Origin of the sequence: Commensalibacter intestini A911 (assembly GCF_000231445.1) — a bacterium.
Lineage (GTDB): Bacteria > Pseudomonadota > Alphaproteobacteria > Acetobacterales > Acetobacteraceae > Commensalibacter > Commensalibacter intestini.
Genome location: NZ_AGFR01000003.1, coordinates 807,401 through 865,071 on the forward strand (window position 1 = coordinate 807,401; position 57,671 = coordinate 865,071).

General features: G+C 36.9%; 56 protein-coding genes and 1 tRNA gene (2 of these 57 running past the window's edge). 20 read left to right on the forward strand and 37 right to left on the reverse strand.

The features are described from left to right. A protein-coding gene (gene serA / locus CIN_RS04040; RefSeq protein WP_008853784.1) for a phosphoglycerate dehydrogenase crosses the window boundary here: on the forward strand, positions 1-395 show its 3' end. The gene continues 865 nt to the left of window position 1, outside the view; only the last 395 of its 1,260 coding nucleotides appear in the window; its start codon lies beyond the left edge, outside the window; the stop codon is at positions 393-395. Between the two features lie 159 nt (positions 396-554). Further along, complete coding sequence (locus CIN_RS04045; protein WP_008853785.1) at positions 555-2,030, forward strand: YifB family Mg chelatase-like AAA ATPase; 1,476 nt, start codon at positions 555-557, stop codon at positions 2,028-2,030. Positions 2,031-2,035: 5 nt separating this feature from the next. Here the strand turns inward: CIN_RS04045 and metC are convergent, their stop codons facing one another. Then, positions 2,036-3,262 (reverse strand): cystathionine beta-lyase, encoded by a 1,227-nt coding sequence (gene metC, locus CIN_RS04050; protein WP_008853786.1) that lies wholly within the window; start codon positions 3,260-3,262, stop codon positions 2,036-2,038. A 158-nt stretch (positions 3,263-3,420) separates the two neighbouring features. Between metC and CIN_RS04055 the strand changes: the two genes are divergently transcribed. Both CIN_RS04055 and CIN_RS04060 read left to right on the forward strand, forming a co-directional pair. Then, complete coding sequence (locus CIN_RS04055; RefSeq protein WP_040363769.1) at positions 3,421-4,458, forward strand: AI-2E family transporter; 1,038 nt, start codon at positions 3,421-3,423, stop codon at positions 4,456-4,458. Positions 4,459-4,574: 116 nt separating this feature from the next. Continuing rightward, positions 4,575-5,231: an endonuclease/exonuclease/phosphatase family protein gene (locus CIN_RS04060; RefSeq protein ID WP_008853788.1), complete on the forward strand. Its 657-nt coding sequence runs from the start codon at positions 4,575-4,577 to the stop codon at positions 5,229-5,231. 10 nt (positions 5,232-5,241) lie between these two features. On the opposite strand, the gene cls is transcribed toward CIN_RS04060, so the two are convergent. After that, positions 5,242-6,678, reverse strand: a complete 1,437-nt coding sequence (cls, locus tag CIN_RS04065; RefSeq protein ID WP_050798328.1) for a cardiolipin synthase — start codon at positions 6,676-6,678, stop codon at positions 5,242-5,244. A 95-nt stretch (positions 6,679-6,773) separates the two neighbouring features. Here cls and CIN_RS04070 point away from each other — a divergent pair, with 95 nt between their 5' ends. Then, on the forward strand, positions 6,774-7,148 hold the full coding sequence (locus CIN_RS04070) for a YraN family protein (protein ID WP_008853790.1): 375 nt from the start codon (positions 6,774-6,776) through the stop codon (positions 7,146-7,148). A gap of 4 nt (positions 7,149-7,152) precedes the next feature. Here CIN_RS04070 and CIN_RS04075 read toward each other — a convergent pair whose 3' ends face one another. The 9 genes from CIN_RS04075 to purB form a co-directional block, all read right to left on the reverse strand. Next, the gene (locus CIN_RS04075) at positions 7,153-7,482 is read right to left on the reverse strand and encodes a hypothetical protein (protein WP_008853791.1); all 330 of its coding nucleotides are present in this window, start codon (positions 7,480-7,482) and stop codon (positions 7,153-7,155) included. Positions 7,483-7,640: 158 nt separating this feature from the next. Further along, entirely contained in the window at positions 7,641-7,970 is a 330-nt protein-coding gene (grxD, locus tag CIN_RS04080; protein ID WP_008853792.1) for a Grx4 family monothiol glutaredoxin, read from the reverse strand. Positions 7,971-7,990: 20 nt separating this feature from the next. Further along, positions 7,991-8,215 carry a BolA/IbaG family iron-sulfur metabolism protein gene (locus CIN_RS04085; protein WP_008853793.1) on the reverse strand — a complete coding sequence of 75 codons (225 nt, stop codon included), beginning with the start codon at positions 8,213-8,215 and terminating at the stop codon, positions 7,991-7,993. A gap of 3 nt (positions 8,216-8,218) precedes the next feature. Beyond that, positions 8,219-10,426, reverse strand: coding sequence for a phosphoribosylformylglycinamidine synthase subunit PurL (purL, locus tag CIN_RS04090; RefSeq protein WP_008853794.1), 2,208 nt, complete (start codon positions 10,424-10,426; stop codon positions 8,219-8,221). Continuing rightward, the gene (gene purQ, locus CIN_RS04095; protein ID WP_008853795.1) at positions 10,423-11,124 is read right to left on the reverse strand and encodes a phosphoribosylformylglycinamidine synthase subunit PurQ; all 702 of its coding nucleotides are present in this window, start codon (positions 11,122-11,124) and stop codon (positions 10,423-10,425) included. Before purQ ends, purL begins: the two co-directional genes overlap by 4 nt. Next, entirely contained in the window at positions 11,124-11,519 is a 396-nt protein-coding gene (locus CIN_RS04100; protein WP_008853796.1) for a Rap1a/Tai family immunity protein, read from the reverse strand. The genes purQ and CIN_RS04100 overlap by 1 nt, the downstream gene beginning before the upstream one ends. Beyond that, the gene (gene purS, locus CIN_RS04105) at positions 11,516-11,758 is read right to left on the reverse strand and encodes a phosphoribosylformylglycinamidine synthase subunit PurS (protein WP_008853797.1); all 243 of its coding nucleotides are present in this window, start codon (positions 11,756-11,758) and stop codon (positions 11,516-11,518) included. The genes CIN_RS04100 and purS overlap by 4 nt, the downstream gene beginning before the upstream one ends. After that, positions 11,759-12,526, reverse strand: coding sequence for a phosphoribosylaminoimidazolesuccinocarboxamide synthase (purC, locus tag CIN_RS04110; RefSeq protein WP_008853798.1), 768 nt, complete (start codon positions 12,524-12,526; stop codon positions 11,759-11,761). A 134-nt stretch (positions 12,527-12,660) separates the two neighbouring features. After that, entirely contained in the window at positions 12,661-14,016 is a 1,356-nt protein-coding gene (purB, locus tag CIN_RS04115) for an adenylosuccinate lyase (protein WP_040363770.1), read from the reverse strand. 286 nt (positions 14,017-14,302) lie between these two features. Here purB and CIN_RS04120 point away from each other — a divergent pair, with 286 nt between their 5' ends. Together CIN_RS04120 and CIN_RS04125 are read left to right on the forward strand one after the other, a co-directional pair. Beyond that, positions 14,303-16,306, forward strand: a complete 2,004-nt coding sequence (locus tag CIN_RS04120; RefSeq protein ID WP_050798329.1) for a lytic transglycosylase domain-containing protein — start codon at positions 14,303-14,305, stop codon at positions 16,304-16,306. Positions 16,307-16,343: 37 nt separating this feature from the next. Beyond that, on the forward strand, positions 16,344-16,835 hold the full coding sequence (locus tag CIN_RS04125) for a CinA family protein (RefSeq protein ID WP_008853801.1): 492 nt from the start codon (positions 16,344-16,346) through the stop codon (positions 16,833-16,835). Positions 16,836-16,905: 70 nt separating this feature from the next. Here CIN_RS04125 and CIN_RS04130 read toward each other — a convergent pair whose 3' ends face one another. The 8 genes from CIN_RS04130 to CIN_RS04165 form a co-directional block, all read right to left on the reverse strand. After that, entirely contained in the window at positions 16,906-17,379 is a 474-nt protein-coding gene (locus CIN_RS04130; RefSeq protein WP_040363771.1) for a hypothetical protein, read from the reverse strand. 178 nt (positions 17,380-17,557) lie between these two features. Then, entirely contained in the window at positions 17,558-17,995 is a 438-nt protein-coding gene (locus CIN_RS04135; RefSeq protein ID WP_008853803.1) for a type II toxin-antitoxin system RatA family toxin, read from the reverse strand. A gap of 40 nt (positions 17,996-18,035) precedes the next feature. After that, on the reverse strand, positions 18,036-18,977 hold the full coding sequence (gene lipA, locus CIN_RS04140) for a lipoyl synthase (RefSeq protein ID WP_083813318.1): 942 nt from the start codon (positions 18,975-18,977) through the stop codon (positions 18,036-18,038). A gap of 58 nt (positions 18,978-19,035) precedes the next feature. After that, positions 19,036-19,893, reverse strand: coding sequence for an indole-3-glycerol phosphate synthase TrpC (trpC, locus tag CIN_RS04145; protein ID WP_008853806.1), 858 nt, complete (start codon positions 19,891-19,893; stop codon positions 19,036-19,038). Between the two features lie 20 nt (positions 19,894-19,913). Continuing rightward, complete coding sequence (gene trpD, locus CIN_RS04150) at positions 19,914-20,996, reverse strand: anthranilate phosphoribosyltransferase (RefSeq protein WP_008853807.1); 1,083 nt, start codon at positions 20,994-20,996, stop codon at positions 19,914-19,916. Positions 20,997-21,005: 9 nt separating this feature from the next. Then, positions 21,006-21,593: an anthranilate synthase component II gene (locus tag CIN_RS04155; RefSeq protein ID WP_008853808.1), complete on the reverse strand. Its 588-nt coding sequence runs from the start codon at positions 21,591-21,593 to the stop codon at positions 21,006-21,008. Between the two features lie 57 nt (positions 21,594-21,650). Then, the gene (gene trpE / locus CIN_RS04160; RefSeq protein WP_008853809.1) at positions 21,651-23,153 is read right to left on the reverse strand and encodes an anthranilate synthase component I; all 1,503 of its coding nucleotides are present in this window, start codon (positions 23,151-23,153) and stop codon (positions 21,651-21,653) included. A 14-nt stretch (positions 23,154-23,167) separates the two neighbouring features. Next, the gene (locus tag CIN_RS04165; protein ID WP_040363772.1) at positions 23,168-25,078 is read right to left on the reverse strand and encodes a peptidylprolyl isomerase; all 1,911 of its coding nucleotides are present in this window, start codon (positions 25,076-25,078) and stop codon (positions 23,168-23,170) included. A 205-nt stretch (positions 25,079-25,283) separates the two neighbouring features. On the opposite strand from CIN_RS04165, the gene tpiA reads away from it, so the two are divergent. Genes tpiA through kdsA form a run of 4 tightly spaced genes read left to right on the forward strand, consistent with a single transcriptional unit; the run spans position 25,284 to position 28,957 of the window. Beyond that, complete coding sequence (gene tpiA / locus CIN_RS04170) at positions 25,284-26,033, forward strand: triose-phosphate isomerase (protein WP_008853811.1); 750 nt, start codon at positions 25,284-25,286, stop codon at positions 26,031-26,033. A gap of 49 nt (positions 26,034-26,082) precedes the next feature. Further along, positions 26,083-26,439 carry a preprotein translocase subunit SecG gene (secG, locus tag CIN_RS04175; protein ID WP_008853812.1) on the forward strand — a complete coding sequence of 119 codons (357 nt, stop codon included), beginning with the start codon at positions 26,083-26,085 and terminating at the stop codon, positions 26,437-26,439. A 59-nt stretch (positions 26,440-26,498) separates the two neighbouring features. Continuing rightward, the gene (locus tag CIN_RS04180) at positions 26,499-28,130 is read left to right on the forward strand and encodes a CTP synthase (RefSeq protein WP_008853813.1); all 1,632 of its coding nucleotides are present in this window, start codon (positions 26,499-26,501) and stop codon (positions 28,128-28,130) included. Continuing rightward, complete coding sequence (gene kdsA / locus CIN_RS04185) at positions 28,127-28,957, forward strand: 3-deoxy-8-phosphooctulonate synthase (protein WP_008853814.1); 831 nt, start codon at positions 28,127-28,129, stop codon at positions 28,955-28,957. The genes CIN_RS04180 and kdsA overlap by 4 nt, the downstream gene beginning before the upstream one ends. On the opposite strand, the gene CIN_RS04190 is transcribed toward kdsA, so the two are convergent. Beyond that, on the reverse strand, positions 28,941-29,420 hold the full coding sequence (locus CIN_RS04190; protein WP_008853815.1) for a DUF3429 domain-containing protein: 480 nt from the start codon (positions 29,418-29,420) through the stop codon (positions 28,941-28,943). The genes kdsA and CIN_RS04190 overlap by 17 nt on opposite strands. Positions 29,421-29,637: 217 nt before the next feature. Here CIN_RS04190 and eno point away from each other — a divergent pair, with 217 nt between their 5' ends. Next, a complete protein-coding gene (eno, locus tag CIN_RS04195; protein ID WP_008853816.1) occupies positions 29,638-30,927 on the forward strand; it encodes a phosphopyruvate hydratase in 1,290 nt (429 codons plus the stop codon). A 73-nt stretch (positions 30,928-31,000) separates the two neighbouring features. Beyond that, a complete protein-coding gene (locus CIN_RS04200) occupies positions 31,001-31,330 on the forward strand; it encodes an FtsB family cell division protein (RefSeq protein ID WP_008853817.1) in 330 nt (109 codons plus the stop codon). Between the two features lie 100 nt (positions 31,331-31,430). On the opposite strand, the gene rpmG is transcribed toward CIN_RS04200, so the two are convergent. The 4 genes from rpmG to CIN_RS04220 all read right to left on the reverse strand — a co-directional run bounded on the left by rpmG (position 31,431) and on the right by CIN_RS04220 (position 35,034). Further along, complete coding sequence (gene rpmG / locus CIN_RS04205; RefSeq protein WP_008853818.1) at positions 31,431-31,598, reverse strand: 50S ribosomal protein L33; 168 nt, start codon at positions 31,596-31,598, stop codon at positions 31,431-31,433. A 192-nt stretch (positions 31,599-31,790) separates the two neighbouring features. Further along, positions 31,791-33,188 carry a dethiobiotin synthase gene (bioD, locus tag CIN_RS04210; protein ID WP_008853819.1) on the reverse strand — a complete coding sequence of 466 codons (1,398 nt, stop codon included), beginning with the start codon at positions 33,186-33,188 and terminating at the stop codon, positions 31,791-31,793. Beyond that, positions 33,185-33,862, reverse strand: a complete 678-nt coding sequence (locus CIN_RS04215) for an alpha/beta fold hydrolase (RefSeq protein ID WP_139016927.1) — start codon at positions 33,860-33,862, stop codon at positions 33,185-33,187. Before CIN_RS04215 ends, bioD begins: the two co-directional genes overlap by 4 nt. Beyond that, complete coding sequence (locus tag CIN_RS04220) at positions 33,847-35,034, reverse strand: aminotransferase class I/II-fold pyridoxal phosphate-dependent enzyme (protein ID WP_008853821.1); 1,188 nt, start codon at positions 35,032-35,034, stop codon at positions 33,847-33,849. Before CIN_RS04220 ends, CIN_RS04215 begins: the two co-directional genes overlap by 16 nt. A gap of 77 nt (positions 35,035-35,111) precedes the next feature. Here CIN_RS04220 and CIN_RS04225 point away from each other — a divergent pair, with 77 nt between their 5' ends. Further along, positions 35,112-36,356: an adenosylmethionine--8-amino-7-oxononanoate transaminase gene (locus CIN_RS04225; protein WP_008853822.1), complete on the forward strand. Its 1,245-nt coding sequence runs from the start codon at positions 35,112-35,114 to the stop codon at positions 36,354-36,356. A 16-nt stretch (positions 36,357-36,372) separates the two neighbouring features. On the opposite strand, the gene CIN_RS04230 is transcribed toward CIN_RS04225, so the two are convergent. From CIN_RS04230 to uvrC, 3 genes are all read right to left on the reverse strand, one after another. Beyond that, positions 36,373-37,020 carry a hypothetical protein gene (locus tag CIN_RS04230; RefSeq protein WP_050798330.1) on the reverse strand — a complete coding sequence of 216 codons (648 nt, stop codon included), beginning with the start codon at positions 37,018-37,020 and terminating at the stop codon, positions 36,373-36,375. A 98-nt stretch (positions 37,021-37,118) separates the two neighbouring features. Further along, positions 37,119-37,691, reverse strand: coding sequence for a CDP-diacylglycerol--glycerol-3-phosphate 3-phosphatidyltransferase (pgsA, locus tag CIN_RS04235; protein ID WP_040363774.1), 573 nt, complete (start codon positions 37,689-37,691; stop codon positions 37,119-37,121). Between the two features lie 117 nt (positions 37,692-37,808). Then, on the reverse strand, positions 37,809-39,662 hold the full coding sequence (gene uvrC / locus CIN_RS04240) for an excinuclease ABC subunit UvrC (protein WP_008853825.1): 1,854 nt from the start codon (positions 39,660-39,662) through the stop codon (positions 37,809-37,811). Positions 39,663-40,066: 404 nt separating this feature from the next. On the opposite strand from uvrC, the gene xth reads away from it, so the two are divergent. Beyond that, positions 40,067-40,858 (forward strand): exodeoxyribonuclease III, encoded by a 792-nt coding sequence (gene xth / locus CIN_RS04245; protein WP_008853826.1) that lies wholly within the window; start codon positions 40,067-40,069, stop codon positions 40,856-40,858. A 57-nt stretch (positions 40,859-40,915) separates the two neighbouring features. Here xth and CIN_RS04250 read toward each other — a convergent pair whose 3' ends face one another. Continuing rightward, on the reverse strand, positions 40,916-41,617 hold the full coding sequence (locus CIN_RS04250) for a response regulator transcription factor (RefSeq protein ID WP_008853827.1): 702 nt from the start codon (positions 41,615-41,617) through the stop codon (positions 40,916-40,918). 205 nt (positions 41,618-41,822) lie between these two features. Here CIN_RS04250 and CIN_RS04255 point away from each other — a divergent pair, with 205 nt between their 5' ends. Next, entirely contained in the window at positions 41,823-43,064 is a 1,242-nt protein-coding gene (locus tag CIN_RS04255; protein ID WP_040363775.1) for a cation:proton antiporter, read from the forward strand. On the opposite strand, the gene CIN_RS04260 is transcribed toward CIN_RS04255, so the two are convergent. From CIN_RS04260 to CIN_RS04280, 5 genes are all read right to left on the reverse strand, one after another. Further along, positions 43,065-44,369 (reverse strand): RsmB/NOP family class I SAM-dependent RNA methyltransferase, encoded by a 1,305-nt coding sequence (locus CIN_RS04260; RefSeq protein WP_008853829.1) that lies wholly within the window; start codon positions 44,367-44,369, stop codon positions 43,065-43,067. Positions 44,370-44,385: 16 nt separating this feature from the next. Then, a complete protein-coding gene (gene guaB, locus CIN_RS04265; protein WP_008853830.1) occupies positions 44,386-45,870 on the reverse strand; it encodes an IMP dehydrogenase in 1,485 nt (494 codons plus the stop codon). A gap of 124 nt (positions 45,871-45,994) precedes the next feature. Next, positions 45,995-46,648 carry a hypothetical protein gene (locus tag CIN_RS11335; protein WP_008853831.1) on the reverse strand — a complete coding sequence of 218 codons (654 nt, stop codon included), beginning with the start codon at positions 46,646-46,648 and terminating at the stop codon, positions 45,995-45,997. A 63-nt stretch (positions 46,649-46,711) separates the two neighbouring features. Beyond that, the gene (locus CIN_RS04275) at positions 46,712-47,422 is read right to left on the reverse strand and encodes an RlmE family RNA methyltransferase (protein WP_008853832.1); all 711 of its coding nucleotides are present in this window, start codon (positions 47,420-47,422) and stop codon (positions 46,712-46,714) included. Between the two features lie 26 nt (positions 47,423-47,448). Continuing rightward, positions 47,449-48,459 carry a Ppx/GppA phosphatase family protein gene (locus CIN_RS04280; protein WP_008853833.1) on the reverse strand — a complete coding sequence of 337 codons (1,011 nt, stop codon included), beginning with the start codon at positions 48,457-48,459 and terminating at the stop codon, positions 47,449-47,451. 147 nt (positions 48,460-48,606) lie between these two features. On the opposite strand from CIN_RS04280, the gene CIN_RS04285 reads away from it, so the two are divergent. Then, positions 48,607-48,680 (forward strand) — tRNA-Gln (locus CIN_RS04285). A gap of 34 nt (positions 48,681-48,714) precedes the next feature. Beyond that, positions 48,715-49,401 carry an NUDIX hydrolase gene (locus tag CIN_RS04290; protein WP_008853834.1) on the forward strand — a complete coding sequence of 229 codons (687 nt, stop codon included), beginning with the start codon at positions 48,715-48,717 and terminating at the stop codon, positions 49,399-49,401. A gap of 1 nt (position 49,402) precedes the next feature. On the opposite strand, the gene CIN_RS04295 is transcribed toward CIN_RS04290, so the two are convergent. Then, the gene (locus CIN_RS04295; RefSeq protein WP_008853835.1) at positions 49,403-50,950 is read right to left on the reverse strand and encodes a peptide chain release factor 3; all 1,548 of its coding nucleotides are present in this window, start codon (positions 50,948-50,950) and stop codon (positions 49,403-49,405) included. Between the two features lie 93 nt (positions 50,951-51,043). Continuing rightward, complete coding sequence (rpsD, locus tag CIN_RS04300) at positions 51,044-51,661, reverse strand: 30S ribosomal protein S4 (protein WP_008853836.1); 618 nt, start codon at positions 51,659-51,661, stop codon at positions 51,044-51,046. Between the two features lie 316 nt (positions 51,662-51,977). Between rpsD and CIN_RS04305 the strand changes: the two genes are divergently transcribed. Both CIN_RS04305 and CIN_RS04310 read left to right on the forward strand, forming a co-directional pair. Further along, on the forward strand, positions 51,978-54,755 hold the full coding sequence (locus CIN_RS04305) for a Hint domain-containing protein (protein ID WP_008853837.1): 2,778 nt from the start codon (positions 51,978-51,980) through the stop codon (positions 54,753-54,755). A gap of 214 nt (positions 54,756-54,969) precedes the next feature. Beyond that, positions 54,970-55,500: an HdeD family acid-resistance protein gene (locus CIN_RS04310; RefSeq protein WP_008853838.1), complete on the forward strand. Its 531-nt coding sequence runs from the start codon at positions 54,970-54,972 to the stop codon at positions 55,498-55,500. Positions 55,501-55,504: 4 nt separating this feature from the next. Here the strand turns inward: CIN_RS04310 and CIN_RS04315 are convergent, their stop codons facing one another. After that, a complete protein-coding gene (locus CIN_RS04315; protein ID WP_008853839.1) occupies positions 55,505-56,284 on the reverse strand; it encodes an RNA methyltransferase in 780 nt (259 codons plus the stop codon). Beyond that, positions 56,281-57,671, reverse strand: partial view of a cysteine--tRNA ligase gene (gene cysS / locus CIN_RS11665; protein WP_008853840.1) — the 3' portion only. It continues 244 nt past the right edge of the window; 1,391 of the gene's 1,635 nt are visible here — the last part of the coding sequence; its start codon lies beyond the right edge, outside the window; the stop codon is at positions 56,281-56,283. The genes CIN_RS04315 and cysS overlap by 4 nt, the downstream gene beginning before the upstream one ends.

Below are 57,671 nucleotides of genomic sequence, written 5' to 3' on the forward strand. Positions count from 1 at the left end.
TTTTATCTCCTCATATCGGTGGCTCTACGATTGAAGCTCAAGAACGCATCGGGCGTGAAGTTGCGAATAAATTTATTGAATATTCAGATGTTGGTTCAACCTTAAGCTCTGTTAACTTCCCAGAAGTTCAATTACCCATTAGCCTTAAAGGAACAAGATACATGCATGTACATGAAAATGTTCCTGGTATTATGTTGAAAATCAATAATATTTTCACTGAAGTGAATGCAAATATTTCTGCACAATATCTACAAACAGACGGTAATATTGGTTATGTGGTTATTGAAGCAACTACGGATGCTGAGAAAGATCTTGATATTGAAATCCTACGCTCTTTACGTGCATTAGAGGGCACTATTCGTGCTCGTATTTTATATCGCCCTTCTGATAAATAAGAAGTAATGAAATATTGTTATGGGTGGTTTGTATTACCCATAACAATCATTAGTTTGAAATAATTACTTTCAAATCTATTGCTTATAAAAAACTTTGTTAAATTCATAAAACGATATATTTTAATGATAGTTTAGCACTATCGATTGGAAATATTTGAAATGAGCATTACCAGAGTATTAACGTTTTCATTTTCTGGTATTGACCCTGTTCCTGTTGAAGTTCAAGTGCAAATGACCCGAGGGTTGCCCGCATTTGTTATTGTAGGCTTAGCTGATAAAGCCGTGACGGAATCAAGAGAGCGCGTTCGAGCAGCGTTGATTTCGATGGGGATTGCGCTTCCCCCAAAACGTATTTTAGTGAATTTATCCCCAGCAGATATTGTAAAAGAAGGTACACATTATGATTTGCCGATTGCGTTGGGGATTTTGTCTGCAATGGATATCCTTCCTCAAGAAGAGCTGATGCATTATGCAGCCCTTGGCGAGTTATCCCTTGATGGGGCCATTGGCGCTGTGAATGGTGTCATTTCGGCAGCGATTGGGGCTGCATCTGAAGAAAGAGGCCTTATTTGTCCGCATAGCCAAGGTAGTGAGGCTCTTTTGGGTGGGGATATTGATATTTTAGCCCCCTCTTCTTTATCTTCGTTATTACAGCATTTTACAGGAAAACAAATTTTATCAAAACCTGAGTTCTCTGAGTTATCACCTCCTGAAAAAGGACCTGATCTTTCAGAGGTTAAAGGAATGGAAGGTGCGAAAAGAGCATTGGAAATCGCTGCTGCTGGTGGACATTCAATGTTGATGATTGGCCCTCCTGGAGCTGGAAAGTCGATGTTGGCCGCGCGTTTAGCGAGTTTGTTACCTGATTTGACGCCTCATCAGTCTTTGGCTGTTACACGAATTTATAGTTCTGCTGGCTTATTACCTAATTCAACACCTATTATTCGTCCACCATTTAGAACACCTCATCATTCAGCCAGCCAAGTTGCAATTACAGGCGGTGGGGTAAAGGTTAAGCCTGGTGAAATTAGTTTAGCGCATCATGGTGTTTTATTTTTAGATGAATTTCCAGAATTCGCCAGAAATGCTTTGGAATCTCTGCGACAACCGTTAGAAACTGGGAATATTTCGATTGCTAGAGCAACTTCTCATATTACATATCCTGCGCATTTTCAGTTGATTGCAGCCATGAATCCGTGTCGATGTGGGTATTTAGGGGATACAGAGCGTGAATGTCATCGTGTTCCTAAATGTAAAGAAGAATATACACGAAAGATTTCGGGGCCTTTATTAGATCGTATTGATTTAATTACAAATATAGAGCCAATTGCACCTAAAGACATTGTTAATGTCGCTTCTGGAGAAACGAGTGAAGTTGTTGCACAGCGTGTAAAATTAGCTAGAGAAAAACAATTATCAAGGCAGCAACTATTGAATAATGAAATTAATGTTAATCACATAACTCTGGATCAATCTGTTGCAGAAATGGTGGAAAAAGCTTCTTTACAATTAAGATTGTCTGCCAGAGGAATTACAAGGTTGTTAAGGGTAGCCAGAACAATTGCTGATCTGGCTTTAAAAGAAAAGATTGATATTCCTAGCGTTGCCGAGGCATTAACCTTTCGACAACGATGATTTTGTTATGAACGCCATATGGCTGTAAAAGCATTATGAAGATCGTTAATAATATCCTGAGGATCTTCTAATCCGATTTGTAGACGGCAAGCAGAACCTGTTAAAAGTTTATTAGGAAAGTTTCTGTATATTTCCCCATCTGTTAAAAGGACTAAACTTTCATATCCCCCCCATGAAGCACCAATAGCGAAAAACTCTAATGTTTCTATCATATCGATTACTTGCTGAGAGGTGATAGAGGGTTTAAATACAATGGTAAAGACGCTACTGGCGCCGCTAAAATCTCGTTTCCAAATTTCATGCCCATAACAGCTCGGCAATGCGGGGTGTAAAACACGCTCTACTTCGGGTTGCTCTTGGAGCCATTGTGCAATTGTTAAGGCAGAAATAGACTGCTTTTCTAAACGTGCCCCAAGTGTTCTTAATCCCCTGAGAGTAAGCCAACATGCGTCAGAGCCTCCAACTTCTCCCAACGCAATGGCGGTATCTCTTAATAAATGCCAATCAGCATCATTATTCACCGTAATTGCGCCTAAGACCAAATCAGAGTGTCCATTTGCATATTTTGTTAATGCTTGAACGGAAACATCGACGCCATGCTCAAAGGGTTTAAAAACACCAATTCCCCATGTATTATCAAGGAATAGTTTAATATGATGCTGATGCGCTAATTTCGATAAAGCAGAAATATCTTGTATTTCAAAAGTATGACTTCCTGGGCTTTCGGTAAAAATAACTTTTGTATTAGGTTGAAGATATTTTTCTATTTCAGCAACAGAAATATCAGCAGGATAGTAACTGACTTCAACACCAAATTTTTTCATAACTTTTTCTGAAAAGCGTTTGGTTGGGCCATAAATACTATCAATTAATAAACAATGATCGCCAGCGGATAAAAAGGTTAATAAAGGCAATGTACATGCTGTTAATCCAGAGGAAACAACTTGGCTGTGGCTTCCCCCCTCAATTAAAGCAACCACTTTTTCTAATTCATGCTGATTAGGCGAACCCATCGCACCGTATAAAGTGTGATGCTCATATTGTAGTCCCTCGGTATCTCTCATTGCCGCGACAGATGGATAAATAACGGTTGATCCTCTGTGTAATGGTGGGTTAACGAAGGAACCTTCTTTAGGAACAGAGTCTTTATGTCTTCCCGCGGTTACGAGTAAAGTTGATAATGCTTTCCAACCACGAGAAACCGCGTCTTCTTCTGGCGATAAAGTCGTCATATCTGATCCTTGTTGATGATATTATTATTTAAAATTCGACTTATTGTATAAAATTTTTATGCTTTTGACAGCCTTTTATCAAAAATATGTCAAAGGCATAAAATTATTCTTTTTTTCTCCTAACAATATTTTATAGTAATGTCATTAAGGAGAAAAACATGAATAAACGCATTATACTCTATATTGTCCTAGCAGCGATCGGCTATGGATGCTGGTTAATCTTGCGTCCTCTTTTTTCTTCCATTTTATGGGCTGCGATTATTAGTTTTGCGACTTGGCCTATTTATGTATTTCTCAGGAAATATATTGGTAAGGTATGTGCAGCGTTAGTAATGACGGTTTTTTGTGCATTCTGTATGGTTTTACCGGTTGTCATTTTGACTTCTGCAATTATTGATGATGTTCCAAGAGTTGTGCAATCTATTGCTTCTGCAACTTCATCTATTAATTTTGTTTCGCCTCCTCATTGGATGCAACATATTCCGATTATTAATAAATATTTAGCAAAAACATGGGAGCAAGGTGCTGAACATTTGTTGAGTATCAGCGATAGTTTGCGTCCATATTTCTATGATATTACTCGTGCTTCTTTTTCCATGTTTTTACAAACCATTGGTGGGCTTATTCAATTTGTGTTTGCTTTATTTATTTCTTTTTTCTTTTGGTTAAGTGGAGATTATTTAGGGAAAGTATTGCAGGCATTTATTTATAAAGTTGCAGGACCATCTTCAAATCATTTAGTTGCTATGACAAGTAAAACGATCCTTGGTACTGTGTATGGTATTATCGGTACTGCCTTATTGCAGGGAATATTAACAGGGTGTGGCTTGGCTTTATTTGATGTTCCAGAATCTGTTTTGTTGGGTGGGATCGCTGCTTTTTTATCTCTTTTTCCTATTGGAGCACCTGTTGTATGGATACCTGCAGCTATTTGGTTGCTTATGGGAGGACATACGCTCTCGGCAATTTTATTATTGATCTATGGTGTAGTGATTATTTCTGGTGTTGAGCATATCATTAGACCCATATTTATTTCTTCTGGAAATAAGCTTCCTTATTTATTAAGTGTATTGGGGATTTTTGGTGGTCTTCTTGCTTTTGGTGGGTTAGGAATCTTTTTAGGTCCTGTTTTATTGGGGTTGGGATATACGTTAGTTATTGATTTTTCGATGAAAAATATAGAAAAGACAGAGTGATAACTGATTATAATGTAACTGTTAGATATTGATTTGTATTAAAAGAATAAAAACTATATTCGATATTATTCTTATGATACACTTGTAAATAGTATAAATTATTAAGTCATATAATAATGTCTTATTCATCGCATATAGATCCCCATTTTTATGTTGATACTGAACCTGACCTTCGTTATTTCAAAATAATTAGTTGGAATTTACTTCGAAAAGTCGGTGCTTCTCCGTATGATGTTGCCTATTTAGTCAACACGCATCACCCAGAACTTTTATTGATGCAAGAAGCAACAGAAGAAATGAATATATTACCTCAATTAATTGGGGGATATTATAGCCGCTTCCCTCTCCCAGGTCGTATTCATGGCGTTGCATGTTGGAGCCCCTATCCTTTTAAAGCACCACCGTCGACATGTATATTGCCCAAAGGCGCTTTGATTAAACGTGTCGCTCAATTAATTGACTATGGTAAATTCTGGATTGCTAATGTACATTTATCTCATGGGCAATTATTAAATCGACGACAACTCCAAGTGATTTCAGATTTCTTACCTGATAGAGCCGCAGTTTTGGGAGATTATAATTTAATTGGTCCAACCTTACTGTCTGGATTTCAAGATGTAGGACCACGTGAGCCAACCCATAAAATGGCTAATTTATTTCCTATTCGTCTTGATCGCTGTTTAGTTAGAGGGATGGAGTGTATAGATAAACAAGTATTATCACGTGCTACTTCTGATCACCGTCCAATTATGGTGACGTTAAGACCTATTTAAAAGGGTTGTTTTATAAATACGGTAATAATAATCTTGTTGTAGCATCTCTAAATTTAGCAATAATAGACCTATTTTCTAATTCTTCTAGTGTTAGTAATTTATGGCGATGAAATCCAATAAAATCATCTAAATTTTCAGCAAATTCTTTATGATAAATTTCCATGTTAATTTCGAAATTTAATCGTAAACTACGCATATCGACATTAGAACTACCTACAAAAGACCAAATACGATCAATAACCATTAATTTTGAATGATTAAAAGGTGCTTTGACGAGCCAAATTTTGCAGCCATGTTGTAAAGGCATAAGATTATTGATATTTCGAGCCCAGTCCACTAGACGTTGATTACTTTGTTCAGGGATAACAATCTCGACATCAACACCTCTTATAGCGGCTAGAGATAATAAAGATAAAAAACGGTCATCAGGTAAAAAATAAGGCGTCATAATACGAATAGATTTTCTGGCTAAACTGATCGCTTGCATCATTGTATATTTAATTTTTTCTATATCTGAGTCTGGGCCTGCCGTTATAATCCGACAAATCATATTTCCAGCCGTTTCAGTTTCAGGATAAAAACTTCTTTTATTTAAATCTTCGGCGGTAATAAAGAACCAATCTTGCAAAAAAGCTTCGGTTAGTTCGTGTACAATTGCTCCTGTAATCTTGAAATGCGTATCAGAAACAGGATGTTTTGGATGAAGTGCTAATACATTTTCATTAGCAATATTTAGACCACCTAGGAAACCTACTTTACCATCAACGATTAGGATTTTTTTATGGGTTCTTAAATTAATGAAAGGCATTTTCCAAGGTAAAAATGAGTGCATAAAGCGATCCATTTTTATGCCGTTTTTCTTTAAATATCTTGAAATTGGACAATAAAAATAGCCACTACCAATCCCATCGACTAACACGCGAACAGTAGCTCCTCTTTGTTGAGCGGCAATTAGTGCATCCGCAAATGCTTTTCCTGTTTCATCACTTTTTAATATGTAAGTTGAGAGAAATACACAAACTTTTGCTGAGTTAATAGCTTCTAACATTACAGGATAAGCATCATCCCCATTAAATAAAGGTTCAACGTTATTACCAATTAGTAAAGGACGCCCTGTAAAGCCCTCAACAACTTTAGCTAAAGGATAAAAATGTCCTTTGATATAATAACGCGTCATATTGTCTAAGAGTTTGTTATGCCACGGACGATTATTGACGAGTTTTTGGGCACGGTGAACAACACGATTGACTCCAAACATCATATATAAAATAAACCCTGTAATTGGCATAATGAGTGTAAAACCAATCCAACCAATCGAAGATCTGGTGTCTCTGACATGACGAAGCACATGAAAGATCACTAGCAATATTAAAACAAATCGTAGAATAGCCAAAAATGCATCTTGTTGAAAATCTGTTAAAAATAAATATGTGTAAAACACATGCATTTCATTAAGCTTTCGGTTTTAATATGGTTTGTAATTTTAAAATAAAGTTTTAGTTTTGTTTTATAAATAACGTGACGTTATGATAAAATACCAAGATGAGAAATAGCAATCAAAAATTAGGCTCCCTTGCATATAGCAAAGGATTGTCAGCAGAAAGCCTCGCTGAAACTTATCTAACAAATCATCAGTGGAGTATTGTCCATAAACGATTCCGTTGCCCAACTGGGGAAATTGATCTGATTGCTACAAAAATAAATTGGTTATTATTTGTCGAGGTAAAAGCCAGAAAAAGAATGGATGATGCATTATCTTCTATTACGACAATACAGCAAAAACGTTTGTTGAATACAGCTTCTTATTATTTAGAATATTATCAGCCACAAATAGAAAATGTTCGATTTGACCTAATTGCTATTAACCAGCAAGGTCAAATCGAACATTTTGAAAATATTATTCTAGCTGAGTTCTAAAAAATTAGCTGCGATGACGACGTTTTGCAGCTTTTTTGTGTGTAGAAGAACTATTATAGACAGCATTTTTAATAGATAGTTTGCCTTTTTGTTTATAGGAAACTGTTCTGACAAGTTTAGAAGAATGTGCTGTTCCTCTAGAAGCTGTCTTATAAGCAACTTTACGTGCTTTATAATGACGTACTGCTGGTGCAGCAGTTAAAGATTCTAGGGTTAGTTTGCCAGCTTCAGTTTCTGTAACAATATGTTGAGCTTTTGCTGGTGAAGGAGACAAAGAAATGAGTGCTGCTGCACCAAAAAGCGTACAAATTGTTTTTTTGAAATGTCTGACCATTTATTCTACTCTCTAACGATACACGATAACTGCTTACGGATACAAAAAATATTACGATTGAAAGCTAACGTAAAAAAACTCTCTTGAATACATATAGTTAAGGATAAAAATTATTTTTTTTAATTTTTATCCTTAATGTTGCTTTTATGCTACATAAATTATCGACAAGCGATTTGTTTATCTTTTAAAAGCTGAGCCAATTCACCAGAAGCATACATTTCTCTGACGATATCACATCCGCCAACTAACTCACCTTTTACATAAAGTTGAGGAAATGTAGGCCAGCTAGAGAATTCTTTTAGGCCTTGGCGTAAAGAATCATCTTCTAAAATATTAATATCTTTAAAAGAAACGCCTAAATCTGAAAGGATATGAGCAACTTTTGCAGAAAATCCACAACTTGGGAAGTCTGCAGTGCCTTTCATATAAAGTACAACATCGTTAGAATCGATTTCGTTTTTAATTTGATCGAAAACAGGATTACTCATTATAGTTCCAGTCTTGTAGGTTATAGGGAATCTGTTTGCAAAGCCAAGGCATGAAGATCATTTTGCAAATAATCTCCCAAAGCTTTATAAACAAGTTGGTGTTGTTGGACTTTATTCAAGCCCGAGAATTCTTTCGCAGCAATTTTACAGTAAAAATGCCTACCATCTTTTTTTAATGCGCCAACATCAATATTCGCATCAGGAAAAGCGGTTTTTAAGCGTTCTTCGATTTCAGATACTTCCATGATTTAGACTTTCATTAGTTTTTCAAAAAAGCTTTTTGAAGCGGTTTTCATTCTTGCGATTGTTGTTATTGTGCCTGAAGGCATAACAAGGCTATCACCGCCTGTGCAACCGATATCTCTCGCTGGAATATTTTGCGCTTTAGCAGCTTTGATTAGTGCATCTTTATCTGCTGTCATGACTAAGTAACGTGCTTGATCTTCACCAAACCAATAGGCTTCTGGTCTGATGCCACTTTCAGGAACGTCCAAAGTACATCCAACATTACCAGCCATCGCCATTTCAGCAGCAGCGACCAATAACCCACCATCAGAAAGATCATGGCAAGCTTCAATTAACCCGTTTGCAATGTTTTCTCTGACGAAATCACCATTACGACGTTCAGCTTGTAGGTCAATTTGTGGAGGATTTCCTGTTTCTTTACCAAGGATTTCTCTTAACCATAATGTTTGGCCAAGCTCTCCTTTGGTTGCACCAATTAAAACGATATCATAATCAGCTTTAAATGCATTACCAATGGTTTTAGAAACATCATCAATCACCCCAAGCGCACCAATTGCGGGCGTTGGTAATACAGATACATTTTCGCCATTTGCATCACGGGTTTCATTGTATAATGAAACGTTTCCACTCACGACTGGGAAATCAAGCGCATTACAAGCATCTTTCATTCCTTCAATCGCAGCAACAATTTGTCCCATGACTTCTGGTTTTTCTGGATTTCCAAAATTTAAGTTATCGGTAACAGCTAAGGGTTTAGCACCAGTTGCTGTGATATTACGCCATGCTTCGGCAACAGCTTGAGCCCCACCTTGATAAGCATCAGCTGCACAATAACGAGGAGTACAATCTGTGGTTAATGCCAATCCAATTTGAGTACCATCAACACGAATAATCGCAGCATCTGCCTGGCCTGGACGATAAACTGTTTGTCCACCAATGGTGCTGTCATATTGATCCCAAATCCAAGAGCGAGATGCAAGATCTGCACAACCAAGTAATTTGATTAGAGATTGCTCAATGCTGACATTTACGTCTAATGCACCCAAAGGTTCTGGTTTTGGAGAGGGGGCTGTTGGACGATGATATAAAGGCGCTTCATCAGCCAAAGGTTCTAATGGAATATCAGCTTCTGTTTTGTCATGATGTTTAATAACAATATGACCTGTATCCGTTAAATGACCGATAATCGCAAAATCTAATTCCCATTTTTCAAAGATTTCTTTTGCAAGTTCTGTACGATCTGGACGTAAAACCATTAACATACGTTCTTGGCTTTCGGACAACATCATTTCATAAGCGGTCATTTGTTCTTCACGTTGAGGAACATGATCAAGGTTCAATTCGATACCGACACCGCCCTTACCTGCCATTTCCACAGCGGAAGAGGTTAAACCAGCTGCACCCATATCTTGAATAGCAACAATCGCATCGGTTGCCATTAATTCCAAGCATGCTTCGATCAATAGTTTTTCAACAAAAGGATCGCCAACTTGAACGGTTGGACGTTTTGATGCTGCATCCTCATCGAACTCAGCAGAGGCCATTGTTGCCCCATGAATACCATCACGACCTGTTTTGGAACCCACATAAATGACAGGATTGCCAATACCAGCAGCAGCAGAAAGGAAAATACGGTCTTGTCTAGCAACACCAACATTCATGGCGTTAACCAAAGGATTTCCGTTATAGCTTTCGTGGAAGTTGACTTCACCACCAACGGTTGGCACACCAACGCAGTTTCCATATCCACCAATACCACGTACAACACCATCAACAATATGACGGGTTGCAGGATGATCTGGACTACCAAAACGTAATGCGTTTAAGTTTGCAACTGGGCGTGCACCCATCGTAAAGACGTCACGTAAAATCCCACCAACACCTGTCGCTGCCCCTTGATAAGGTTCGATGAAAGATGGATGGTTATGACTTTCCATTTTGAAGATTGCAGCCAAACCTTGACCGATATCAACAACCCCAGCATTTTCACCTGGACCATGAATAACCCAAGGTGCTTTTGTTGGTAAATTACGCAACCAAGCACGAGAAGATTTATAAGAGCAATGCTCTGACCACATGACTGAGAAAATACCCAACTCTGTTAAGCTTGGGGTTCTGCCCATGATCGTTAAAACTTTTGCATATTCGTCTTTGGATAGACCAAATTCTTTGCCAAGTTCTTCATTTACAATAAGTTGTGGTTTACTCATCGAGTTAATGTCTCCATTATGCCTTGGAAAAGAGGTTTTCCATCTTCGCTGCCCATTAACGGATCAACCATATCTTCTGGATGAGGCATCATTCCGCAAATGCGACCTGTTTTATCAATAATTCCAGCAATCGCATTGATACTGCCATTTGGATTATATTCAGGATTTAATGGATTAATTTCGCCTTCAGGAGAACTGTAACGAAAAACAACTTGGCCTTCGCCTTCTAGGCGTTTTAAATTTTCAGCATCACAGAAATAATTTCCATCTCCATGAGCTGTTGCTGTTCTAAAGACATCACCTTGTTTCCAGCCTCTGGTATACGCAGTATCATTACGCTCAATACGTAAATGACAATCTCTAGAAAGGAATCTTAAGCTAGCATTAGGTAATAATGCACCAGGAAGCAGACCTGATTCTGTTAAGATTTGAAAGCCGTTACAAACGCCCATGATATATCCGCCTTTTTCAGCAAAAGCACGGATTTCATGCATGATTGGGGAATGCGCAGCCATAGCACCACAACGTAAGTAATCCCCATAACTAAATCCACCAGGTAAAACAACCATATCCAGTTGTGGCAATGCTGTTTCACGATGCCAAATGATTGTGGGGGTAACCCCTGTTACGCGCTCAAAAGCGATAACCATATCTCGTTCACGGTTGGTACCTGGAAAGACAACGATACCTATTTTCATTATTGTTTTCCATCTTTCTTCGTATTACATGGATAGGCATCATGTAATGCAGTAAATACAGCAGCCCCAGCAGGTTGAGAAAGCTTGTCTGAATGACCATCCATCCAAGCAATGACTTTGTCTCTCATTTCCTTGCCAGAAACATTGGTTGCAATACAAAAACCAGCAGGTGCATTTATATCCCCTTGATTTTTTGCAAACATCTTTGAGTAAGCCACAGAATCAGCAATACCGCTGATATAAGCATCACATGTTTTTAATGCTTTTTCATTTTTACATAATTGTAAAAATTTTCCAGCTTGCAAGGGTGTTACCCTTTGCGCATCAGCATGTTGAGCCCCAGATAAAGCCATAAAACCAAAACCAGCCAAAAGAACGGCTATTTTTGTCTTCATGACAGCACCTCAACTTGGAAGTCTTCAATGACGCCATTAGCTAATAGTTCTTTAGCCATTTCGCTTGCTCTGGCTTTTGCTTTTTCAGCAGAGTTCTCTTCGACTTCTAGATCGATAACACGTCCAACGCGAACATCTTGGACTTCTGTAAAAGACAGATTATGTAAAGCATGATTGATTGCTTTGCCTTGAGGATCTAATACCCCTTGCTTTAACATAATAATTAAACGAACTTTCATTTAGATACTCTCCGGGCCTTTGCCTTTTATAGATTCAACATTAGATTCAGGTAAAATTTTCAAACGACGTGCGACTTCTTGATAAGCTTCTTCTACTTTTCCAAGGTCACGACGGAAACGGTCTTTATCCAATTTTTCTCCGCTTTCGATATCCCAGAAACGACAATTATCAGGGGAAATTTCGTCAGCTAACACAATATGGGATTCTTCATCTTTCCAATAACGGCCGAATTCCAATTTGAAATCGATTAATTTAATACCAACTCCAAGTAATAATCCGCTTAAAAAGTCATTAATTCTTAGGGTATAAGTAACGATTTCATCCATTTCTTGAACCGTAGCCCAATTAAACGCGGTGATGTAATCTTCTAGTACTAAAGGATCGTTGAGTTCATCATTTTTTAGGTAATACTCTACCAAAGGACGAGGTAAACGAACGCCTTCTTCCAGACCTAAACGCTTAACAATACTGCCTGCGGCAACATTGCGCACAACAATTTCCAATGGAATAATTTCGACAGCTTTAACCAGCTGTTCGCGCATATTTAAACGGCGAATAAAATGTGTTGGAATGCCAATATCTTCAATTTGCGTCATTAGATATTCGCTGATGCGATTATTTAAAACGCCTTTTCCTGTAATGGTTCCTTTTTTAGCACCATTTCCAGCTGTGGCATCATCTTTAAAATATTGAACAATTGTTCCAGGTTCTGGCCCCTCATAGAGGATTTTTGCCTTACCTTCATAAATTTGTCGACGGCGGGTCATAAACGTCCCTTAAATATATATCGTAATAAAGTTGCAACGACTAAGGATTATCTAAAATATACTATATCGAATAACCCTTAATATTATAATATTGACAGAATAGCCTGATTTACAAGCTATTTTGTCAAAGATAATTAATTCTTAGATTTAGGCCCTGTTTCACCAAAAACATTTTGATAAATGTGATCTAGGTTTTGAACATGCATGCTGCCATCCATTGCTTTATCCAAAACAGAGGCATCAATACGTCCAGTAATTTCAGGATCGTTCTCTAAATTCTCTCTAAAACTCTTACCTTCAGGTTTGCCTAGTTTTGTCCATGTTTCCATCGCGGAACGTTGAACAATACGGTAAGATTGTTCTCTGGATAATCCAGCACGAGCAAGTGCTAATAACACTTCCCCAGAATGAACAACACCACCAAGGCTTTCTATATTTTCTTGCATACGTTCAGGATAAACAACCAGTTTTTCCATAACGTTAGCTAATCTGTTTAATGCAAAGTCAAGCGTAATGGTGCCATCTGGACAAATCATACGCTCAACTGAAGAGTGACTGATATCGCGCTCATGCCACAAAGCAACGTTTTCCATTGCAGGAACAACGTGAGAACGAACAATTCTTGCTAATCCAGTTAAGTTTTCTGTCAAAATAGGATTGCGTTTATGTGGCATTGCAGAAGATCCCTTTTGATCAGGATGGAAGAACTCTTCTGCTTCACGAACTTCAGAACGTTGAAGATGTCTAATTTCGATGGATAAACGTTCAATAGAACTTGCGATCACCCCTAATGTAGCAAAAAATGCTGCATGGCGATCACGAGGAATAACTTGGGTAGAAACTGGCTCTGCACTAAGCCCTAAATGTTCAGCAACGTAAGCTTCAATTCTTGGGTCAATATGTGCATAGGTTCCAACTGCACCAGAAATTGCGCATGTTGCGATTTCTTGTCGTGCTTGAAGTAACCGATTCTTGTTACGGGCAAATTCTGCATAATAGCCTGCAAGTTTTAAACCAAAAGTTACAGGTTCTGCGTGGATACCATGGCTACGACCAATCGTTAGCGTATATTTATGTTCAAAAGCTTGTTTTTTAATGGCTTCTAAAACTTTGTCGATATCTTCTAATAAAATATCAGCAGCTTGAGTTAATTGAACCGCAAGGCAAGTATCTAGTACGTCTGAAGAGGTCATGCCCATATGAACAAAACGACTATCTTCACCAATTTTTCCTGCTAACCAAGTTAAGAAAGCAATAACGTCATGGCGAACTTTGGCCTCGATGTCATCAATTGCAGTAACATCTTGAGCATTAAAGCTTGCCATTGCTTTATCACCCTGTTCACGAATAGCTTTTGCTGATTCTTTAGGGATAAAGTCATATTTAGCCATTGCTTCACAGGCCAGAGCTTCGATTTCAAACCAAATACGATAACGATTTTCAGGTGCCCAAATTGAAGTCATAATTGGGCGGCTATAACGCGGTATCATCCCCGTCGTTCCTTTCTATATTCGATAGCTTAAAAAGAGGTTATATCATAATTTTTATAGCTTTCATCCAGAATTTTATATTTCAATCAATAAATATTTTCGTGATATGTTTTGCCCATCGTGCTGACACTTAATTTTAACATGTTTTTGAAATAAGATATGGCTTGTGATGCAGATTTAAACGCTCCAGCTAATTTTAAGCATATTAAAATTGATTGTTATTTCTATAATGATTGAATTAAGATTAATAAAAATTTATGCTATTTTAATTAAGGTTGATTTTTAAATGAACACTTCAGCAATAAAGTCTTTTTGTAACCTAACGACTATTTTAACCGTCTTTTCGATGACGATTGTTGGGTGTAGCAGCAGTAACTCTCAACCTTCTGTACAACCGCAAAGCAATACATCGCTTTCCTCTAAGATATCACAAACATTTTCAGAGCAAAATGGCACGGCAGGTGTTGGGCTGGCTTCCGATGCAACTGTGCAGGAAAAAGTTAATTTATATTTGCAACTTTTACAGCTAAATGGTGGGGATGCTGCTACTTACGCGCAGTTTATGAGCGAAAATCCAACCTGGCCTAATCAACAAGTTTTTTCAAAAAGAATGCAGCAAGCATTGCTAACGGAAACAGACAAGAATGTGATTAGTAACATTTGTCAAAATCAATCCATTACAACCGCAGATGCATTGGCTTTTTGTGCACAGCAAGCAAGCAAAACTAGTCATTTAATTCAACAGGCAAAATATGCGTGGACACATTCTCTTGGCAAAGCAGCAGATGCTCAAGAGGTGAATGCAACTTTTTCTGGGAATTTTACAACACAAGATCAATGGGATCGATTTAATTATCTTGAGTCTCATGGCCTCTTATCTGCTGCTTCTCAACAAATGCAGTATTTACAGCCTTCAGAGCAAAAAATTGCATCTGCTATTCTGGCGTTACGCAGACAAGAACCAACAGCAGAAAGTCTTTTATCTTCTTTAAGTTCTTCTGAGTTGAAATCACCAGGTTTGGTTTATGCGCGTTTACGTTGGTTAAGAACTCAAAATCGTAATGATGAAGCTGTTAAGTTATGGCAAGATGTTGGATTACAAGTCGAACGTAATTCTGACCAAAAGCGCTTTTGGGTTGAACGGAATAGCTTAATTCGTTCTTTGTTGGATAATGGGAATGATAAAACAGCTTATGCGTTAGCATCTGTTGATGCGTGTAACAATAATAGTTGCGAATATGATTCAGCATTTTTAGCAGGCTGGATTTCTCTAAGAAAACTTAATAAAGCTTCAGAATCAATTGGTTATTTTAAGAAGTTAACGCAAGAAAGTTCAGTTATTACAACTAGCCGTGGTTATTATTGGTTAGGTCGTGCCTATCAAGATATGAATAATGCGTCATCAGCCAAAGAAGCTTGGCAGCAAGCTGCCCAATATCCAACAAGCTTTTATGGACAAATGGCGATTGCAGAACTAGAGAATATTCATAATGGCAGTGTGATTTTAAACCCATCATTACTCTCTAATGCAGTCACTAAATATCTGTCGAATGTTAAATCACCTTCCTGGTCATCTTCTGAGTTAAATTCTTTTAAAAACAATGAATTAATACAAGCTGCTCAGATACTGGTTCAACAAGGAGATCTGGTTCATGCTCGTCCATTTTTACTTGCGCAAAATAAAGTAAGCGCTTCAACAACTGAACAAGCAATCAATGCTAGAGTGTCTAATCAGATGGGATTACCTGAAGACGCTGTAACCATGGCGCGTTATGCTGGGGCAAAAGGTGTTGTTCTTTTACAAGATGGTTGGCCTCGTCCCTATACTATTCCAGCCTCAAGCTTACCTTCAGGATTGGAGTTGGGCGTCATGAGACAGGAAAGTAGTTTCAATCCGACAATTGTTAGCCCATCTAATGCTTATGGGTTAATGCAACTCTTACCTTCTACGGCTAAAGAAGTTGCTGTTCAAATTGGCCTTCCTGCAAAAATGGGAACGCCTGGTAACTTAGTGGTACCTGATAATAATATTAAATTAGGAACTGCTTATTTAGAAAAATTACTGTCTCGATTTAATAATGTTATTCCTTATGCTGTTGCTGGATATAATGGAGGGCCTGGTCGTGTTAAACAATGGATAGCTCAATACGGAGATCCATCCAGTAATGCTGATGCACAAAATCAGTTAATTGATTGGATAGAACAAATTCCATATACGGAAACGCGTAATTATGTTCAACGTGTCATCGAGAATACCATTATTTATCAAACAACAATTAATCAGCGTTAATATTTAATAATCTTAATATTAAAGAGGATATGTCATAATGAATGTTAATGATTTAAAACAGCACTTATTCTCTTTATGTTTAGAGCTCGCTGATTTTTGTCAGGCACATGATTTGAAACTTGTAACGGCGGAGAGTTGCACTGCTGGTTTGATTAGTGGTTATTTAACGGATTTACCAGGATCATCTTCTTATATAGAAGGTGGTTTTGTTACTTATTCTAATTATATGAAAGCAACTATGCTAGGCGTAAATCAAGCAAATTTAGATAAATATGGTGCAGTGAGTAAGCAAGTTGCCCTAGAAATGGTGTCTGGTGCTTTAAATAAAGCATTTCATGCGAATATTGCTGTTGCTGTTACTGGATTTGCAGGCCCAGATACTCATGATTTAGTCGGTTTAGTATGGATAGCTATACAAAGAAGAGATCGAAAAGCGATTGCATATCAATATAATTTTTTAGGAGATCGAGAAGTGATAAGGTTACAAACGGTTATTGAAGCTATAAAGCTTTTACTTACCTTATCTTAAGTCATAAAAAAGCCTCTTAGTTATCATAAACTAAGAGGCTTTTTTTTTATTTATGCATTAGCAACAATTATTATTGTGCTGGAGGCATATTATTTGGGTTTACAGCACCTGGTGCAGCTGGAGCTGCAACAGTGTTTCCTGTACCAGGAGCAACAACAACACGTCTGTGATCATATTTGTTAACGTCTTGTAAGCTATCACGGTTTAAAGTTTGTGTTGTTTGGTTACCTGTCAATGGCACTCTTGCACTTGGAGGTAATTGGTTTGAAGGGTTAGGAACAACTTGTTGAGTAGCGTTAGGAGGAGCTGCACCATTGTTAACAGATTGAACAAGTTGTAAGCTACGAGCATTTAAATCTGCAGTTTCTTGGTCACCTTGAGCTACTGTAGGTGTTTTTTTGCTATAGCGATGCCCTTTATAATATTTGTGAGCAGCTGGTTTGTGTTTTGCTGGAGCAGGTGTTGCCGTTGCAGCCATTGCAACATTTGGAACTGCAAAAGCTAAAGCTGCTGCAAAAAGAGACATTTTGAAAACAGAATTCATAATCTAACCTCTACTTAAATATAAAATAAACTAATGTGTGTATAATCTAACATTAATTTATTTTATTGTTAATCAAAAACTATAGTTACGAATGTAATTATAACACTAAAAAATACAAGTGGGGTAACTAATATTTATCACATCTATATTATAAACTTATATACTGTGACTTTTTATCCTACTTAGAAGCGTAACAGAAATCTGCTCTTTTGACAAATGCAGAAACCATTTTTTGTACTGCTTCGTTAAAAACCAAGCCCATTGCTTTTTGCATAATCTTAGATTTAAATTCAAAATCAACAAAGAAATCAATGATACATCCATTTGGATCTGGTAAAAACTGCCATTGATTGCTTAAATATTTCAAAGGGCCGCGATCATAAGTGACAGTAATTCTATTTTCGGCTTTATATAACTCTACACGGCTACCAAAAACCTCTTTAAATGGTCCAAAGCCTACTTTTAAATCTGCTAGAAGTAACTCTTTATCACGATATCGAATATCTGCCCCTGTGCACCAAGGTAAAAATTCAGGATATAAATCAACGGCGGCAACTAAATTAAACATTTGTTCTTGGCTGTGGGCGATAAACCGTTTTTCAGCATGCGTAGGCATATTAAGTTATTCTCCAAATATCATGTCGTTTAAATATAATTTAGTTTGATAAATAAGTAGTGAGACGTTTATTTTTTAATACTTCAAAATCTGTATCAGCATGGTAAGAGGATCGTGTCATCGGGGATGAACTAATTTGTAAAAAACCTTTTGCTTTGGCGATGTGGTAATATTCTTCAAACTCATTAGGCGTTACATAATGTTGAACTGCTGCATGTTTAGGTGTTGGACGTAAATACTGCCCCAATGTCAGAAAATCAACCTGAGCACAACGTAAATCATCCATCACTTGAACAACCTCTTCTTTGCTTTCTCCTAACCCTAGCATCATTCCAGATTTAGTAAAGACATCGGGTTGTAATTGTTTGGCTTCGTATAAAATCCGTAAAGATTGAAAGTAACGTGCACCGGGGCGAATTGATGGATATAATCTGGGAACAGTTTCCATATTATGATTAAAAACATCAGGTTTAACTTTGGAAATCGTTAATACAGCCCCTTCTTTTCTTAAAAAATCAGGTGTTAGTACTTCGATTGTTGTAGATGGTAATGTTTTTCTAATTTCGGTAATCACATGAGCAAAATGCTGTGCTCCACCATCTTTTAAATCATCTCTGTCAACAGAAGTAATAACAACATGACGTAAATTGAGTTTTTGCACCATCAAAGCAATACGTGCAGGCTCATTAGGGTCTATAGGAGATGGTCGTCCAGTTGCTACATTGCAAAATGCACAAGCTCTTGTGCAAATATTTCCTAAGATCATCACTGTTGCATGGCGCTTTGTCCAACATTCTCCAATATTTGGACAAGCTGCTTCTGTACATACTGTATTAAGCTGATATTTTTTAACCAATGCATCTGTTTCCTTAAAAGCAGATGATTGATTAATTTTTACCTTTATCCATTCCGGTTTTGGCAACGAATTGATAGTTTGTTTTTTTTGTTGTGCGTGTTGCACAAGAATTCGCTTTACCGTCATATATAATTCCCTTGTAACTCTATTTATTCAATAGAGTTACAATCGTATAAAAAACAGTTTAGTTTGAACCAAGTAAATTTCTAACTGCGGTTCCAGCATTTTGTTTTGACAAAAGACTTTCGCCAACTAAAACAGCACTAGCACCCACAGCTTGCACTCGACTAATATCATCAAAGGTTTTTAAACCACTTTCAGAAACAATAATACGATCTGGTGGTACTAAAGGTGATAAAGCCTCTGTAACAGCGATATCTGTTTTTAATGTGCGTAAATTACGATTATTAATACCAATCAAACAAACATCTAAAGCCAAGGCACGATTAAGTTCTGCTTCATCATGGACTTCTACAAGGATATCAAGATCTAAACATCTTGCAAGTTCGACCATTTCACTGGCTTCATTGTCTTTTAAAGCAGCCATAATCAATAAAATACAGTCTGCATCAATGACACGGCTTTCATAAACTTGCCAAGGTTCCAAAATGAAATCTTTACGTAATACAGGTAAAGAGCATGCTTCTCTAGCAATTTTTAAATCTTCGTTATTCCCATAAAAGTAACCGGTTTCTGTTAAAACAGACAAACAACTGGCACCAGCGTTTTCATATTGCACAGCAATCATTGAAGGGTCATAGTCTTGACGAATTACACCTGCAGAAGGAGATGCTTTTTTACATTCAGCAATCAGCCCCATTTGACCTTTTGCCATTTTTTCTTTTAATACACGTGAAAATCCACGTGTTGGTGTTTTTTTATTTTTTGCTTCTTCAGCAATTTCTTTTAAAGATTTGATGCTGGATTTTTTTTCTGTTTCAGCACGTGTTCTGGCACAAATTTGTACTAGTACATCTGCTATTTCATTTTCAGATTGTAAAATAGAGTTTAAAACAGGATCAGAATTAGATATTTCGTTCATAATTATAACTAGCGTTTACGTTAAGTTTTGTGCTGAATTGCATGCAATACGGATAATGCAGAGCCACTATCAATAGCATCCGCAGCTTTTAAGACTAACTCTTTCAAAACAGTAGGATTAATTTCCCCATGTGTATTAATAAGAGAGTAATTTTTTACAATATGTAATGCAATAGCAGTATTAATCAATACTGTATCACGATAAGCATCTTTTTTACCATTAAATAATGCAAGCATAGCAGCAGCATTATCTTTTGGAGCGCCTCCAGCAATAGCAGATAATGGTGCAGGAGTAAGGCCTGCAGTTTTTATATTTTCTATTGATAAGGTGACGGGAATAATTTTGTTATCTTCTAATGCCATGATCTTCGATGGACCAGCTAGGGTAATTTCATCTACCCCTTGCTTTTGTCCAGCATCCTCAATTAGACCATGAACGACCCAGACTCTTTTAGAGCCTAGATTTTGTAAAACCTGAATAAAAGGCATTAGCCATTCAGTGTCATAGACCCCGATCATTTGATATCGAACATTGGCAGGGTTTGATAATGGGCCAAGCAAATTAAAAATTGTTCGAACCCCAAGTTCTTTACGCACAAGATTAATATGGCTGAGGGCTGGATGATGTACAAAAGCAGATAAAAAAGTAATTTTATGTTCGTTTAAATTATCTTGTAAAATTTCTATATCTGTTTGAGGAACTACATTTAAAGCACTTAAAACATCAACTGCACCAGATTTAGAGGATTGTGCACGATTGCCGTGTTTTGCAACAGAAATTCCCATTGCAGCCAAGACAAAACTGACTGCTGTAGAAACATTTAACGTACTTTGACCATCTCCACCCGTGCCACAAACATCAATCGTAAAAGGGTCGTTTGGGGTAATCGGTAGCATCTGATGACGCATAGATCGCACAGCCCCTTCTAACTCTTCTATTGTTGCCCCTCTCATGCGTAGAATCATCAAAAAGGCAGCAATGTGAACGTCAGAGACTTTACCTGTTAAAATGGCATTGAAAATATCAGTCGTTTCTTGTGAAGAGAAATGCTCTCCTCTCAAAGACTTTTCTAAAATGGGAGTAAATGAAAAAGATAAATCCATAATTTTATCTCAAATTTTTCTCTTATTCCATTGATCGGCTAGATCTAGAAAGTTTTGAAGAAGTTCATGTCCTTGTTCAGAGGCAATGCTCTCAGGATGGAATTGTACAGCATGCACAGGTAATTCTTTGTGCTGGAATGCCATCAGAATCTGATCTTCTGTAAATGCTGTAGGCACAAAACTGTCTGGCAATGTATTCATTTGCACGACCAAAGAATGATAACGAGTCACTCTTAAAGGATTTTTTAATCCTTTAAAGATCCCTTCCCCTGTATGCATAATTGGGAAAACTTTACCATGAGCAGGTTTTTCTTTGACGACTTTTGCACCAAATGCTTGCCCAATAGCCTGATGTCCCAGACACACTCCCAAAATAGGTGTAGTTGGAGCTGCTTTGGCGATTAAGTCACAACAAATTCCTGCTTCTGAAGGGCTACAGGGGCCTGGAGAAATGACAATAGCCTCTGGTTTTAATGCCATCGCCTCTTCTACTGTAATGGTATCATTACGATGGACCAGACATTCATGCCCTAAATCTCCAAAATATTGAACGAGATTATAGGTGAAACTGTCATAATTATCGATAAGTAAAATCATATGGCCTTGCCAATCAATAAATTTTTATTTTTATAACATTATCCATTTTATATTGGATTAGTTAGCTTTGGGATCAATATTAGGAACAAATGACCATGCGTCTTCCGCAGCTCGAAATAGCGCTCTAGCTTTGTGCTTTGTTTCTTCATATTCTGCCTCTGGGTCACTATCGGCAACAACACCACATCCTGCTTGAACATACATGGTTTCATCTTTAATTAAAGCGGTACGCAAACCAATACAGGTATCCATGCTGCCATCTGCGCCGAAATAGCCAATACAACCCGCGTAAGTCGCACGTTGTGTATGTTCTATATCATCTAAGATTTCCATAGCTCTAATTTTAGGAGCACCTGTTAATGTGCCAGCTGGAAAACCAGCAATTAAAGCATCTAATGCAGTTAAATTTTGTTTAAGTTTGCCCTCTACATTAGAAGAAATATGCATAACATGGCTGAAGCGTTCGATAACAAATTGTTCTGCAACTTTAACAGATCCAATTTCACTGACACGACCCACATCGTTACGACCTAGATCAATTAGCATTAAATGCTCTGCGAGTTCTTTTTGATCAGCTAATAAGTCTTGCTCTAATTGAAGGTCTTCTTCAGGTGTTTTCCCTCTTGGACGTGTGCCAGCTAAAGGCCGAACAGTTACCATTCCGTCACGTAGACGAACTAATATTTCAGGAGAAGAGCCAACCAAAGCAAAATTATCTAGTTGTAAGCAAAATAGAAAAGGTGCTGGGTTTATTCGTCGCAAAGAACGATAAAGGGCTACAGGTGGTAATTTAAACGGAATAGAAAAACGTTGGCTTGGAACAACTTGGAATGCGTCCCCTTCGAAAATATATTCCTTAATCTGCTCAACAGCTTTTTTGAATTCATCTTTGGTAAAAGTAGAAGATGGAGATTCTAAAAGATTTTCAACAGCTTTATTAACTTTTTTACCTAATGGAACAGGCGCATTTAATGCATCTTGTGCTTTTCTTAGGAGCTGTTTGGCTTGTTCTTGCTCTTCAGGTGTTTTCCCTCTAAGGGGAACAGCTAAAGTAAGTTCGTCACGAACTGTGTCAAAGATGGCAAATACAGAAGGTCTAAACATAATGCCTTCTGGAAGTCCCAAGTCATTTTTGGGAGGATTAGGTAAATGCTCCATCTGCCTAACCATATCATAACCGAGATATCCAAAAATACCGCCAACCATAGGTGGAATGTTATCAGGAATATCCAATTGGCTTTCTGCGATAAATGCTCGTAAAGACTCAATGGGGTGTATACCCTCAGTGACAAAGGCTTCTGGAGTATTCAAAGGATCTCTATTAACAGATACAACACCTTGGTGACACTTCCAAACAACATCAGGTAATAGACCAATAATAGAGTAACGAGCTCTGGATACACCGCCCTGCACGCTTTCTAGTAAAAAAATATTTTTAGGATTTTTACCAGCAAGAACAGATAGTTGTAGATATGCAGAAACAGGCGTAATTAAATCAGCGGATTTAACAGTATAAATGACTGTTTGTTGCTCACTGACTATAAAATCATCATAAGACACTGAAATTAATCCTTTTAATAACTGACCTGTTTAATGATTGCATCGACAGCTTGCTGATTAACGTCAACTTTGCTGTGTGCATTAAGGAAAATAATATAACTAGAATAAATATCATTTGCCTCTGCTTGAGCTAAATTATCTTTTAAATCATTATAAGCAGTTGGATTATCTTTAGGTGTTGGTGTTTTGATATTATTTAATGTCGCAACATAAAAACTATCAGGCGATTCAAACATCGTGGTTTGTCCCATTTGCATAGAGAATGCTTGTGCTTGTAGTTCTGGAGGAAGTGTTTTTGATGGGTTCACTCTAGAAAAAGCATCACTTTCTTTAATGGTGAATTGCTGATTTCCTGTATTTTGAATTGGTTTATGGCTATCTTGAGCTTGTTTAAAAATAGCAGTAACCGCAACATTAGCTTGCTTTTTAATATCTTGTTGTTGCCAAGCCTTAAGAACACGATCTTTTGCTTGTTCAAATGTTTCTTGATGTGCAGGTGTAATATCCTCAACAACAAAAGCATAGTAAGTATTGTTGTCCCCTTGAATTAAAGATGGAGGAGCATTTTTTGCTTTAGAGAAGATATCGCTGATGATCGCTTGTTTGACTTTATCATCGGAGGGAATTGGTGCTGGGTCACCTTCTAGATTTAGACCTTGTTCGTTTAAGGTTCCTTCTACAGCGACAACTCCAAGCCCACCTAATTTACCATCTAAACCCTCACCACCAGCTAAAACATCTTGAATAGTTTTTATATTATTTGCAAAAGCTTGCTTTGCTTGCGCTTGGACTAACTCTGTTTTGAGTTGGCTTTTCACAGTATCAAAAGCAATTTCATGTGCAGGAACTACTGAAGTTACTTTAAAAACGCTCCATCCCATTGGTGTTTTAATAGGTGCAGATACAGTATTTAGAGCTATTTTTTGTACAGCATCAGCTAATTCTGCAGAAGGAGAAGATTGAGCTGTAAATTCTGCTAATGTTGTTGCAAAACCATTGTCTTTTTGAGTTTGTTGTTGAATAGATTCCCAAGTTGCTGTTTTCCAAGATGTTGCTAAATCTTCAGCCGCTTTTTGGTCTTTAACTGTTACAATTTCAAGATTTCTTGATTCTGGTTTTTGAAAATCATTTTTTCTAGAATTATAATATTGCAATAATTGTTGATCAGAAACTTCCAGGCCTTTTGCAACGGTCTCAGGAGAAATAAAAATTAGTTTTACTTTCCTAAATTCTGGAACTGTAAAATCCCATAGATGGTTATCATAATATCTCTTTAAAATAGCATCTGATGGAGAAGCGCTTGGTTTAAAACTATTAAATGGCACTTGGATATAACTGACTTGTCTTGTTTCATTGCTAAATCCAAAGATATTTTTTGCCATAATATCGGATGCAGATGCTCCTGATACTAAAGGTTCTGTAAGTCCTGATAGCGCCAACTGATTGCGCAACATTTTCAAAAACTGTGTTTCGGTGGTGTTTTGTTGGCTAATATAGAGATTAAATAACTCTCTATTAAATTTTCCATCTTGCTGAAACGCAGGAAAAGAAAATACTAAGTTACGTAATGCTTCATCAGAAACACTTAGACCTGATTTATCAGCAGTAAGCAGTAGATTATTTTCTATAATCAGTTGCTGTAAAGCTTGCGTAATCAAGGAAGCCTTCATTCCATTTGGAAGCTGAGATTTATCAGAAAGTCCTTGTTTTGCTGCATATTGCTGTAATTGCATATTAGCAGCCGAATCTAGTTCTTGCACGGTTACTCTTTTGCTGCCGACCCAAGCTACCACATTGTTATCTTGATGAGACCAAGTGTCAATAATGGTTTCAGCACCCCAGCTGATGAATACAAGAAAGATAAGGCCAACTAGAATGCGCCCAAACCATGAATCGATAAGTAAATGTCTTAAATGCGACAACATGTAACGTAACCCAAATAATTTAAATGCGAATTATTACTCTTAATTTATGTAGCAATAACCTATATATGCCTAAGCTGCAAAAAAAAATGTGATATCTTTTGAATTATATCAACATATTTTATATTCTATGATAACATCTTTTGATTATAAATCGAACCTTTATAATCTAATTATAATCATTATAAATATACAGGGAGTATTAAAAATGGTAAAACCAGTGGTTATTGGTAACTGGAAAATGAATGGCTTAACAAAAGAAGCTGATCATATTGTTTCTGCTTTACTAGCCTATGCTGAAAAACATAAAGATTTCGCACCAACGGTTATTTGCCCTCCCTTTACACAATTATATCATGTTCAAAAACATATTAAAGATACACCTTATGCACTAGGTGCCCAAGATTGTCACGTTGCGGAAAAAGGTGCGCATACAGGTAATATCTCGGCAGCAATGTTAAAAGATGTGGGCGCAGGTTATGTTATTTTGGGACATTCAGAACGTAGAAGTGATCACAAAGAAACAGATCAACTAATCAAAGAAAAAACGATTGCTGCACAAAAAGCAGGGTTACTTCCTGTTGTTTGTATTGGTGAAACCAAAGAAGAACGTGAGTCTGGTAAATATAAAGATGTTATTGCAAGCCAGATTAAGGGGTCGCTACCAGAGAACTTTAATGGATTAGTTGCATATGAGCCTGTTTGGGCAATTGGCACAGGCGTATCTGCGAAAAATGAAGATATTGCCGAAGTGATTCACTTTATTCGTGAAAAACTTGTTGCTCAATACGGAGAAAATGGTAAAAAAACACCTATATTATATGGTGGTTCAGTTAAACCAAGTAATGTAAAAGATATTTTTGCTATTTCTGAGCTAGGTGGTGTATTGGTTGGTGGGGTCAGTCTTATTCCAGAAGACTTCTTACAACTTGTTACAATTGCTCAAGATTTCGCATAACTCTATAAATGATTTATTTCTTGACTGTTAGTGAAAGTATACTAAACACATGACGACTATTCTTCTTATTGTGCAATTATTGGTCACTCTTGCTTTGATTGGTGTTGTCTTAATTCAACGCAGCGAAGGAGGAGGTTTGGGTATCGGAAGCAGTCAAGGAATGGGATCTTTTATGACTGGGCGTGGAACAACCAATTTGTTGACACGTACGACAGCTATATTAGCTGCAGTTTTTATGATTTTGTGTCTTGCAATTGCGATTTTAAATAAAAACGGCTCAGCAAATAATAGTGGCGCAGCTTTTGTTAATAAAATCATAGGTAGCCCTTCTCAACAAGCTACCCCATCTCAGCCTAAGCCAAATGATCAACCTCAAAAAACTGAAAAAACAGCACCGACTAAGTAAATTGTATTAAAAACTTATTGTTTTCAATATCGCTAGATTAATATTAAAAAGAAGGTTTCATGACGCGTTTTGTGTTTATTACTGGTGGTGTGGTTTCCTCGTTAGGAAAAGGTATCGCCTCAGCAGCGCTGGCAAGTTTGTTGCAAGCACGTGGATATTCTGTTCGTTTACGAAAGTTAGATCCATATTTGAATGTTGATCCAGGCACGATGAGTCCTTATCAGCATGGTGAGGTTTTTGTTACAGATGACGGTGCAGAAACCGACTTAGATCTTGGTCATTATGAAAGATTTACAGGGGTTGATGCATCTCGTAATGACAATGCGACTTCTGGTCGTATTTACTCTGATGTGATGATGCGTGAACGTCGTGGAGATTATCTAGGTGCAACTGTTCAGGTTATTCCTCATATTACCAACGCCATTAAATCTGTTATTTTACAAGATGCAGATGATGTTGACTTTATGTTGGTTGAAATTGGTGGAACGGTCGGTGATATTGAAAGTCTTCCTTTCCTAGAAGCTATTCGCCAGCTAAGAAATGACTTAGGAAATGAGCAAACCCTTTTCATGCATTTAACATTAGTGCCTTGGATTGCATCTGCTGGTGAATTGAAAACAAAGCCAACACAACATTCTGTTAAAGAATTACAAAATGTTGGTATTCAACCTCAAATTTTATTGTGTCGTTGTGACCGCCCTATTCCTAAACATGAACGTCAAAAAATTGCTAATTTCTGTAATGTAAGAACAGAATCTGTTGTTCCTGCATTAGATATTGATACAATTTATGCCTGCCCTATTGAGTATCATAAAGAAGGTTTAGACACAGAAGTTTTACGTCACTTTAACCTTCCATATGACAAAGAGCCTGATCTAAGTAAATGGTATAAAATTGTTGATGCTTTAAGAAATCCAGATAGTGAAGTGACCGTTTCTATTGTTGGAAAATATACAGCACTTCTTGATAGTTATAAATCTTTGATTGAAGCATTACTTCATGGTGGCATTGCCAACAGAGTTAAAGTAAATATTAACTGGGTTAAGGCTGAAGATTTAGAAACTGCAGAAGATGTTGGTAGTTTCTTTGCAAATACCAATGCAATTTTGGTTCCTGGTGGATTTGGTGAGCGTGGTAGCGAAGGTAAAATCAAAGCTATTCGTTATGCTCGTGAACATCATATTCCGTTTCTAGGGATTTGTTTTGGAATGCAAATGGCTGTGGTGGAATGTGCGCGTAATCTTGCAGGATTGCCCAATGCTTCTTCTTCTGAATTTGGTCCTACTGAAGAGCCTTTGGTTGGCTTATTAACAGAATGGATTGATTCTGGGCAAGTAAAGCGTCGTTACTCTGGAGATAAAATGGGCGGTACAATGCGCTTAGGTGCTTATGCTGCTGAATTAACGCCAGGATCAAAAGTAGCAGCAATGTATGGTGCTAATGCTATTCAAGAACGTCATCGTCATCGTTATGAAGTCAATATTCATTATCAAGAACAAATCGAAAGAGCTGGATTGAAGTTCTCTGGGTTATCTCCTGATAAAGTATTACCAGAAGTTGTAGAGTATGAAGATCACCCATGGTTTATTGCAGTGCAATATCACCCAGAATTAAAATCCAGACCTTTTGCTCCTCACCCATTATTTTCTGGCTTTATTAAAGCTGCTATTGATCAGGAAAATTCAAAATGACTTTGAATAAATCAGTTCATGTTGGTTCATTAACCATTGCAAATAACCTTCCCTTTACGCTGATTGCAGGACCATGCCAGATTGAATCTTTGGAGCATGCATTAAAAACTGCACAACAGTTAAAAGATGTTTGTGAAAAATATAATATTGGACTGATTTACAAAAGTTCTTTTGATAAAGCAAATCGTACGAGTATTCAAACGCAACGAGGTCTTGGGATGGAACAAGGCCTTGATATTTTGAATGAAGTAAAAGTGAAATTAGGTTTGCCGATTCTTACGGATATTCATTCACCTGAACAATGCGCTCCTGTTGCGTTGATTGCTGATATTTTGCAAATTCCGGCGTTTTTATGTCGTCAAACGGATTTGTTAATTGCTGCAGCGCGTACTAATAAAGTGATTAATGTCAAAAAAGGACAGTTTCTCGCCCCTTGGGATATGAGAAACGTTGCAGATAAAATCGCATCTGCAGGAAATGAACAAATCCTTTTATGTGATCGAGGGACTTCTTTTGGTTACAATACATTAGTTAGCGATATGCGTGGTTTACCCATTATGGCTCAAACGGGATACCCAGTTGTTTTCGATGCGACTCATTCTGTGCAACAACCTGGAGGAATGGGAAATTCTTCTGGAGGACAGCGTGAATTTGTAAGTTATCTTGCCAAAGCTGCGATGGCTGTTGGCATTGCAGCTTTGTTTATTGAGACTCATGAAGATCCAGATAATGCGCCAAGCGATGGACCTAATATGATTAAATTAGATGATCTCCCTGCCCTTTTGCATAAACTTACTCAAATTGATCGGATTACCAAGGAGCTCTAAAAATAAAAGCTCCAATTAAACAGAGCTGAATAACCATTGTGGTTAACCATCTCATGGATCGGTAACCCGTGGGTTGCTCTGTTGGTAAATATGCATTGCGTTCTAAGAATAACGTGGTTGCAAATCCAACGATTAAAAGTAATAAGGCCGTGCTCCATTTATGATTAGCGGTTAGAATAATTGCTAATTCACCAAATAGACATGGAACAACAGCGATTAATAGGCGTTTTTTGTCAATAATATCTGTTTCATTCTCTAATAAAATAACTGGTTTTTGCATTGAAAGAATCCAGTTAATTCCACCAATAAAAGACAGTATAATTCCAGCATATCCTACGAATGAAGGTAGTAATATTGGTAATGCTGTTTGTGGTGAATAAAACATCATTATAAAAGCCATAATCACCAAAGGCACAGGTGACAATACCCCTAATAAAAAAGGTAGAAGAGGTATGCGCTTCATAAATTTCTCCCAAAGTTGTTATTATGACGATAAATTAAATAATTGACTATCTAGTAAAATAACATTTTTTTTACTATACTCATCCGTATTTAACAAAGATCCTTTGCTAATACATATACTCTAATATTGCTTAATAATTTAGTTTCGGCAATATTTTAGTAATGTGGTTTTATTTCTCGATATACTTTTAAAAACACTTAATACGTTAGGATAGAAAATGAGTGCAATTGTTGACATTGTAGCACGTGAAATTCTTGATAGTCGTGGCACACCAACCATCGAAGTTGATGTAGAATTGGAAACTGGTGTCGTTGGTCGTGCGGCTGTTCCTTCTGGTGCGTCAACTGGGGTTCATGAAGCTGTTGAGCTACGTGATGGTGATAAAAACCGTTATTTTGGTAAAGGCGTTTTGAAAGCTGTTGATAATGTTAATGGTGAAATCCTAGAAGCATTAGTCGGTATCGAATCTTCAGACCAAATGTTGGTTGATGAAATTATGATCGAGCTTGATGGAACACCAAACAAAGGTCGTTTAGGTGCGAATGCTACTTTAGGCGTTTCTATGGCAGCTGCAAAAGCTTCTGCAGAAGAATTAGGTCTTCCTTTATATCGTTATCTTGGCTCTCCTTATTCTCATGTTTTACCTGTTCCAATGATGAACATCGTTAATGGTGGTAAACATGCTGATAATCCTATTGATATCCAAGAATTCATGATTGTTCCTCACGGTGCATCTTCTCTTGCTGAAGCAGTGAGAATGGGTGCAGAAGTTTTCCAAGCATTGAAAAAAGATTTACATGCAGCTGGTTTAAACACCAGTGTTGGTGATGAAGGTGGTTTTGCACCAAATCTTAAATCTGCTCATGAAGCTTTAGAACACATCATGAAAGCAATTGAAAAAGCTGGCTATAAACCAGGTGAAGAAATTTCTTTGGCTTTAGATCTAGCATCATCTGAATTCTATAAAGATGGTAAATATAACATGACTGGCGAAGGCAAAATTTTTAGCTCTAGCGAAATGGTCGATTATATTGTGGGTCTATGTAACAACTTCCCTATTATTTCAGCAGAAGATGGATGTGCTGAAGATGATTGGGCTGGTTGGGCAGAAATGACTGAAAAGTTAGGTCACAAAATCCAATTAGTTGGGGATGATTTGTTCGTAACTAATCCTACAAGACTTGCAACTGGTATTAAAAAAGCTACAGCAAACTCTTTGCTTGTTAAAGTTAACCAAATTGGTACATTAACTGAAACATTCAGAGCAATGGAATTGGCTCATCGTCATGGTTACTCAACTGTAGTTAGCCATCGTTCTGGTGAAACAGAAGATGCAACTATTGCTGATTTAGCTGTTGCAACAAATGCTGGTCAAATCAAAACAGGTTCTTTATCTCGTTCAGATCGTATTGCAAAATACAATCAATTGATCAGAATTGAAGAAGAATTAGGTAATTCAGCACGCTATGCTGGCCGTAACGCATTTAAAGCATTAGAAATTTTATAGTCTTTTGCTTGACAAAGTCGGAAGAAATAACTACTTCCGACTTTACGGCTATGTTTTTTAGAGGGAATATTGGATGCAATTTTTTCATTTTGTAAAAAAAGTAATTAAAGCTCTTATTCCCCCTGTTTTCTTTTTAGGTCTAACAGGATATTTTCTTTGGAACACTATGAATGGTGATCACGGCTTAAAAAGTTACTATGTTCAACAAAAGCTCCTCGTTGAAGCGCAAAATGCACAACAAGATGCGGTTTCAGAACAGCAAGCTTGGGGTAGAAGGGTTGTTGGATTAAAGGAAGGTCACCTAGATAAAGACCTGTTAGATGAACGTACACGCGTTATGTTGAGTTTTGCTCAGGATAATGAAATCGTGATCCCTTACAAAGCAAACGATCATCTTTATTAGGGGTATTTCCCTAACTAATTTATAAATAAAATTTGCACATAAAAAAAGCTGGAACAGTTTTGCCCAGCCTTTCTTATACTCGTAATTTCACAAAGAAAAATTATTTAATTTTTGCTTCACGGAAAACAACGTGTTTACGAACAACTGGATCGTATTTTTTTAGTTCCATTTTACCAGTATGTGCTCTTGCATTTTTTCTGGTTACATAGAAAAAACCGGTTTCAGCAGTTGAAAGTAATTTAATTTGAATTGTGTTACTTTTAGCCATGATATCCTCGTTTTGATCAGCTTATCTTCGTATTAAAATATTGCTTTTATACTAAATGCTTATATTTTGCAAAAAGATCAAGTTAAATCTTAAAATCTTACGCTTTTCATACAATTTTTTTATGATTTATCAAATTATATAAAACCGTAAACGCTTCCTTGGGGTTCTTATACTATAAATTACTCAATAATTCTAATAAAATAACGTTATTTCTTTTAAAAATTGAGCAATAAATTGATCAGAGATGATTTCCATTCGAGGAACCTCCGCAATGACTTTGATTTTACCATGACGTTCAATAGCTTCTTTATTCGCAGGGTTAGGATTACCATTTAAAATAACCCCAGCAATTGGGATGTGATGGTTTCTTAAAACTTCAATGGTTAAAAGTGTATGATTTAAAGTCCCTAACGCTGTTCTTGCGACGATGATGACAGGTAAGTTTACTTTTTGCATGAGCTGTATCATAAATTGATATTCTGCAATAGGAACCAAAGCCCCTCCTGCCCCTTCGACGATATAAGGTCTATCTTGAACGGGTAAAGTGAAATCAAGCAGATCAATATCTAATGTCATTGCTTCATGTTTTGCTGCTTCTTCTGGGGACAGAGGCTCTTGCAGTTCTATTAATGGAGTAATAATATGCTCATTAGGGATATGTGCTAGTGTTTGCACGGTTTCTGTATCACCAGGATCGCAATTTAATCCTGTTTGCATAGGTTTCCAGTAAGTAGCATTTAGTGCTTTAGTGAGGCATGCTGATACAAAAGTTTTGCCAACATCGGTATCTGTTCCAGTAATAAAAAATCCTGATGCTGCAAAGCGTTTAAAGCACCCAAATGCGACCTCATAGGTAGTATATCCATATTCATCATTAAATTGATTGAGGATTTTACGAAATTGTCCTGCTGATAAAGGGTGATGCGTTTTAGAGGCTGTATGGGCCCCAATAGAACGTAATCCTTTTATAAAGTTGATACCATTTTCAACAGATTCTACAAAATCCTCTTGTTTCCAAAATCCTCCACCTCTTTTAGATGGCCAGTAAGATTCTAATGTTTCTAAACTTGGATAAGACTGAAAAGAGCAATGATAGTCATATTGATGATAAATTTGACGCCATTCTTCAAAGCTTTTTTCCGCTAATGTCGAGCAAAGTAGATATCCATTAGGATTTAATAATTCTGTAATTTTTTGTATGGACGTTTCTAAATTTTCAAACCATTGAAAGGCAAGGCTAGAAAAGATGAGATCAAAAGATTGTGTAAGATCTATGACCTCCCCATCCATTACTCGAAATTGAATATTAGAGTGATTTTTTGCAAACTTACCTTTTACTCTCTCAATCATATGCGGAGAGATATCAGTAATAATAAAGCGTGCTTGAGGAAATAGCTTGAGCAAATATTGTGTTAGTAATCCCGTTCCACAGCCAATCTCTAGAATGGATAAAGGTTTTTCTATATCAATATCAAGTGTTTTGATAAAGGACATTAAACGCTTAGCAACAATCTTTTGAATATGGGCGGATTGTTCATATGAAACGGCATGATCAAATGATTCGATAATTTTTTGTTTATAAGAATTCATGATGTTAAGGCAATATTTTTAATGGTCTTTGCACATAGGTCAGGTTGAGTAATGGGAAGAGTGTGTGTGGTATCTTGCACCCAGTGAATGGGATGTTCTTTAAAAGAATCTTTTGTCATTGCAGCAGAGACAACTGGATCACTATCTGAAGCTATAACGGTTAATTTATCAGACAGTAATGGTAAAGCATTACGAAAATCTTCTATTTCTAAATATTGTAGGCCAGTCTTTAATCGTGCGAGATTAATTTGAGTTGGAATAGAATCAGAAGATTGGCATTGTTGATAAAATTGGGAAAGCACTAAATGTGCATCTTTATCAATTCCTTTGGACATTCTTTGTAGAATACGAGAAGGAACGCCTGCTGGATAATCATCATTTTTAGAGAAGCGTAAAAAGCTGTTAATCGCAACATAATGATGAAATTTGTGTGGAAATTGTTTCAGCAAATATAGAAAGCCTAAAGAATGTCCGATTGCAATCGTATTTTGTTGCTGTTCAGAGATTATCTGAATAATATCGTTAGATGTGTGATTGTTATTGATAAATCCTAAATCAATAGAGTGCATCGGAAAATCTTGTAAAAGGCCCGTGACGGGTTTCCAAAATTCTTTAGAAAATCCCCATCCATGAACGAATATTAAATGATATTGTTGGCTCATATGCTTTTCCATAAAGATGGTCTTTGTTTGATCATCATATGCAGTTTATCTAATAAATATTCAATATCATTTGGTTGATGTGCGGCACTTAGGGTTAATCGTAACCGACTACTATTTGCAGGAACTGTTGGCGGTCGGATGGGCATAACCCACAATTTTTCATTTCTGAGTGATTGTGTAATTTGTAGAGCATTTTCAGCAGAACCAACAATAATAGGAATAATTTGAGAAACAGTCCCCCCAACATCAATCCCCCACGAGGTCAGTTGTTGTTTTACATTGAGACATTGTTCTTTTAAATAGGATCTTTCAGTTTCTAGTGTAGGTATCAATTTTAATGCTGCGGCAATACTACCACTAACTGCTGGAGGTAAAGCGGTTGTATGGATAAAACCAGAGCAATAATTGACTAACCAATCACATAATGCTTTAGACCCTGCAATATATGCCCCAAAACTGCCCCAGGCTTTGCTGAACGTGCCCATTGTTAAGTCCGCATAATGAGGTGCCAGTCCCTGCCCTTGCTCTCCTAGGACACCTGTAGCATGAGCATCGTCTAAGAATAAAAATGCTTTATATTCATCAGAAAGCTGTCTCATAGCTTTCAAGTCAGCTTGGTCACCATCCATACTGAAAATAGTTTCAGTAATAATCAGTTTACTTCCAGGCTCATTTTTGATCGTATCCAGGCGTTCTTGTAAATGCTGCATATCATTATGACGGAATCGAATTTGCTTTGTTTGTCCTGCTTTACATCCATAATGAAGGCTCGCATGATTGAGCTTATCTGTAATGACCCATACAGGCTTTGGTAAATTCTCTAATAAACATGAAATAACGGCTACATTTGCTTGCCATCCCGACGCGAAGATCAATGCAGCTTCAGTTCCTAAGAATTTAGCTAAATCAGCTTCGATCTTCGTATGATATGAGGTATGACCTGTGATTAAACGCGATGCGGAGCATCCTACGCCATATTGCTCAACGTATTCTTGGCTTTGTTGTTTTAGCTGAGGATTAAAAGATAAACCTAAATAATCATTACTTGAAAAATTAAGGTATTCTTGATCTTGGTATTTCATTCTAACAGCACTGATAGCGTCAATAGGCGTCAGATTTCTGAGAATTCCTTGTTGCTTTCTTTTTAATAAAGATTCTTTAAAAAAGTGGTCAAAATGATTCATGAAAATAATCTGTTTGAGTTCGTGCTAAGATATCGTTAGTTTTAATTTTTTATCTTCTTCTTTTATATGCAAAGAAAATGTCTGGTTCAATGCTTAAAAATATTTGGTTACCATATACACAAATGCAAACGTGCAATAATCCTGTTATTGCACAAACAACAAAAGGTTCTGTTATTACGTTACAAGATGGTACAGAGCTGATCGATGGGATTGCCTCATGGTGGACAGCTTGTCACGGATATAACCATCCTTATATCGCAGATCACGTTCAAAAACAGCTTCAAAAAATGCCTCATATTATGTTTGGAGGGATTATTCATGAGCCAGCTATAACCCTATCTGCCAAGCTAGCAGAATTATTGCCAGGGGACTTAAATAAAGTTTTCTTTACAGAATCTGGATCTGTTGCCGTTGAAGTGGCCATGAAAATGGCAATTCAATTTTGGCTAAATCAAAATAAGATAGAGAAAACCAAAATTCTTTCTTTTTATGGTGGGTATCATGGGGATACGATGGCCATGATGGCTGTTTGTGACCCAGAAGAAGGAATGCATCATTTATTTAAAGATGTTTTACCTCATCAACATATTATCCAGTTGCCTACTACCCAAGAATTACGTCAACAATTTAGTGATTTTCTTGAAAAACATCATCATGAAATTGCCGCCATTTTAATGGAACCTTTAGTTCAAGGTGCTGGCGGAATGTTATTTCATGATCCAGAACAGCTTTCATTTTTACGTCAACAAGCTGATCATTATAATATTTTATTAATTTTTGATGAAATTTTCACAGGCTTAGGTCGTACAGGAAGTTTCTTTGCTTGCAATCAAGCAGATATTGTTCCTGATATTATTACTTTATCAAAAGCACTGAGTGGTGGAACAATGGCCTTGGCAGCAACGATTGCCAGAGAGTGTATTTTCGATGGGTTTTTATCTGATAAAGAAAGCCATGCATTAATGCATGGGCCGACTTTTATGGCTAATCCTTTAGCTTGTTCTTGTGCAAATGCGTCCTTAAATCTGTTTGAGCAATATGATTGGGCAAGTAATGTGAAAAACATAGAGGCACAATTAACTCAAGAATTAGCAGCTTGTCTTAAGTTAGATATTGTTAAGGACGTGCGTGTAAAAGGGGCTATTGGCGTTGTAGAGCTTCATAAGATTGATAATATGAACTTACTTAAAAATAAATTACTAGAACATAAAGTCTGGATTAGACCATTCCGTAATATTGTTTATTTAACCCCAGCCTTTACCATCACAACTGCCGAGTTAAGTCAATTAACTCGGGCAATATATGATGTTTTATCTAGCTAAATTAATTATAGAGCTACTATTCTGTAGGAGCATCTTCTGTTGGAGTAGATGTTGATTTAGATGGAGTAGTAGCTTTTGTCTTTGGTGTTTTCGCAGCAGGGACAATTGATACTTTGCCTGTAGGGCTAATGATTGTATCGGTTCCATCACCATTTGGAATAGTGATAGGAGCATTATTTTTATCTTTTTCAATATATTTAGGAGCATGATCATCAATGTGATCTGGTAAAGCACCACCTACACCGCCTGATGGATTGATAACGGCACCATGTTTAATGAAGTTATTTTCACCAGCATTTAAATCACCATCTTCTGGGAAGTCAGAAGGTAAAGTATGATTGCTGCCTTGTTCATGCGTAACAACGTCTTTATCTGCGCCAAAAGCTTGACTATAATCTGATAAAGAGAATGACTGTTCATCATTGGCAACGTCACTTAATGTCGGTAAAGCTGGAGGACGAGACGGCCAAATATTTTCACCTTGAGGAAGAATCGGTGTTGAAGCTACATTTTCTCCTCTTACGCGCATCATATTTTCAGAATCACCTTTGGGTGCTTCTGGATTGCTTCCTGGTAGCTGTATCGTATCATCAAAAAATCTATCAAATCCGGAGCACCCACTAAGCAGTAACACCGTTGCTATAAGAGCAGCATAACTCCGCATCTAAAGTCTCCAATTTAATATTAATATCAAAACAGGTTGCAATTTGCCTTTAAAGCAAAAAAATCTCAAGAGAAAAATTAAAGAATATTTTTATATAATTATGGTTTGTTAATAAATTTCAATCCAGTTCGAATATATCCCCACCCTGTCATAATGGTTAAAATAGCGGAAACCCAGAGTAAAAATGATCCTATTATACTCACTGGAAGCCAACTTATTCCTAACATTTTTGCGCTTGTATCTCCTGCTAAAAGAAATCCTAAGGCAATCATTTGAAAGGTTGTTTTCCACTTTGACAATTTTGTTACAGGTAATCCAATTTGAGAGGTCGCTAAAAATTCTCTTAGTCCACTGACCAAAATTTCACGAGAAAGAATCACCATTGCAGGAATAATCCCACCATGTGGTAATCGTCCATACGCAGCCATAACGATTAATAAAATTCCTACCAGTAATTTATCTGCAATTGGATCTAGCATTCTGCCAAGCTCGGATAATTGTTTCCATGCACGTGCCAGTTTGCCGTCAAGATAATCTGTGATCCCAGCCAAAATAAATAAAAGACAAGCGATAAAATCTGTCAAAGGACGATGAATCATTACCAATATTGCAAGTATCGGAATGACAAGAATGCGCGATAAAGTCAGACAATTAGGTAAATTAACAAACATAATTTTCGCAAACGTAAGTTGTGAAGATTAAAAGAAAGAATTATAGAGATATTGTCTATGGTTATACGTCATTTAAGATAAAAATCCTATAAAAAAACTTTAATTTTATTCTTTGTGTTAATTTGGCCGAAAATGACCATAAATAACTTCTGCTAAGGCACGGTTTATCCCTGGTATAGCCATAATATCAGAAAGACTGGCATCTTTTACTGCTTTGGATGACCCAAAGTGGTTTAGTAATAAACGTTTCCTACCTGCACCCACTCCAGGGATATCATCTAATTCAGACTGAGGAATGGCTCGAGAACGACTATTTCTATGGGTTGTAATTGCAAAGCGATGCGCTTCGTCACGTAGTCTTTGTAAATAATATAAAACAGGATCTTGTATTGGTAACTGAAAAGGTTCTTGATCTTTGGTGAAGAACCATTCTCGTCCAGCATTTCGATCTTTTCCTTTGGCAATACAAATTAATTTAACATCTTTTATCTCTAATTCTGTTAAAATAGAATTAACAGCAGAAAACTGCCCTGCTCCACCATCGATAAGTAAAATATCAGGCCAACTCTCTGGATCTGTATTTTTGCCTTTGGCAAATCGTCGTGTAAAGACTTCTCTCATCATTCCAAAATCATCACCTGGAGTGATAGAAGACTTGATACTAAATTTACGATAGGCTGATTTGTTGAATCCTTCAGGTCCAGCCACAACCATTACTCCATAGGCATGGCTACCCATAATATGACTATTATCATAAGTTTCGATACGTTTAGGCGTTTGATCAAGGTGAAATAAATCTCTGACTTGTTCTAGTAACTTTTGTTGAGTGCTGGTTTCAGCTAATTTTCGCTCTAATGCCCCTTTGGCATTCTCAACAGCATGATCAATAACAGCTTTTTTCTCTCCTTTTTGAGGAACAGATAAGGCAACTTTATAATCGGCTTTTAAACTCAGTGCTTCTTCGATTAAAGTTACTTCGGATAAAGAGATGTTAAGTAAGATTTGCTGTGGAGGAGGTTTGTTTTCATAAAACTGACCGATAAAAGCAGATACAATCTCTTCAGGCGATTGCCCTTCTATTTGAGTTGGAAAAAATGCTCTATTTCCATTGTTCCGCCCGCCTCTAACAAAAAAGACTTGAATACAACAACTATTACTAAGCTGATAAATGGCAATGATATCTGCATCACGAATAGATGCAGGGTTTACAACACCGCTGCTTTGCACATAAGTAAACGCACGAATACGATCTCGTAAAACAGCAGCACGTTCATATTCCATCTCTGCTGCCGCCTTCTCCATTTCTTTTGCAAGGTCTTGTTGAATAGCAACCGTCTGCCCAGATAAAAAAGATCTAGCTTGATCGACCAGGCGAGCATATTCATTTGGCGAAATACGGTCATCACAAGGACCTGCACAGCGCTTAATTTGATATAACAGGCACGGACGTGTGCGAGAGTTAAAAACGGTGTCAGTGCACGTTCTGAGCAAGAATATCTTTTGTAGTAACTCTACCGTTTGATTGACTGCCCATACAGAGGCAAATGGCCCCCAATATTCATTGATTTTTGAAACTTTGCCTCGATGTTTATCAATTCTTGGCCATTTATCTTTACTCATGACGAGCCAAGGGTATGTTTTGTCGTCTCGTAATAGAATATTATATCGAGGTTTAAAATTTTTAATTAAGTTGGCTTCTAATAATAACGCTTCGGCTTCAGTATAAGTGGTAATAATTTCCATTGAAGCCGTTTGTTGAACCATCCTACGAATACGTTCTGATAAACGAGATAGCTGGGTATAAGAAGTTACGCGTTTTTTTAAATCTTTTGCTTTTCCAACGTAAAGTACGTCTCCAGCTTGATTCATCATTCGATAAACCCCAGAAACAGAAGGCATCGTTTCCAATGCTTTTTTAATGGCAGGCACACCTTCTGTTGGATTATTGAGTTGGGGTGGTTGATGATTCATAAGGGCACTCTTTTTGTTCTATTATCGATATAAACGTGATTTAGCTTTGTTTTATAACAATTATTTTAGTTCTCCACTGTTTCTGTGGATAACTATAGGGATGAATATTTAATATATCGATCTAGTGGGCAGTTTATCAAGCTCTATCATGTTTTGCCTAAAAATTAATCATTTTTTATAACTTATTGATTTAAAATGATTTTTAATAAAAACCAAAAGGGACTATTTCATATAATCTTTTTAATTGGAGATAAAATATACATAAAAAAATTTTTATAAAAATAGTGGACAAAATTTAAAAAAATGTTTAGAAATCCTTTTAAAAAAGGTTTTTATTGTTTATAAGAAAGCTCATTGCTTTATCCTCTTATAACCTTTTTTACTTTATCATTGAAAATAACATAATGCGTATTATTAGCTGGAATATTAATTCTCTTAGGTTGCGTTTACCTTTATTAAAAGAGCTGATTCAATTAGCTAATCCCGACATTATTTGTTTACAAGAAACAAAGGTTCCAGATCCTTTATTTCCGAAAGAAGATATTGAAGCATTAGGTTATCCTTATATCGTCTATAGAGGAATGAAAAGTTATAATGGTGTTTGTATTTTATCAAAACATCCTATTGAACTAAGTTCGTTGACGAAGGATTGGTGTGGTCAAGAAGATTGTCGTCATATTGCGGTTGACTTTGATTTTTTAGGGAAACCTGTAACATTACATAATTTTTATGTTCCTGCAGGCGGGGATGAGCCTGATCCTGATGTTAATCCTAAATTCCAGCATAAGCTTAATTTTTTACAAGAAGTAACAGCTTGGTTCAAAGACAATTTAAGTCAAAATAGTATTTTAGTTGGTGATTTAAATATTGCACCTTTGGAGCACGACGTTTGGAGCCACAAGCAGCTTTTAAAGATTGTTAGTCATACGCCTATTGAAACAAAAGGGCTAACCGCGTGGTTAAAAACAGGGTTTGTTGATGCGATGCGTGAAATCGTTCCATCATCTGAGAAACTATACACATGGTGGTCATATAGAAACAAAGATTGGGAAAAAACGAACAGAGGACGTCGTTTAGATCATTTGTGGATTACGCCCACACTTGTCCCTTATTTACAAGCAATAACTGTTTATAAAGAGGTAAGAAATTGGGAGAAACCTTCTGATCATGTTCCTATTTTATTAGAGCTAAAATGAAACTCTGTTTTTTAAAGTAATATAAACACAGAGTTTCGTTTTATTTTATGGCGTTAATTACGAAAAAGAGCTAAGACGGTATCCACCAGCTTCTGTAATCAATAAAGAAACGTTTGTTGGATCTGGTTCAATTTTTTGACGTAAACGATAAATATGTGTTTCAAGTGTATGGGTAGTTACTGCAGAGTTGTATCCCCATACTTCATTTAACAATACTTGACGTGGTACGGGTCTTGCACCAGAGCGATATAAGAATTTTAAAATAGCTGCTTCTTTTTCTGTTAATCGTATTCGCCTATTATTATCATTTTCTTGCAACAATTTTGCAGAAGGACGAAAAATATAAGGGCCAATAGCAAAAACGGCATCTTCACTATTCTCGAAAATTCGCATTTGTGCTCTTAAACGTGCTAGTAATTCTGCAATACGAAAAGGTTTTGAAACATAATCGTTTCCACCAGCATCTAACCCACGCACAACGTCATTCTCTTCATCAGATCCTGTAAGCATAATGATGGGTGTTCTACATCCATGCTTGCGTAGATCAGCACATAAATCGCAACCATCACCATCTGGTAGCATAACATCTAAGATGATTGCATCATAATGTTTATCTGATTTTAAGGCTTCTTTTCTTCCATCTTCAACAGTATTTACACCATAGACTTCAAATTCACCATCTACCTGTAACTGTTCAGATAATGTTTCTATCAATTTTGGGTCATCATCGACAACCAAAACAGGGTGTAATCCAGCCATAAAGCATCATCCTTCTGTTATAAATTACATCTTAGCTTAAATTAATTTTTATTAGTATTAATAATAAAAACCATATCAGGCTTAATCTCTCATTAATACTATAGTTTTTCCTTATATTATCATAAAAAAAAAGTTATCATGATAAAAGATTAATTTTTATATTATGTATAATATAAATTACAAAAAACTAAAAAAGAAGAGGCTTATGGATATTCTAACAATTGTATCTTTCTTATTTGTATTAACCGCGATCAGCAGCACTATAAATCATAAATTTTTAAAGCTTCCCATGACGATTGGGATTATGATTATGGCGTTTGTATTTTCACTCCTTTTATTTGTTTGTGATTATTCAATTACATTTTTTTCTGGATATCATTTTGCTAAAGACCTTTTGGCGGATATGGATTTTCCAAAGCTTCTTTTAAATGGAGCATTAGCATTTCTTTTATTTGCAGGAAGTTTGCATATCAAATTAGATGAGTTATGGAAAGCAAAGTATAATGTTGCTTCTTTGGCTATCTTTGGCACTTTGATTTGTATCTTTACCTTAGGCACTGTTTTTTGGTTACTATTTTCTTTATTTTCTCTTTATATTCCTTTTGTTTGGTGTCTTGTTCTAGGGAGTATTTTGGCACCAACTGATCCCGTTGCAATTATTAATATGTTGGGTAGATTAGGCCTTCCTCATCGAATGCAAGCAATCTTTGCTGGGGAAAGTTTGTTTAATGATGGGATTGCCTTAATGGCTTTTACGACGTTGATCGCGATTGCTACCAGTGGCCATTCTCCAAGTGCTGCGGGTTTATCATTGATTTTTGTGCAAGAAGTCTTTGGTAGTTGTATTTTAGGGGCGATTACAGCTTTTATAACCATTGCTGTTATTAAGCGTATTAATAATGATGATATTATTATCTTATACTCACTTGCATTGGCTGCAGGCACATTTTCTTTGGCAGAACATTTTCACATGTCAGGCCCGATTGCAGTCGTGGTTAGTGGGTTATTAATGGGAGATTACCTTCAAAAGCGTCCATCAAAAGACGATCATGATACAGTGACTGGCTTTTGGCATGTTATTGATGAGGTTTTGAATACATTATTATTCTTGCTAATTGGTTTGGAGATTATGGTAATCCCATTCCATTACCAAACAATATTGATTAGTTTAGCTTGTATTCCATTTTTAATTATATGTCGTTTTATTGCAGTTGGGATTAGTGGGTCTGCATTGCTTTATAAAGACAGCAATCCAAAGGGATTAATTTCGATATTAACTTGGGGAGGTCTACGTGGAGGGATCTCTTTGGCAATCGCCCTGTCCCTTCCAAATGTATTTCCCAAAAGTGAAATCCTTGTTGTGACATATATCTGCGTTATCTTCACAGTTATTGTCCAAGGACTCACAATGGAAAAATTAATTAATTATTTTTATAAACTAAAATAATTATTCAGCATCCTTTTGACGTTCCAGCACAGCACAGAAGAAACCATCGGTTTGATATTGTGCTGGGGTCAATTGGAAAGTAGGATTTTGATAGAAATCAGGAGGAAGCAATCCTTCTGGTGTATCAGGGCATACCAATTTAAATTCTGGATGTGCCTTCAAAAAGAATTCAATTTGATCTTGGTTTTCTTTTCTTAAAATAGAGCAAGTTGCATAAATTAAACGACCACCCTCTTTAACCATTTTGGCCGCAGAATCTAGAATATCAGATTGTTTTGCTACGATTTCGTCTAAATCATTTGCTTTAAACTTTAAACGAGCATCTGGATTACGTCTCCAGGTTCCTGTGCCACTACATGGCGCATCTACCAAAACACGATCAAATGTTTTGACGCGTCTTTTAATCCATTTTGCACCTTCAGCAAAGATATGTGTTTGAACATTAAACACACCTGCACGACGAAAACGTTTTTCAGCAGCACTGACACGAACAGTATGCACATCAGAGGCAATAATTTGCCCTTTATTTTGCATCATTGTCGCCATTGCTAATGTTTTACCACCTGCTCCAGCACAAAAATCCAATACGCGCATTTGAGATGTAACACCAGTCATTAAGGCAATTAACTGACTACCTTCATCTTGGATTTCAATGATGCCATCTTTAAAAAGATTAGTGGATGTTACAGATTGACGTCCTTCAACACGTAATCCCCAAGGCGATAAAGGCATATTTTCTGAAGAAATACCTTCTTGTTTCAGCATTTCTTTTGCGTTTGAACGCTCTTCTTTTAAGAGGTTAACACGTAAATCAAGAGAGGCTGGTTGTAACAAAGCAGACAACTCAGCATCAATATTATCACCAAATTGTTGTTCTAATAGCGGATAAACCCAATCTGGCACTTCATAGCGCACAGCTTTAGGCATATCATCAGAAAACATCTTTTGATTTTCTAAAGACTGTAAATATAAACCTTCATTTTGTGTCAAAGATAATGGTGCATAGCGTTCGCCAGAAAACAAATGACTAACTTCTGTCAATGTTTTTCCTGTGAGCATTAAAAAAGCAGCCACCATCATTCTAGGATTAGTTGGGCTACCGATGCGTTTCAACCACCATTGTAATTTACGATAATGGCGCATGATTTCCCATATTTGAGCGGAAACATATCGACGATCCCCTCCGCCAATATAACGGCGTTGTCTGAAAAAGCGATTGGCCGTTGCATCAGCTGGTGCATGCCTTTGGTTTTGAATATTTAACAGCAGTTCAATAACCGCAGATATTTGGGCAGAAGGAGTCATAATTCGATACTTATAATTAATTGTGACGATAGTTTGGAGCTTCACGTGTGATCGTCACATCATGAACGTGGCTCTCTCTTAAACCAGCCCCAGTAATTTTACGGAACTGAACATTTTTCTTCATGGCATCAATGGTTTCATTTCCTGTATAGCCCATTCCTGCTTTTAATCCACCAACAAGTTGATGAATTACAGCTTCAGCTGAACCTTTATAAGGAACTTGACCTTCAATACCTTCTGGAACCAATTTATGGCTATCTTTAATATCTTGCTGGAAGTAACGATCTGCAGAACCTCTGGCCATCGCACCAAGGCTACCCATTCCACGATAAGACTTATAAGAACGACCTTGATAAAGGAAAACTTCACCAGGAGCCTCATCGGTTCCTGCAAGTAAAGAGCCTACCATAACAATATCCGCACCAGCGCCAATTGCTTTGACAATATCGCCAGAAGTACGAATGCCACCATCAGCGATTAATGGAATATTTTCACGATGGCAAACTTCTGCCACTTCCATGACCGCAGAGAATTGAGGAACACCCACACCAGCGACAACACGTGTAGTACAAATAGATCCTGGGCCGATACCCACTTTAACTGCATCAGCACCAGCATCAATTAATGCTTTTGCCCCTTCAGGAGTTGCAATATTTCCTGCTATCAATTGAACATCTGGATAATCTTTTTTCAAACGCTCAATTGATCTTAATACACCAGAGGAATGACCATGTGCCGTATCAACAACTAATACATCAACGCCAGCTTCAATCAAAGCCACAGCACGTTGATATCCATCTTCACCAACACCAGTTGCTGCAGCACAACGTAAACGACCAAATTGATCTTTGTTTGCCAAAGGATAAACGACAGATTTTTCCATATCTTTGACAGTAATAATTCCAACGCAACGATCTTGTGCGTCAACAACTAATAGTTTTTCAATGCGGTTTTGATGAAGTAATTTTTTAACTTCTTCAGCTTTAACGCCTTCTTTGACCGTAATAAGGTTTTCTTTGGTCATAAGTTCAGAAACAGGCTGATTAGGATTAGTTGCAAAACGAACGTCTCTGTGTGTGACGATACCGACTAAACGGTTCGTATTACGTTCAATAACAGGTAAACCACTAATTTTATTTTTCTTCATAATTTCAATGGTTTCTGACAAAGTATTGTCAGGGTATACAGTCACAGGATCAACGACCATACCAGATTCAAAGCGTTTTACTTGGCGGACTTGATTTGCTTGCTCTTCGATGGTTAGGTTTTTGTGAATAACCCCTATCCCACCATTTTGTGCCATTGAAATAGCCATTGCATATTCTGTAACCGTATCCATTGCAGAAGAAATCAAAGGGATATTTAAAGGAATAGAGCGTGTTAATAAACTTTTTACAATTGTTTGGCTGGGCAATACGTCAGATTGCGCAGGAATAATTAATACATCATCGAAAGCGAGCGCTTCACGAATCTGTTTGATTTGAAAAGAAGAGTTTGCCATCTTGCTGCCCTTTATAGAAATAAAATAACGATAAGAAAAAGGGATAACCCATATTTTTTGGGTTCCAACTATTGGCAACTCTTCATACTCGTAAAAACGCTTTTTGGCAAGGATAAAATGAATTTTAACGAGAATTAAAATGTTTAATCTCAGTTATTTTAGATAATTTAAATGGATTTACAATAAGTTCGTGTTCTCCAAGATACTCGCTATGAGGACACGAGCCAGTAATAATAGCTTGCGGTTCGGCATATACTTTTAAAAGTACACCTCCCTCTTTATAATAAGAACATAATCCTGATGCAAACCTTTTAGCCACCTCTTCTTTTGGTGTCCAATTAAAACCTACTCTATTTTTTTTAAATCTACAGAGTTGCTCTCCACGCCATAAAGTTATCCCTGCCCCCGTATAAGCTGGAAATATTTTATAAAGGATTTTTACTAGTTCTTTATCATTATTAAAAGCATTTCTTATTTGATGACTTCTTACTGTCCATTCACTTCTAAATAATTCTTGAATATCTTTATTTAAAGATTTTTGTTTTGCTGCAATTTTCCATATTTTTTTTAAAGATTTTTTACATTTGATGGTTGTAAGAGTTGTTTTTAAATGATCAAAATCGTTGGAAGTAAGAGCATTAATCGTAAATAATAAAGCATTATTTTCGCTTATAGGTATACATTTATATTTTGATACATTTATTTCTAATTGCATAGAATGTTTAGGATTATTATAAGATGTAGATACAAAATTTATATTTATAATTTTTTTGTTCATCAATAATTTAATAGCTGATTATAAAACGCTATCCTAAGAATAAAGAGAATAGCGTTCTATAAATTACTCTGGTTTCCCTTTGAATCCGGTCGCAATAACATAAAGCTCTTTTGACTCTTTTCGACTTGCAGGTGGCTTTGCGTGTTTAACAACTTTAAAGGATTTCTTTAGTGTATCTAACATTTCTTTTTCAGATCCACCTTGGAATACTTTGGCAATAAAAATCCCTTGAAGATTTAAAATATCCAGAGCAAATATCAGTGCATCTTTGGTTAGATCAATAATTCGAATATGATCTGTTGCAGCATGTCCTGTCGTATTTGGAGCCATATCAGACATTACCAAGTCTGCTTTGCCTCCCAATTTATTAATAAGGATATCCATATTTTCTGGATCTGTGAAATCGCCTTGAATGATTTCAGCCCCAGGAATAGGATCAACAGCCAATAAATCAATACCTACCACTTTTGTTGCTTTTCGAAAAACGGCAACTTGTGACCATCCGCCAGGTGCAGCCCCCAGATCGACTACTTTTAAGCCAGGACGTAAGAATTTAAATTTTTCATCTAATTCAATGAGTTTAAATGCAGCTCTGGAGCGCCACCCTTGTTGTTGAGCAGCACGAACATAAGGATCGTTCAGTTGACGAGTTAACCATCTTTGTTGGGATGTAGAGCGTCCATGGCTTTTTTTTAACTTAACTGTTAAGCCAGCTGTAGAGAAACGTGAAGTTTTTTTCTTTGGCGAATTGCTATTCGCACTTTTTTCATCCATAGATTTGTAACTTTATTATTTAAAAATTAACTTTTTACAAGAGAAGGTAATAAATTAAAATTATGTTTATTCATTTTATTTAATTTATTTTCTTGCATTTTGGCAATGATGCCATCACGAATACCTCGATCAGCAACGACAATATCTTCTACAGGCCATAACGTATGAATAGCCTCGAAAATTGCACATCCAGGAAGTAAGTAATGTAACTTACTATGATTAACGGTTGCGTAATCACAAATTTTATTAAATTTACTGACCAAAACATGGCGGATCATATCTTTAACTTGTACTGTATCTAATAATAATCCATCGATAGCAGCTCTGCTATATTTAGGTTGCTTTAAAATCATACTGGCCAAAGCGGTTACTGTTCCACTAACTCCAATAAACTGGACTTGTTCTCGTAAGATTTCAGCTCTGATTTGATGAATACGTTCAAACTCTGTGATTTTACTAATCACAAATTCAACCATTTGATAGTAATCATTGAGGGTCAAACGTTTAAATTGTTCTTTTAAAGTAATAACACCAACAGGAATGCTACAACAACCAATTAAGGTTTGTTTCCGTCTAATAGGATCAATTCTGACCCACGCAATTTCCGTTGAGCCGCCACCAATATCAAACAATAAAGTTTTGGTTCTATTACGACGTAAAAGTTTATCATGTAAAAAATTACTACACCCTGTAACAGCAAGTTCTACTTCCTCTCGAGGAGAAATAATGCTGATATTAAGACCTGTTTCTTGTTTAACACGATTTAAAAAAGAAGGGGCATTTTTTGCACGTCGGCAAGCCTCGGTTGCTACAGCGTATAGATTGAAAGATTTTCGTCGGTGAATTCTGGCAGCACAGTGATGCAAAGCTAGCATTGTTCGCTCCATAGCGGCATCGCTTAACAAGCCAGTTTCATAAAGTCCCTCACCTAATCGAACGACACGGTTGTAATTGTCAATAATACGCCCTCCCTTTTGACCAGAAGAAACGATCAAAAGGCGACAATTATTCGTACCTAAGTCTAATGCTGCGAACATGTCCCTCGTCCAATCTTTTTTAAAGTGAGCTTACTCCTTAACGTACAGCTACCTAAATTCTTTATACTCTACTTATTCAGTTTATACCATAATATACTTGTTTTATATATAAATTAATGATAATTTTTCAACCGAAACTAATGTGATTGGGAGATAGTTTAGCGGTAGAACTATCGGCTCTGACCCGGTTAGCCCAGGTTCGAATCCAGGTCTCCCAGCCAAAAAATATTAATAAATTCAAGAAGATAAACGTAAATGCAATGGAAAACCCTTCTTTTAAACCAAAGCATCAACATTCATATTACTCCTTCCCCCCCAAAAATACCGTTATTTTTAAGAAATGAAGTTGATTTTATTTGGGATAATAAAAAGAAGCAATTTCCTAAGTTGTTTAATGGTAGAGTATTTAATGTTGCATCGTTGAGTCCAGATATTATTTCTGGATACTGGACTGAATATAAAAAAGTTTTAGCCCAAACAGAAAAGCCTGAACTATATTCAGAACTAGCTATTCGTTCTCTTGCGGTCATTGGTCTTATTCAATGTCCTGAAGGGTTTGTTTTAGGAAAAAGAACGGTAAAATCCGTTTATTTACCTGGATATTGGCAATCACCTCCAGCTGGAACAGTTGAATCACGAGGTGGAAATGATGAGGTCGATTTAATTCAACAACTCTATGCCGAAGCAGAAGAAGAATTGGGATTACACGCTCATCACTTGATGGATCCTAAAATTATATCAGCTACAGAGCACACGGATACGCATATCATTGATATTGGAATTTTGCTAAAAACAAACTTATCATTTCAGGAAGTCTTTGATTTATGGAAGCAAAATAATAATCCTGAGTATGACGAGTTGCTATGTTGTGTTGACTATGAATCTTTACCAGAGAACACCTTACCAACAACTCGTTTTTTAATTCAAAATTGGTCAGAGTAACTTAAGACGCAACACCAATACCGATTTGTTTGATGTCATGAAATGATAATTCTTTATTGGCATCAATCGTACGTTGCATCATAAAGTCTGATGTTGATAAAAAGACTGGATCTCCATCAATATCATCCGCAATAGCACTGCGATTAGAATTAATAAAGCGATCTATAATATTTTGTTCTCCTTGCACCCAACGTGCTTGAGAATAGGAAATACTATCAAAAGTAATTTCTACACCATATTCATGCTTTAATCGTGTTTGTAAGACGTCTAATTGCAACACCCCAACCACACCAACAATTGGTGCAGAACCATCTTGAGGTTTAAAGAGTTGCACAACCCCCTCTTCTGCTAATTCTGTTAACGCTTGTTTTAGCTTTTTAGCTTTCATCGCATCTTTTAAATTAACTCGACGTAAAATTTCAGGAGCAAAATAAGGAACGCCTGTGAATTGTAAATCTTCGCCCTCGGTCAAGGTATCCCCAATTCTTAATGTACCATGGTTAGGAATACCAACAACATCTCCAGCAAAAGCTTCTTCAGCTAATTGACGATCTCTTGCAAAAAAGAACTGAGGCGTATGTAAGGCAAATGTTTTACCTGTGCGGGTATGTTTTAACTTCATCCCTCTTTCAAGGCGACCTGAGCAAATACGAGCAAAAGCAATACGGTCACGATGATTAGGATCCATATTTGCTTGGATTTTAAATACCAATGCCGTCATAGCAGGTTCGTTTGCTGCAACTTGACGATCTTGACTGTCTTGATTCCTTGGGCTAGGCCCAAATTCTGCCAACGCATCCAATAAATCAGTAACACCTAGCTCTTTAATCGCACTACCAAAAAACACAGGCGTTAAAAATCCAGCATTAAAATCATCCAAATTAAACTCAGGTAAGCCAGCTTTAGCCAGTTCTACTTCTTCTTGCATTTGCAAGATACGTTCATCATTATTGGCAACTTCTTCTTTTAGGCGCATTGACTCTTTACGTAAGTCATAAGTTCCTAAAAATTTAGCTGCTCTGCCGACGGGCCATGTTAATGGTGTGGTTTCTAATGCTAGTGCTGATGCAACTTCATCTAATAAATCAAATGCATCCTGAGATTCTCTATCCATTTTATTGATAAAAGTGACAATAGGAATATCTCTAAGGCGACAAATTTCAAAGAGTTTACGTGTTCTAGCCTCAATTCCTTTTGCGGCATCAATAACCATCACCGCAGCATCAACAGCGGTTAGCGTTCTATAAGTATCTTCGGAGAAGTCTTCATGGCCTGGAGTATCGAGTAAGTTAAAAATACATCCACCATACTCGAAAGTCATGACAGATGTGACCACAGAAATTCCACGATCTTTTTCAATATTCATCCAGTCAGAACGTGTGCGACGTTGTTCACGTTTCGCACGCACATTCCCAGCCATTTGAATAGCACCCCCAGCATGCAAAATACGCTCTGTCAATGTCGTTTTACCAGCATCAGGATGGGAAATAATCGCAAACGTGCGACGACGAGAGATTTCTTTTTCCAAAGATTGAGCTGAATTTGACATTGAAGATACTCGGGTAAAATATTGGGGTTTAAATACACAAAAGCCGAGCGTATATACACCGCTCGGCGACCTTGCAATAACAGCAAAGAATAATTAACGAGAATAGAACTCGATAACTAGATTTGGTTCCATTGTTACAGGATATGGAACATCGTTTAATTTAGGTGTACGAACAAACGTACCTTTCATTTGACGATGATCAACTTGCAAATATTCTGGTGTATCGCGTTCTTTGCTTTGAACTGCGTCAAGAACGATTGCTAGTTGTTTTGATTTTTCTTTAACTTCAACAACATCATTATCTTTTAAAGAATATGAAGGAATGTTTACTTTTTTACCATTAACTAAGATATGACCATGGTTAATAAATTGACGTGCAGCAAATGGAGTAGCTGCGAATTTCAAACGGTAAACAACTGCGTCGAGACGGCGTTCCAAGATGTCGATCAAGTTTTCAGAAGTATCCCCTTTACGACGTGATGCTTCTGCATAATAACGACGGAATTGTTTTTCGCTAATGTTACCATAGTAACCTTTTAGCTTTTGTTTAGCCATTAACTGAACGCTAAAGTCAGATGGTTTTGAACGACGACGTTGACCATGTTGACCAGGACCATATTCACGTTTGTTCACTGGTGATTTAGCACGTCCCCAAAGGTTTACACCAAGGCGACGGTTAATTTTATATTTACTCTGTAAACGTTTACTCATAACGTATAACAACTTTCTTATTTATGATAATATTGCAGAGGCTAACAATATTAAGATTTATTGTACTGGTAGTTCCAAAATAACGGACGGGTTTAGACATTTAATCATAAAATCTACCTCTTAAGATTTTATATGCAGAATAAACCACTTTCCCAGCAATAGAAACTGTATACGAAAGTTAACTAAAGAAGTCAAATATTTCTTTACTAAAAAAGATCATATTAGTTTTAAAATATTCAGATCAAAACCTTGAAAATGCCGCTGTAAAAATACATCTGTTACAGTAACAAGTGTATAAAATAACAAGAGAGTTGATATGGTGGTTTCAAGCAATGTTACTGACTTAAATACAGATAATACAAGCACAATAGACAACCAAACGGTAGAGTATGCAAGTTTAACTACAACTCAGAGTGGTAGTGACGATAGTGATACATTAACATCAACAACTAGTAGCAGCAATATAGTTGCAGCAGCAGCGACAACAACTAGTAATATTAGTTCAAGTACTATTCGTGGTGGTACTGTTGGTAATGGTTACCTTTATAACTTAACCGGCACAGCCCAGGCTTCAAATGTTAGTATATCTGGTACTGGTAGTATGACTGTATCAGGTAGTAATACCTCTATAACCAATACAAATGTTAGCAACGGTGGGTATCTTTATATTCAAGGTGGAACCACAGGATATAATACGTCTGCATCAGGTAGTGGAACTCGTGTTTGGGTAAGAACTAGTGGCACAACTATCTCAAATACAACCGTAACAAACAGTGCTGTTATGGGGGTGTATCATGGTGCGGAAGCAACTAGCACTACACTGACAAGTTATGGTACAATGTCTGTTTTTAGTGGTGGTATTGCATCCTCAACCCAAATGAGTCAGAGTGCTCGTTTAGAAGTTGGTTCTGGTGGTATTATTGTTGATACAGTAATGGCAGATTTATACACAGAAGCTAGCGTGCATAATAGTGCAATAGCTATTAATACTACTGTTACAAACAATGCTTCCATGATTATTTATGATAATGCGAGTGCCTCGAATACGACGGTTCATGATGGTGGTTATTTATCTGTTACTTCAAATGCAATTATTTCTCAAACCACCATAGGTTCCGATGGTTCTGCAGTATTAGGTTATAGTGCTTCAGCTTATGATACAAGTATCACTAATGGTGGTGTTCTGTCTGCATATATTGGTGGGACACTCAGTGGAGCCACAGTGACAGATGGCGGAACTTTGGCAGTCTATTCTGGTGCCTCAGCATATGATACTTTAGTCACTGGAAATGGCGCTCTTTTACGGATAACATTTAGTGGTACTTCCGTTTTTAATACCTCTGTTACAAACTCTGCTAGTATGATTGTGCGTAGTGGTGCCATTGTATCCGGTACGACCGTTAATTCTGGTGCAAATCTGAGTATTTATGCAAATGGTGTAACCCATAGTACGATTATTTCTGATGCTGGAACGCTTTTTAATGTAGCTTCAACCGGGTCTGCCATTAATACATCTGTTACTAATGGTGCGTCAATGGTTGTCTTAAGTGGTGGTATTGCCTCAACAACCACGGTTGATAATGATGGAATTGTGTCTGTTCTGAGTGGAGGAACATTATATCAAACGAATGTTAATAGTAACGGCCTCTTAGTCATCAATTCAGGTGGAATATTAAAAGATACAGTTTATATTTCTAATGGTGGTTCTGCAACTATTTGGGCAAGTGCTGGTGGAAGTGTAAGCTTAATTGGTGATCAAAATACTAACCTTACACTTACTGGTTTAGAGAATGGTGGAAATACAACTGTCGTTATTGGAGACTTCACGGGTGTTGAAGCTGGCAACTCTGACTCTATTACCTTAGAGGGAATTAACCAACAAGACGTTACTTTGGTTGAGTATAAAGATGCTAATGGTAATGATAGCCCTGACCATGTGACGTTAACACTTAAAGATGGTTCAACCATTACGCTGAATATCGTTGGTGCAGAAGATTCAGGGTACTCTCTTTCAACATCGGGCAATGGTAGTTTGGTCTATGAAGTCTGTTTTTTGACAGGCACACTGATCCGCACATTGTTAAATGATGAAATCAAAGTAGAAGATTTACGAGTTGGTGATTCTGTCATGACCTATGATTGGCAAAATAACCAAGAAGTGGCTAAGGCTGTCAAATGGGTAGGATATAAACATGTTGTTGTAGATCCACAAGCCCCTTATGATGATGTAGCAGGTTATCCTGTTCGTATCTCTAAAAACGCTATTGCTGAGAATGTGCCACATAAAGACTTGTTAGTAACCCCAGAACATTGCCTCTTCTTTAATGGTAGCTTTGTTCCAGCACGGATGTTGGTCAATAATTACAGTATTTTTTATGATCATTCGATTACGGAATATACTTACTATCACGTAGAAACAGAAGAGCACTCTGTGATTTGGGCTGACGGTATGTTGACTGAGACTTATTTAGATACAGGAAATCGTAAGGTTTTTAAACAATATCAAGATACAGCAACATTATTCGCACAAAGCTCTGATCTTAAAAGCTGGGAAGATGACGCTTGTGCGCCATTGTTAACCGACCGTTCTGTTATTGAGCCTCTTTTTAACGAATTATTAGATAGAGCAAAAGAAATAGGATTTGAAAAACAAACTCAGAATATTGTTATTGATCAAAACCCAGAGCTTCATTTAGTGACGGATACAGGAGAAATTATTGTTCCACATTCCATCCAAAAAGAACGTTTGATTTTTGCGGTGCCGAGCGATGTTCATTCTATCCACTTAGCCTCAAAAGCAAGCCGTCCAAGCGATGTTGTTGGTGCCTTTTTGGATGATAGAAGAGAGTTGGGCGTATTAATCGGAGATATTACCTTATTAACCCCACAACAAACCTATAAAATCCATAATCACTTAGATACACCTAAATTACAAGGATGGTATAATGTGGAAAATGGCCCTTATCGCTGGACTAATGGAAATGCTTTATTGCCTTTAGAACAAAGTAAGGAAAATACAAAAGAAGATTCACAAAATATTCTCGTCGTGCAAATTGTTGCCGCAGGTCCTTATATACAGCAAATGCAAGGCTAAACCTTATTTGAACTTACGTAGTGCTCTATACTTGGCATCTTTCAGAAGTTAATTTTGAAAGATGTCTTTTTTTATTCGGTTTATGAAACAGGGTATGAATAAGTTTTTTCTTCTTTAGTTTAGATGACTATTAATAGAAAAAATAATTTTAACTTGGAAAACGATAATAAACCGCCTAGCATCAATATAAATAACATTATTTTAGGAGTTTTTCATGGAAGAATTATTTGCACAAAAGTGGAAATGGTTTATCGGATTAGGAGTTGTTACTCTAATTTTGGGCTGCTTAGCCTTACTTGATACCGTATTGGTTACCATTGCGCTTGTGATTGCTTTGGGAGTTGTTTTAATTATTTCTGGCTTTGCACAAATTGTTCATGCTTGTTACGTCAAAGAATGGAAAGGGTTTTTGTTCTCTGCTTTGGCTGGGGTTGTGTATTTAGTTGGTGGTGTTTTGTTAGTCAAAGGACCTGTAATTGGATCATTGCTTCTCACCGTTTTTCTAGCCGTTTGTTTTTGTTTTGGTGGTGTCATGCGTATCATGATTGCTTTGAAACATAAATCAACAGGTGGCTGGGGATTTTTAATGTTTAGTGGCGCTCTCAGTGTGATTGTTGGAATTATGTTAATCGCACAACCTGTCACTGGCCTATGGTTTATTGGCTTTATGGTTGCATTTGACCTTATCTTTATTGGCGCAGCTTGGATACAACTAGGCTTTGCATTAAAAGAAAAGGCCAAATAGGTTCCTACTCTTTGCTGTCTTCCTTAGGTCCTCTGACCAATTCAGCAACAACCCCGTGTAAGGTTCGTAATTCTTGTTCTGTCACCTCTCCTCTTTGGAAGAAATGACGAATATTACGAACCATCCCTGGGCGTTTCTGTTCATTGCGTAAAAAGCCACAATAATCGAGCTCTCTCACCAAATGAGACATAAAATTCTCTAACTCACCTTTAGTTGCAACATGCGTTCCATTAGTTTGCAGTTGTCGTTCAGGTGTTTGTTCGGCTGCCATCCACCATTCATAAGCCATAATCATGACAGCTTGAGCTAAATTCAACGACATAAACCGAGGGTCTAATGGATATCTGATCCAATAATCTGTATGAGCAAAATCATCATTTTCTAACCCAGTCCGCTCAGGCCCAAATAAAATACCGACCTTCAACTCACGATTAGTCATTTCACGCATTTCCAAAGCTCCACCACGAGCCGTTAGTAATGGTTTAATGATGTGACGTGGACGTGGACAAGTTGCAAAAACATGATGAAGATCCGCAACGGCCCCCTCTACGGTTTCAAAGACTTGAGCATTATCAAGTAAACGATCTGCACCAGAAGAGGCTCTCCATGCAATAGACTGAGGCCAACCATCACGGGGGGCGACTAATCTTAAATGAAATAATCCACCATTTGCCATCGCACGAGCAACGGTTCCGATATTTTCACCAAGCTGTGGTCTTACTAAAATAACAACAGGTGTATTGCCAATGGGCACTAAATCAGCACCACCATCTTTGCCGGTCATATTTGTCTCCATATTGTGCCTTGAGGGCTATCTTCTAACATAATTCCCTGATCTTTTAACTCATCACGAATACGATCAGCTGTTGTAAAGTCCCTTGCCTTTTTAGCGGCGTTCCGTTGTTCGATTAATGCTTCGATTTCTTGAGCTTTATCTGTATTTTGGAACCATTGTGTAGGTAATGTATTAAATAAACCGAGCTGTTCGCCAGCGAATTTAAGTTTAAATGCTGCTTCTTTATCTCCTTTTAAAGCCTGATCTGCTAATTGATGCATAACCATTAATGCTTTAGGTGTATTTAGATCATCCAACATTGCGTTTAAAAAGCTTTTTGAAACATATTTTTTATGAGATAATACTTTTAAAAATGATCTTAATTTTGTAAATTTTCTCTTTTTGTCTATAATTTTAGTAACTAATTTATGCCAGGTATCTTTAGTGATATGACTATTTATATCATATAAATATTGTCCTAGAAAAAATTCTTTTTTAGCTATTTTATTTAAAAAATCGACCATTTTTATAGCATCTTGATTGCCATTTTCAGCTTCGTTAATTGAATGACATACGTCTATTAATGCTTGATCTGTAAATAAATACCTAACAGTTTCACCATAACTGTCAAAAATAAACAATTCTTTTTCAAAAGCAGATAATGCACGATAAAAACGATCCATAATCTGCTTTGCTTCTTTCAATCCTGATTGAGAGAAGTTTAATACAGAACGATAATGTGCTTGAAGCAATGCAAAACGAATAGCTTCAGGATTATGTTGCTCTAGAATTTCACGAATAGTAAAGAAATTGCCTAAAGATTTAGACATTTTTTCACCATCAACAAGCAACATCGCATTATGCACCCAAACATTTGCAAAATGACTTCCTGGGAAACAGCATAGACTTTGTGCACATTCATTTTCATGGTGAGGAAATAATAAATCATGTCCACCACCATGAATATCAAAATTTTTACCCAAATAACGATAAGACATTGCAGAACATTCAATATGCCAACCTGGACGCCCTTTACCCCATGGACTATCCCAACCAGGTTCATCAGCAATAGAGGGTTTCCATAATACAAAATCACCAGGATTCTTTTTATAGGTTGCGACCTCTACCCTCGCCCCAGCAATTAATTCTTCTGGATTGCGTCCTGATAATTCACCATAATTTTTATAAGAAGGAACAGAAAATAAAACATGCCCTTCAGCAGCATAGGCATGGCCATTTTCAATTAATTGAGCAATCATAGATATGATTTCTGCAATATGTTCTGTTGCTCTGGGCTCAACATCAGGAGGAAGGATATACATAGATTGCATATCTTGATGAAAATCCTGAGTTGTTCTTTCCGTTAACGATTGAATAGATTCATTATTTAATTTTG

Excerpts from the sequence above, each read along its gene's own strand:
- rpmG (WP_008853818.1), bottom strand. The coding sequence starts at position 31,598 with ATGGCTAAAAGTAACACAATTCAAATTAAATTACTTTCAACTGCTGAA.
- CIN_RS04250 (WP_008853827.1), bottom strand. The coding sequence starts at position 41,617 with ATGGCTGGATTACACCCTGTTTTGGTTGTCGATGATGACCCAAAATTG.
- purQ (WP_008853795.1), bottom strand. The coding sequence starts at position 11,124 with ATGAAAATAGGTATCGTTGTCTTTCCAGGTACCAACCGTGAACGAGAT.
- CIN_RS04055 (WP_040363769.1), top strand. The coding sequence starts at position 3,421 with ATGAATAAACGCATTATACTCTATATTGTCCTAGCAGCGATCGGCTAT.
- CIN_RS04165 (WP_040363772.1), bottom strand. The coding sequence starts at position 25,078 with ATGTTGTCGCATTTAAGACATTTACTTATCGATTCATGGTTTGGGCGC.
- CIN_RS04155 (WP_008853808.1), bottom strand. The coding sequence starts at position 21,593 with ATGATTTTACTTATCGATAATTATGACAGTTTCACCTATAATCTCGTT.
- CIN_RS04280 (WP_008853833.1), bottom strand. The coding sequence starts at position 48,459 with ATGTTCGCAGCATTAGACTTAGGTACGAATAATTGTCGCCTTTTGATC.
- CIN_RS04135 (WP_008853803.1), bottom strand. The coding sequence starts at position 17,995 with ATGCCTACGCATGCTGAAAAACGGTTTATCGCCCACAGCCAAGAACAA.
- CIN_RS04100 (WP_008853796.1), bottom strand. The coding sequence starts at position 11,519 with ATGAAGACAAAAATAGCCGTTCTTTTGGCTGGTTTTGGTTTTATGGCT.
- lipA (WP_083813318.1), bottom strand. The coding sequence starts at position 18,977 with ATGACGGTAAAGCGAATTCTTGTGCAACACGCACAACAAAAAAAACAA.
- trpD (WP_008853807.1), bottom strand. The coding sequence starts at position 20,996 with ATGGATTTATCTTTTTCATTTACTCCCATTTTAGAAAAGTCTTTGAGA.
- purS (WP_008853797.1), bottom strand. The coding sequence starts at position 11,758 with ATGAAAGTTCGTTTAATTATTATGTTAAAGCAAGGGGTATTAGATCCT.
- CIN_RS04075 (WP_008853791.1), bottom strand. The coding sequence starts at position 7,482 with ATGGTCAGACATTTCAAAAAAACAATTTGTACGCTTTTTGGTGCAGCA.
- eno (WP_008853816.1), top strand. The coding sequence starts at position 29,638 with ATGAGTGCAATTGTTGACATTGTAGCACGTGAAATTCTTGATAGTCGT.
- metC (WP_008853786.1), bottom strand. The coding sequence starts at position 3,262 with ATGACGACTTTATCGCCAGAAGAAGACGCGGTTTCTCGTGGTTGGAAA.
- CIN_RS04315 (WP_008853839.1), bottom strand. The coding sequence starts at position 56,284 with ATGACCGGCAAAGATGGTGGTGCTGATTTAGTGCCCATTGGCAATACA.
- grxD (WP_008853792.1), bottom strand. The coding sequence starts at position 7,970 with ATGAGTAATCCTGTTTTCGATCAAATTAAAAACGAAATCGATTCTAAC.
- CIN_RS04260 (WP_008853829.1), bottom strand. The coding sequence starts at position 44,369 with ATGACTCCTTCTGCCCAAATATCTGCGGTTATTGAACTGCTGTTAAAT.
- CIN_RS04295 (WP_008853835.1), bottom strand. The coding sequence starts at position 50,950 with ATGTCAAATTCAGCTCAATCTTTGGAAAAAGAAATCTCTCGTCGTCGC.
- tpiA (WP_008853811.1), top strand. The coding sequence starts at position 25,284 with ATGGTAAAACCAGTGGTTATTGGTAACTGGAAAATGAATGGCTTAACA.
- CIN_RS04125 (WP_008853801.1), top strand. The coding sequence starts at position 16,344 with ATGAATGTTAATGATTTAAAACAGCACTTATTCTCTTTATGTTTAGAG.
- CIN_RS04230 (WP_050798330.1), bottom strand. The coding sequence starts at position 37,020 with ATGCGGAGTTATGCTGCTCTTATAGCAACGGTGTTACTGCTTAGTGGG.
- kdsA (WP_008853814.1), top strand. The coding sequence starts at position 28,127 with ATGACTTTGAATAAATCAGTTCATGTTGGTTCATTAACCATTGCAAAT.
- bioD (WP_008853819.1), bottom strand. The coding sequence starts at position 33,188 with ATGAATTCTTATAAACAAAAAATTATCGAATCATTTGATCATGCCGTT.
- CIN_RS04220 (WP_008853821.1), bottom strand. The coding sequence starts at position 35,034 with ATGAATCATTTTGACCACTTTTTTAAAGAATCTTTATTAAAAAGAAAG.
- CIN_RS04310 (WP_008853838.1), top strand. The coding sequence starts at position 54,970 with ATGGAAGAATTATTTGCACAAAAGTGGAAATGGTTTATCGGATTAGGA.
- CIN_RS04200 (WP_008853817.1), top strand. The coding sequence starts at position 31,001 with ATGCAATTTTTTCATTTTGTAAAAAAAGTAATTAAAGCTCTTATTCCC.
- CIN_RS04045 (WP_008853785.1), top strand. The coding sequence starts at position 555 with ATGAGCATTACCAGAGTATTAACGTTTTCATTTTCTGGTATTGACCCT.
- CIN_RS04290 (WP_008853834.1), top strand. The coding sequence starts at position 48,715 with ATGCAATGGAAAACCCTTCTTTTAAACCAAAGCATCAACATTCATATT.
- cls (WP_050798328.1), bottom strand. The coding sequence starts at position 6,678 with ATGCATGTGTTTTACACATATTTATTTTTAACAGATTTTCAACAAGAT.
- trpC (WP_008853806.1), bottom strand. The coding sequence starts at position 19,893 with ATGAACGAAATATCTAATTCTGATCCTGTTTTAAACTCTATTTTACAA.
- purB (WP_040363770.1), bottom strand. The coding sequence starts at position 14,016 with ATGATACCGCGTTATAGCCGCCCAATTATGACTTCAATTTGGGCACCT.
- CIN_RS04190 (WP_008853815.1), bottom strand. The coding sequence starts at position 29,420 with ATGAAGCGCATACCTCTTCTACCTTTTTTATTAGGGGTATTGTCACCT.
- CIN_RS04120 (WP_050798329.1), top strand. The coding sequence starts at position 14,303 with ATGAACACTTCAGCAATAAAGTCTTTTTGTAACCTAACGACTATTTTA.
- CIN_RS04180 (WP_008853813.1), top strand. The coding sequence starts at position 26,499 with ATGACGCGTTTTGTGTTTATTACTGGTGGTGTGGTTTCCTCGTTAGGA.
- rpsD (WP_008853836.1), bottom strand. The coding sequence starts at position 51,661 with ATGAGTAAACGTTTACAGAGTAAATATAAAATTAACCGTCGCCTTGGT.
- CIN_RS04085 (WP_008853793.1), bottom strand. The coding sequence starts at position 8,215 with ATGGAAGTATCTGAAATCGAAGAACGCTTAAAAACCGCTTTTCCTGAT.
- CIN_RS04305 (WP_008853837.1), top strand. The coding sequence starts at position 51,978 with ATGGTGGTTTCAAGCAATGTTACTGACTTAAATACAGATAATACAAGC.
- CIN_RS04130 (WP_040363771.1), bottom strand. The coding sequence starts at position 17,379 with ATGAATTCTGTTTTCAAAATGTCTCTTTTTGCAGCAGCTTTAGCTTTT.
- CIN_RS04215 (WP_139016927.1), bottom strand. The coding sequence starts at position 33,862 with ATGGAAAAGCATATGAGCCAACAATATCATTTAATATTCGTTCATGGA.
- pgsA (WP_040363774.1), bottom strand. The coding sequence starts at position 37,691 with ATGTTTGTTAATTTACCTAATTGTCTGACTTTATCGCGCATTCTTGTC.
- guaB (WP_008853830.1), bottom strand. The coding sequence starts at position 45,870 with ATGGCAAACTCTTCTTTTCAAATCAAACAGATTCGTGAAGCGCTCGCT.
- purC (WP_008853798.1), bottom strand. The coding sequence starts at position 12,526 with ATGACCCGCCGTCGACAAATTTATGAAGGTAAGGCAAAAATCCTCTAT.
- uvrC (WP_008853825.1), bottom strand. The coding sequence starts at position 39,662 with ATGAATCATCAACCACCCCAACTCAATAATCCAACAGAAGGTGTGCCT.
- CIN_RS04225 (WP_008853822.1), top strand. The coding sequence starts at position 35,112 with ATGTCTGGTTCAATGCTTAAAAATATTTGGTTACCATATACACAAATG.
- secG (WP_008853812.1), top strand. The coding sequence starts at position 26,083 with ATGACGACTATTCTTCTTATTGTGCAATTATTGGTCACTCTTGCTTTG.
- CIN_RS04255 (WP_040363775.1), top strand. The coding sequence starts at position 41,823 with ATGGATATTCTAACAATTGTATCTTTCTTATTTGTATTAACCGCGATC.
- xth (WP_008853826.1), top strand. The coding sequence starts at position 40,067 with ATGCGTATTATTAGCTGGAATATTAATTCTCTTAGGTTGCGTTTACCT.
- CIN_RS04275 (WP_008853832.1), bottom strand. The coding sequence starts at position 47,422 with ATGGATGAAAAAAGTGCGAATAGCAATTCGCCAAAGAAAAAAACTTCA.
- CIN_RS04070 (WP_008853790.1), top strand. The coding sequence starts at position 6,774 with ATGAGAAATAGCAATCAAAAATTAGGCTCCCTTGCATATAGCAAAGGA.
- CIN_RS11335 (WP_008853831.1), bottom strand. The coding sequence starts at position 46,648 with ATGAACAAAAAAATTATAAATATAAATTTTGTATCTACATCTTATAAT.
- CIN_RS04060 (WP_008853788.1), top strand. The coding sequence starts at position 4,575 with ATGTCTTATTCATCGCATATAGATCCCCATTTTTATGTTGATACTGAA.
- purL (WP_008853794.1), bottom strand. The coding sequence starts at position 10,426 with ATGAGTAAACCACAACTTATTGTAAATGAAGAACTTGGCAAAGAATTT.